This is a genomic window from Lewinella sp. JB7 (assembly GCF_024297185.1).
In the GTDB taxonomy this organism is placed as follows: domain Bacteria; phylum Bacteroidota; class Bacteroidia; order Chitinophagales; family Saprospiraceae; genus Neolewinella.
In genome coordinates, this window is record NZ_JANCTD010000001.1 from 915,424 (window position 1) to 957,471 (window position 42,048).

At 59.4% G+C, this 42,048-nt stretch carries 42 protein-coding genes; 30 read left to right on the forward strand and 12 right to left on the reverse strand.

The genetic code is table 11. From position 1 onward, the window contains the following. Positions 1–262: 262 nt before the first annotated feature. Positions 263–973 (forward strand): outer membrane beta-barrel protein, encoded by a 711-nt coding sequence (locus NMA52_RS03405; RefSeq protein WP_254826231.1) that lies wholly within the window; start codon positions 263–265, stop codon positions 971–973. On the opposite strand, the gene NMA52_RS03410 is transcribed toward NMA52_RS03405, so the two are convergent. Together NMA52_RS03410 and NMA52_RS03415 are read right to left on the reverse strand one after the other, a co-directional pair. Next, positions 944–1,561 (reverse strand): hypothetical protein, encoded by a 618-nt coding sequence (locus NMA52_RS03410; RefSeq protein ID WP_254826232.1) that lies wholly within the window; start codon positions 1,559–1,561, stop codon positions 944–946. The genes NMA52_RS03405 and NMA52_RS03410 overlap by 30 nt on opposite strands. A 71-nt stretch (positions 1,562–1,632) precedes the next feature. Continuing rightward, positions 1,633–1,839, reverse strand: coding sequence for a cyclomaltodextrinase C-terminal domain-containing protein (locus NMA52_RS03415; protein ID WP_254826233.1), 207 nt, complete (start codon positions 1,837–1,839; stop codon positions 1,633–1,635). 33 nt (positions 1,840–1,872) lie between these two features. On the opposite strand from NMA52_RS03415, the gene NMA52_RS03420 reads away from it, so the two are divergent. Then, positions 1,873–2,463 (forward strand): DUF1080 domain-containing protein, encoded by a 591-nt coding sequence (locus NMA52_RS03420; RefSeq protein WP_254826234.1) that lies wholly within the window; start codon positions 1,873–1,875, stop codon positions 2,461–2,463. A gap of 13 nt (positions 2,464–2,476) precedes the next feature. Further along, positions 2,477–3,466, forward strand: coding sequence for a kelch-like protein (locus NMA52_RS03425; protein WP_254826235.1), 990 nt, complete (start codon positions 2,477–2,479; stop codon positions 3,464–3,466). A 2-nt stretch (positions 3,467–3,468) separates the two neighbouring features. On the opposite strand, the gene NMA52_RS03430 is transcribed toward NMA52_RS03425, so the two are convergent. Beyond that, positions 3,469–4,200 (reverse strand): MIP/aquaporin family protein, encoded by a 732-nt coding sequence (locus NMA52_RS03430; RefSeq protein ID WP_254826236.1) that lies wholly within the window; start codon positions 4,198–4,200, stop codon positions 3,469–3,471. A gap of 287 nt (positions 4,201–4,487) precedes the next feature. Here NMA52_RS03430 and NMA52_RS03435 point away from each other — a divergent pair, with 287 nt between their 5' ends. The 4 genes from NMA52_RS03435 (at position 4,488) to NMA52_RS03450 (ending at position 10,115) form a co-directional block, all read left to right on the forward strand. Continuing rightward, positions 4,488–4,937, forward strand: coding sequence for a hypothetical protein (locus NMA52_RS03435; protein WP_254826237.1), 450 nt, complete (start codon positions 4,488–4,490; stop codon positions 4,935–4,937). 92 nt (positions 4,938–5,029) lie between these two features. Further along, positions 5,030–5,929, forward strand: coding sequence for a glycosyltransferase family 9 protein (locus NMA52_RS03440; protein WP_254826238.1), 900 nt, complete (start codon positions 5,030–5,032; stop codon positions 5,927–5,929). Then, the gene (locus tag NMA52_RS03445; RefSeq protein ID WP_254826239.1) at positions 5,926–9,081 is read left to right on the forward strand and encodes a glycosyltransferase; all 3,156 of its coding nucleotides are present in this window, start codon (positions 5,926–5,928) and stop codon (positions 9,079–9,081) included. Before NMA52_RS03440 ends, NMA52_RS03445 begins: the two co-directional genes overlap by 4 nt. Positions 9,082–9,086: 5 nt before the next feature. After that, positions 9,087–10,115 carry a radical SAM/SPASM domain-containing protein gene (locus NMA52_RS03450; protein ID WP_254826240.1) on the forward strand — a complete coding sequence of 343 codons (1,029 nt, stop codon included), beginning with the start codon at positions 9,087–9,089 and terminating at the stop codon, positions 10,113–10,115. 115 nt (positions 10,116–10,230) lie between these two features. On the opposite strand, the gene porQ is transcribed toward NMA52_RS03450, so the two are convergent. Both porQ and NMA52_RS03460 read right to left on the reverse strand, forming a co-directional pair. Continuing rightward, positions 10,231–11,277, reverse strand: a complete 1,047-nt coding sequence (gene porQ, locus NMA52_RS03455) for a type IX secretion system protein PorQ (RefSeq protein WP_254826241.1) — start codon at positions 11,275–11,277, stop codon at positions 10,231–10,233. A 36-nt stretch (positions 11,278–11,313) separates the two neighbouring features. Further along, positions 11,314–11,970 (reverse strand): toxin-antitoxin system YwqK family antitoxin, encoded by a 657-nt coding sequence (locus NMA52_RS03460; RefSeq protein WP_254826242.1) that lies wholly within the window; start codon positions 11,968–11,970, stop codon positions 11,314–11,316. 66 nt (positions 11,971–12,036) lie between these two features. Between NMA52_RS03460 and NMA52_RS03465 the strand changes: the two genes are divergently transcribed. Both NMA52_RS03465 and NMA52_RS03470 read left to right on the forward strand, forming a co-directional pair. Continuing rightward, positions 12,037–12,720 carry a hypothetical protein gene (locus NMA52_RS03465; protein ID WP_254826243.1) on the forward strand — a complete coding sequence of 228 codons (684 nt, stop codon included), beginning with the start codon at positions 12,037–12,039 and terminating at the stop codon, positions 12,718–12,720. A 21-nt stretch (positions 12,721–12,741) separates the two neighbouring features. Continuing rightward, positions 12,742–13,296 (forward strand): FKBP-type peptidyl-prolyl cis-trans isomerase, encoded by a 555-nt coding sequence (locus NMA52_RS03470; protein ID WP_254826244.1) that lies wholly within the window; start codon positions 12,742–12,744, stop codon positions 13,294–13,296. A 43-nt stretch (positions 13,297–13,339) separates the two neighbouring features. Here NMA52_RS03470 and NMA52_RS03475 read toward each other — a convergent pair whose 3' ends face one another. After that, positions 13,340–13,978: a DUF4294 domain-containing protein gene (locus NMA52_RS03475; protein ID WP_254826245.1), complete on the reverse strand. Its 639-nt coding sequence runs from the start codon at positions 13,976–13,978 to the stop codon at positions 13,340–13,342. A 44-nt stretch (positions 13,979–14,022) separates the two neighbouring features. Beyond that, entirely contained in the window at positions 14,023–14,883 is an 861-nt protein-coding gene (locus NMA52_RS03480) for a hydroxymethylglutaryl-CoA lyase (protein ID WP_254826246.1), read from the reverse strand. 93 nt (positions 14,884–14,976) lie between these two features. Between NMA52_RS03480 and NMA52_RS03485 the strand changes: the two genes are divergently transcribed. Continuing rightward, positions 14,977–15,198, forward strand: a complete 222-nt coding sequence (locus NMA52_RS03485) for an intracellular growth attenuator family protein (RefSeq protein ID WP_254826247.1) — start codon at positions 14,977–14,979, stop codon at positions 15,196–15,198. A 17-nt stretch (positions 15,199–15,215) separates the two neighbouring features. Here the strand turns inward: NMA52_RS03485 and NMA52_RS03490 are convergent, their stop codons facing one another. After that, complete coding sequence (locus NMA52_RS03490; protein WP_254826248.1) at positions 15,216–15,827, reverse strand: L-threonylcarbamoyladenylate synthase; 612 nt, start codon at positions 15,825–15,827, stop codon at positions 15,216–15,218. Positions 15,828–16,041: 214 nt separating this feature from the next. Between NMA52_RS03490 and NMA52_RS03495 the strand changes: the two genes are divergently transcribed. Both NMA52_RS03495 and hscA read left to right on the forward strand, forming a co-directional pair. Further along, complete coding sequence (locus NMA52_RS03495; protein ID WP_254826249.1) at positions 16,042–16,983, forward strand: hypothetical protein; 942 nt, start codon at positions 16,042–16,044, stop codon at positions 16,981–16,983. Positions 16,984–16,996: 13 nt separating this feature from the next. Beyond that, entirely contained in the window at positions 16,997–18,880 is a 1,884-nt protein-coding gene (gene hscA, locus NMA52_RS03500) for a Fe-S protein assembly chaperone HscA (RefSeq protein ID WP_254826250.1), read from the forward strand. Here the strand turns inward: hscA and NMA52_RS03505 are convergent, their stop codons facing one another. Then, positions 18,881–20,800 carry an ATP-binding protein gene (locus tag NMA52_RS03505; RefSeq protein ID WP_254826251.1) on the reverse strand — a complete coding sequence of 640 codons (1,920 nt, stop codon included), beginning with the start codon at positions 20,798–20,800 and terminating at the stop codon, positions 18,881–18,883. Beyond that, a complete protein-coding gene (locus NMA52_RS03510) occupies positions 20,793–21,608 on the reverse strand; it encodes an alpha/beta fold hydrolase (RefSeq protein WP_254826252.1) in 816 nt (271 codons plus the stop codon). Before NMA52_RS03510 ends, NMA52_RS03505 begins: the two co-directional genes overlap by 8 nt. A 112-nt stretch (positions 21,609–21,720) precedes the next feature. Between NMA52_RS03510 and NMA52_RS03515 the strand changes: the two genes are divergently transcribed. From NMA52_RS03515 to NMA52_RS03560, 10 genes are all read left to right on the forward strand, one after another. Beyond that, positions 21,721–22,191: a redoxin domain-containing protein gene (locus NMA52_RS03515; RefSeq protein WP_254826253.1), complete on the forward strand. Its 471-nt coding sequence runs from the start codon at positions 21,721–21,723 to the stop codon at positions 22,189–22,191. 26 nt (positions 22,192–22,217) lie between these two features. Next, the gene (locus NMA52_RS03520; protein WP_254826254.1) at positions 22,218–22,517 is read left to right on the forward strand and encodes an ATP-dependent Clp protease adaptor ClpS; all 300 of its coding nucleotides are present in this window, start codon (positions 22,218–22,220) and stop codon (positions 22,515–22,517) included. Next, a complete protein-coding gene (gene aat, locus NMA52_RS03525) occupies positions 22,518–23,201 on the forward strand; it encodes a leucyl/phenylalanyl-tRNA--protein transferase (RefSeq protein WP_254826255.1) in 684 nt (227 codons plus the stop codon). 61 nt (positions 23,202–23,262) lie between these two features. Continuing rightward, positions 23,263–24,108, forward strand: coding sequence for an alpha/beta fold hydrolase (locus NMA52_RS03530; protein ID WP_254826256.1), 846 nt, complete (start codon positions 23,263–23,265; stop codon positions 24,106–24,108). Positions 24,109–24,112: 4 nt separating this feature from the next. After that, positions 24,113–24,553, forward strand: coding sequence for a MarR family transcriptional regulator (locus NMA52_RS03535; protein ID WP_254826257.1), 441 nt, complete (start codon positions 24,113–24,115; stop codon positions 24,551–24,553). A gap of 20 nt (positions 24,554–24,573) precedes the next feature. Then, the gene (gene scpB / locus NMA52_RS03540) at positions 24,574–25,164 is read left to right on the forward strand and encodes an SMC-Scp complex subunit ScpB (protein ID WP_254826258.1); all 591 of its coding nucleotides are present in this window, start codon (positions 24,574–24,576) and stop codon (positions 25,162–25,164) included. 9 nt (positions 25,165–25,173) lie between these two features. Further along, on the forward strand, positions 25,174–25,680 hold the full coding sequence (locus NMA52_RS03545; protein ID WP_254826259.1) for a DUF2480 family protein: 507 nt from the start codon (positions 25,174–25,176) through the stop codon (positions 25,678–25,680). Between the two features lie 35 nt (positions 25,681–25,715). Beyond that, a complete protein-coding gene (locus NMA52_RS03550; protein WP_254826260.1) occupies positions 25,716–26,819 on the forward strand; it encodes a PorP/SprF family type IX secretion system membrane protein in 1,104 nt (367 codons plus the stop codon). A 40-nt stretch (positions 26,820–26,859) separates the two neighbouring features. Then, a complete protein-coding gene (locus tag NMA52_RS03555) occupies positions 26,860–29,427 on the forward strand; it encodes an OmpA family protein (RefSeq protein ID WP_254826261.1) in 2,568 nt (855 codons plus the stop codon). A gap of 11 nt (positions 29,428–29,438) precedes the next feature. Next, positions 29,439–29,666 (forward strand): hypothetical protein, encoded by a 228-nt coding sequence (locus NMA52_RS03560; protein WP_254826262.1) that lies wholly within the window; start codon positions 29,439–29,441, stop codon positions 29,664–29,666. An 11-nt stretch (positions 29,667–29,677) separates the two neighbouring features. On the opposite strand, the gene nadA is transcribed toward NMA52_RS03560, so the two are convergent. Further along, positions 29,678–30,685 carry a quinolinate synthase NadA gene (nadA, locus tag NMA52_RS03565; protein WP_254826263.1) on the reverse strand — a complete coding sequence of 336 codons (1,008 nt, stop codon included), beginning with the start codon at positions 30,683–30,685 and terminating at the stop codon, positions 29,678–29,680. Between the two features lie 164 nt (positions 30,686–30,849). Between nadA and NMA52_RS03570 the strand changes: the two genes are divergently transcribed. The 5 genes from NMA52_RS03570 (at position 30,850) to NMA52_RS03590 (ending at position 36,528) form a co-directional block, all read left to right on the forward strand. Then, the gene (locus NMA52_RS03570; RefSeq protein ID WP_254826264.1) at positions 30,850–31,875 is read left to right on the forward strand and encodes a Gfo/Idh/MocA family protein; all 1,026 of its coding nucleotides are present in this window, start codon (positions 30,850–30,852) and stop codon (positions 31,873–31,875) included. A 130-nt stretch (positions 31,876–32,005) separates the two neighbouring features. Then, positions 32,006–32,890 carry a DMT family transporter gene (locus tag NMA52_RS03575; protein ID WP_254826265.1) on the forward strand — a complete coding sequence of 295 codons (885 nt, stop codon included), beginning with the start codon at positions 32,006–32,008 and terminating at the stop codon, positions 32,888–32,890. Between the two features lie 60 nt (positions 32,891–32,950). Then, the gene (locus NMA52_RS03580; RefSeq protein ID WP_254826266.1) at positions 32,951–34,354 is read left to right on the forward strand and encodes a hypothetical protein; all 1,404 of its coding nucleotides are present in this window, start codon (positions 32,951–32,953) and stop codon (positions 34,352–34,354) included. A gap of 75 nt (positions 34,355–34,429) precedes the next feature. Further along, positions 34,430–35,314 (forward strand): NAD kinase, encoded by an 885-nt coding sequence (locus NMA52_RS03585; protein WP_254826267.1) that lies wholly within the window; start codon positions 34,430–34,432, stop codon positions 35,312–35,314. Positions 35,315–35,781: 467 nt separating this feature from the next. Continuing rightward, positions 35,782–36,528 carry a hypothetical protein gene (locus NMA52_RS03590; protein ID WP_254826268.1) on the forward strand — a complete coding sequence of 249 codons (747 nt, stop codon included), beginning with the start codon at positions 35,782–35,784 and terminating at the stop codon, positions 36,526–36,528. A 76-nt stretch (positions 36,529–36,604) separates the two neighbouring features. Here the strand turns inward: NMA52_RS03590 and NMA52_RS03595 are convergent, their stop codons facing one another. Beyond that, complete coding sequence (locus NMA52_RS03595; RefSeq protein ID WP_254826269.1) at positions 36,605–37,210, reverse strand: superoxide dismutase; 606 nt, start codon at positions 37,208–37,210, stop codon at positions 36,605–36,607. Between the two features lie 344 nt (positions 37,211–37,554). Here NMA52_RS03595 and NMA52_RS03600 point away from each other — a divergent pair, with 344 nt between their 5' ends. The 3 genes from NMA52_RS03600 (at position 37,555) to NMA52_RS03610 (ending at position 41,865) form a co-directional block, all read left to right on the forward strand. Further along, complete coding sequence (locus tag NMA52_RS03600) at positions 37,555–39,999, forward strand: DUF3536 domain-containing protein (RefSeq protein ID WP_254826270.1); 2,445 nt, start codon at positions 37,555–37,557, stop codon at positions 39,997–39,999. 6 nt (positions 40,000–40,005) lie between these two features. Then, complete coding sequence (locus NMA52_RS03605; protein ID WP_254826271.1) at positions 40,006–41,001, forward strand: glycosyltransferase; 996 nt, start codon at positions 40,006–40,008, stop codon at positions 40,999–41,001. A gap of 63 nt (positions 41,002–41,064) precedes the next feature. Continuing rightward, positions 41,065–41,865, forward strand: a complete 801-nt coding sequence (locus tag NMA52_RS03610; RefSeq protein WP_254826272.1) for a 3'-5' exonuclease — start codon at positions 41,065–41,067, stop codon at positions 41,863–41,865. The last annotated feature ends 183 nt before the right edge of the window (positions 41,866–42,048 follow it).

The following is a 42,048-nucleotide window of genomic DNA, read 5'->3' on the forward strand; positions in this document are numbered from 1 at the left end:
AGCGGGCGCAAATATACGGACCCTAGCCGCAACAACTTAGCCCCATCCTCCGGGGGTGCCGCCGACCGGCAAAAATCGCGAGCTCCAGTAGGGAATATGACGGTATTCCGTGTTAGATAAGTATCGCAACTTCATCTGAGTGACCGATGCCGTCCGCCACCGTCTCTACTATCCGAGCGGCGACATTCCGGCCGGTTATCCTTCCCTGTTTAGTGAATATTCTGTCTACGGCGACGTTCTAACCCTACCAAACACTAACCACTTGAAACGATCTTGTACCCCCCCGGGCCTCTGCGGCCCCCTTCCGATGTTATTGGTCTTCCTGGCCCTGCTGTCGGTCCCCGTCTCGGCACAGTCGCCCCTGGACGTGGGCGGACACATCTCCCCCCAACTCCGTTACATCAGTTCCGCGGACCGGGGCGTGGAGGTGCCTACTACCGGATCCTTCACTTCCGGCAAGGACGGCCTCTCCTTAGGCATCGGCGCGGGTGTGTACCTGGAGTACGCGATCACCCCGAACTGGTTCGTACGGGGCGGCGTGGATCTTTCCTATAAACGCAACCAATATGGCGTCCGCAAAACCTTCGTCGAGTCCGATTCGACCATCTCCGGCACCAATCAAATCGTGTACAGCAGCATCGAACTGCCCCTGTCCGTACTGTACCGCTTCGATTTTCTCCCGAACGGCGACAGCTTTTTGCTCGGAATCGGGACCACGGTAAATCGCTGGGGCGGCAACCCCCGGGCCTTCGCCAGTTTTTTCCACCGGCGCGGGGTGAAGGAATTCGTCGATTATCCCCGGCACACGGTGACCGTTTTCGGTGGCTACGAGCGCTACCTGTCCAACGTGATCGTGGTGGGACTGGAACCCTACCTATCGTACGTACCCACCCGCTTCAATCTCGAAACCACGACTTCGGCCAAGGTTCAGGTAGAGGCCGGTCTATCCCTGCGGTTTCACCTCGACAACTGATACCACGCCCGCCGTCCAGTCTTTCCACTGTATTTTACTCAGGCCCACCGTGCCGAGTAGGGCCACCGCTTCGTTGCGCACGCGATCGAGTAGGGGAGGAGCGTCCGTATTGGGCCGCTCGTTGCGCCCGTGCACTTCGGCCAGAACGCAATTTCCCAGTCGGCGCACCACGAACGTATTCGTGGCCCCCTCGGCGAAGAAGTGAGCCACCGCCGGGTCGTCACTCTGAGGACCGGGGCAGGGCACCACGGTCATGGCGGCGTACGGCGTATCCCCGTTTACCTCCTCCAGTTGTTGGATCGATACCCAGTCGTACCCGCCACCACTCGGACTTCCCGGCCCAACCACGTCGATACGAATGAGGTCTCCCGTACGGGCGGGTCGGTCGAGGGCCTGCCCCCGGGCATCGCAGAGCAGAAAATCGGTTTTTACCGCATCGTTCAGTTTCCGCCAGTGGTTCACGTTGTACAGGTGCTGCACCGCACGGATGTAGGCTTCCCGGGCACTCGCGGGGGTATCGTGGCAGTACATACTCAAGGTATCGTGGTGATTACCCGTACGACGGAGGGGGAACGAAGGCTGCTTCATAATCCTAGTAACGCGGGCGGCGGCGCGCAGGTGCAATCTTTTATTCCAACGTGCCGTACCTATTCCAGCACCTACACCGTAGCCGAGCGAACGGGCAGCGGGAGGCCATCCGCGATGCTTCGCGAGTGGCCGTCGATACCCTGCGCCCGGGTGGCTTTAGCGATCAGTTCCGCGTAGCGATCGGGTGACAGGACGACTGCCCCGGAATTCTTATTAATGGCTACGAGCACCCGTTGTCCGTCCTCGGCGTAGCGGCCGGGTACGGAATGTCCGAACAAGCACTTACCTTGGCAAGCTCATCAACATACATCATGAAGTACTACGCCTTTCTCCTCTGTGCTTGCATTCTGGCTGGTTGCAGCCGTCCCACCACCTCCTTATTTAACGGGCAGAACCTGGATGGGTGGACGGCCTACGGTACGGAAAAGTGGTACGTCGAGGACGGTGAGATCATTTGCGAAAGTGGCCCCGACGCCGAATACGGTTACCTGGCCACCGACCAGTACTACGATGATTTCGAACTCACCCTGGAGTTTAAGCAGGAAGCCGACGGCAACAGCGGAGTCTTCATTCGCTCCACCATCGACGGAACCAAGATCAGCGGATGGCAGGTGGAAGTGGCTCCTCCGGGCCACGATACCGGGGGTATCTACGAATCCTACGGCCGGGGCTGGCTCATCAAGCCCGATCCCGAAAAGGACGGCTATCTTAAAATGGGCGCCTGGAACCAACTCAAAATCCGCGCCGAAGGGGATCAGGTGACCACCTGGCTCAACGGGCAGAAAATGGTCGAGTTTGAGGACGAAAAAATCGGGGAAGGAAAGGGCTCTATCGCTCTGCAGATCCACGACGGCGGTGGGATCAAGGTACGGTGGCGCGATATCGAACTGCGCAAAATCTAACCCCCCTCCAGCCATGCCTCATCTTCCCCGCCTCGCCCTGCTCCTACTCGTAGTGGGCTTGGCATCGTGTGCCGTGCACCGGCAGTCCGTACAAACCTCGGAGTGGACCTACGTCGAAACCGCCACGGAGCCCGTCGCCCGCCACGAAGCGGCCTTCGTATCCGTCGGTGATCGCTATTACCTGCTCGGCGGCCGGGGAATCCGGCCGGTATCCATCTACGATAAGTCCACCAGCGAATGGACCGAGGGAGCGCCACCCCCGGTGGAAATTCATCATTTCCAACCGGTCGTCTACCGGGGGGAGGTGTATCTGCTGGGCGCCATGACGGGAGGCTACCCCGGAGAAACGCCCCTCCCGCACGTCTATATCTATAATCCGGACCGCGACGAGTGGCGGCGAGGCCACGAAATTCCCGAAGACCGCCGCCGCGGGGGAGCCGGGGCCGTGGAGCACGACGGACGCATATACCTCATCTGCGGTATCCGCGACGGGCACCGCGGCGACCATAAGACCTGGCTCGACGTCTACGATCCCACCACAGGTGACTGGGAACGCCTGCCGGATGCCCCCCGCCCCCGCGATCACTTCCAGGCCGCCGTGGTGGACGGAAAAATTTACGCCGCCGCCGGGCGCACGACGGTTGCCGCGACCAATCCCTTCGCCAACACGATCGGCGCGGTGGATGTCTACGACACGGAGACGCGGCGATGGATCACTCTCCCCAACGAGCTGCCTACCCGGCGGGCCGGAACGGCGGCTATTGCCGTGGACAAACGGGTAGTCGTGATCGGTGGGGAGTCCGACACCCAGGAACCCGCCCACGCGGAGGTGGAAGCCCTCGATGTAGCCTCCGGCGACTGGACCGCCCTGCCACCGCTCGTACGCGGGCGCCACGGCACGGGCGCGATTCACCACGACGGCTCCCTCATCATGGCCAGCGGCTGCGGTATGCGGGGCGGGGAGCCCGAGCTTGCGGACATGATCCGCGCCCGGGTCGAGTAATGTTAGAGGGCCACGGGTACCAGGTGCCACAGGCCCGCCGCAAGCAGAGCACCGAGCACCGGCCCGACGATCGGCACCCAGGCGTACCCCCAGTTGCTGTCGCCCTTGCCGTGCAGGGGAACGGAGAAGTGGGCGATCCGGGGTCCCAGGTCGCGGGCCGGATTGATCGCGTAGCCCGTAGGCCCGCCGAGTGATAGCCCGATGCCCAGTACTACGAGCGCCACGGGTAAAGCGTCGAGGGCACCCAGACTGCCCGGCGAATCGCCAAATTTCGGCCCCGTAATGTAGAGCACGGCGAAGACGAGCACGAAGGTGCCGATGGCTTCGGTGAGTACATTCGACAGATTATTCGGTATGGCCGGATCGGTACTGAAGGTAGCCAGCACGGCCCCCTGATCGGCGGTAGCCCGGTAGTGGTCGCGGTAGGCAAGGATGACCAGGAGCTGTCCGATGAACGCGCCGATGAGCTGGGCCACCACGTACCCCGGCACCAACCACCAGTCGAACTTTCCCGCCAGGGCCAGTCCGATCGTCACGGCCGGATTCAGGTGGGCCCCGGAAATGGGGGCCGTAATGAATACGGCGGTGAATACCGCGATCGCCCAGGCGAAAGCAATAACGATCAGCCCGCTATCGTGTCCTTTGGTTTTCGCCAGGAGTACGTTGGCGACGACTCCGTTGCCGAGCAGGATGAGAATAGCGGTACCGATAAGTTCGCCGGTGTACAAAATCATAGGAGTGCGTAGCTGAAATTAGGAGTGACGTGCCGGAGAAGCACGCGCCTAATGTAATCACCGATGCGCAATGTCGGACCGTAACCGCCCGCTCCCGCGTCCCCGCCACTTCCACTTCGTAGACTTTTCTTAGCAGAAAAACCAGACCGAACGACAAGCGGAGGGCTTTAATGTAGGGTAGAAAGTTTAATAATGTGTTGTAACACATTCATGTTGCCGGTATATTAAGGAAGAAACGGGCCTGCTGCCGTGGACACCCATTCTCCCTTCACCCAACCGCCATTCCCATGCCTACACCGCTAACACCCTTCACGCCGCTCACCGTATTGTCTCCGCCCCTTACGCTCAATACGGCGATTACCCCAACTACCCTGAACACGCCCCTCACGGTTACCACGATCCTGACTCCCCTCACGGTCACTACCCTCGAAACGCCGCTGACGGTCACTACGCTGGAGACACCGCTGACGATCACGACCATCAACACGCCGCTAACGATCACCACCCTGGAGACGCCGCTGACAATCACCACCGTCAATTCACCGATCACCACGCTGTCGCCGACGGTCACCAACCTTACGCCGGTCGTCACTAATCTGAGCCCGGTGCTTACCACGATCAGCCCGGTTCTGACCGTCGTACCCTCCCTGGTAACGCCCCTGACCATCGTTTCTCCCATCACGGAAGATCCCCCCATTCCGGGCGGACCTCCCGTGGGGCCCGGGGGCGGCAACTAGCCTTCGGTCACGATCATCGACGTCCACTTTCCCGGCACCCGCGCACCCCGCCGCGTGCCCGGCCATTTCCTACACCTTCCCAAACCAACGGCATGGACCGTTATCTCTTCATCAGTCACAACGCCCTCGGCGATACCCTCTGCATCACCTGCGCCCTGCGGGCCTTTAAGTTGGCTCACCCCCGTAGCTACGTCACCTTCGTTACCCAGAGCGCCGGCTATACCCGCGTGCTCGACGGAAATCCCGACATCGACTTCCTGCTCTACAACGACAAGATGCTGTTCGACGGACTGAAGGACTTCAGCGAGGAGTGGATCCATACCCTGCCGCTCGATTTCAGCGAGCCCCAGACGGTCCACGTGATGGACATGAAGCGTTTCTGTACGAACCACGAGGTTTTTCAGCAGCACATTTCCCGGGGCTTTACCCAATTTCTCGGACTGGAACCCCACCGCGAACGGCCTTACGTCTACCTCACCGCGGCCGACCGTAAGATGGCGCGTTCCCTGGTGCGAAAACCCTACGTCGTCCTCAGCTTTCACTCCAATTCTAACCCGGAGCGGGAAGACGGCAAGGGCCGCAAGAAGGACTGGCCCATCGAGAACTGGCTCGAACTGTGTACGCTGCTGCGGGCGGGCGGCATCGCGGATATCGTGGCGACCGGATCCGAGTACGACGGACGGTACGGATCGCCCGGCTGGCGCAATCTCTACGGCCTGCCCATCAAGACCGTCGGGGCTCTGCTGGAATCGGCCGCCTGCGTAATGACCCTCGAGAACGGTATCGGCCACCTCGCCCACGCCGTCGATGCTCCCCTGGTGATGCTGTATTCCCACCTCATGCCCCCGGGGTGGGCCCGGCCGAGTGAAGCCACCAACTGCCGGGTCCTCTACGGTGACCCCCACGACTTCACCCCCGCACAGGTCATGGACGCGGCATCCGAAGTACTGGCGCGCCGGGGCGTACTCACCCTCCAAAACGAACCGGTATGAACGTCTGCTTCTTTAACGACATCCACGTCCTCGGCGGCGGCGAACTCTGGGTCCTGAAGGCCGCGGAGCGACTGGAAACAATGGGGCATACCGTGCACGTCATGTGTCCGTGGCGGTCCGCGATCTACGGCGAATGCCTGCGGCGGGGCAGACGGCTCTTCGGCTTTTCGCGGGGGGGCATCGTCCCGTTCTACGAACCCATCTACCACTACCTGCGCAGGCACGATATCGACGTGCTGTACTGTACCGTCATCGGTCAGTTTAACGAGGCGGAAGTACTGGGGGCGATGGTCGACCGCATCAATGCCGACCGTACCCCCGACCGGCGGATGGCGCTCATCCTCAAGACGGGGCTGCCGCCGATGGGCGGACTTTCCCCCCGGCATTACGGGATCGGGGCGGGTACGCGGGTGCGGCGCTTGCACGTAGTCAGCGAACGGGTCCGGCAGGAGTTTCTGGCCTGGCAACCGGGGGAAGAAGGCTTTATCCAGACGGTCCGCGAAGGGGTGAACCTGTCCAAATTCAGTCACGCCAGCATGGATCGCGCGGAGGCCAAACGCCACTGGGAGCTGGACCCGCAAAGTCCGGTAATCACCTGTCTGGCCCGACTGGCTCCGCAGAAAGGGCAGGACAACTTGTTGCTCGCCGCAACGGAGATCCTGCGGGAGCACCCCTCGGCCACTTTCCTGATCGCCGGGACGGGGGACGATGACCACCGGCTGCGTACGTTGGCTCGCCAACTCGGGGTGGGGGAGAGCGTACACTTCCTCGGACACGTCGAGGACGTTCCCTTCCTGCTGGCGGCCACCGACGTGCTCTGCCACCCCTCCCTGGCCGACGGCTTACCCAACAGCCTCGTCGAAGCCATGGCCATGGGTATTCCGGTCGTCGCTTCCCGGATTGGGGGCATCCCCGATTTGGTGGAAGACGAGCGATCGGGTTTACTGGTGCCGGCCCACGACATTCGTGCCGTGGCCGAGGCCGTGAACCGCCTACTCGGTGATGCGGCCCTCCGTCTTCGCCTGGCCGGGCGGGGCCGGGAGCGGGTCATTACACGCTTCGACCTGCAGACGAATACGGACCGACTGGCGGAGCTGTTTACCGAAGAGCTTGCCCTAATACGCTCGGCTCCGGATACCGGGAATTCCGTCCGACGACCCGTAAGCGTACTGTTCCTGATGAACACGCTGCGCACCGGCGGAGAGGAAACGGAGCTCGCTATTCTGAGCAAGTATTTGGATCGAAGCAAGTACCGGCTGCACGTCGCGAGCCTGTTCGCCACGGATGAAGGGTGCCCCGCCGCCGGCCGGATCCGGGAAGCGGGGGTTAAGATCGACGAAGCGTGCCACGAACTGAGCGACTGGAACGAAAAGGCCGGCTACCTGATCGGTATGGTCGAACGGGAGGAGATTGCGATCGTCGTCGCTTGCCAGGACGCCCGCTTCGCCCACCAGCTATTCGATCACCTTCCCCGCCGTCGGTGTAGATTAATCGAGCACGGCGGCATCGTGGCCGAAGCGACGGTCACGCCGAAGCACCACACCTTCCGCTACGTCGGGGTATCCCCGGCCATTCGCAATGCCGCCCGGCCCCAAATGGCCGATCCGACCCACGCCCGTTACCTGCCCAGCATGGTCGATTTGGCCGACTACGATCTGACGAAACGGGAAGAATTCCGGACCGGCTACGGCATTGCGGAGCATGAGGTCGTGGTGACCTTCGTCGGCCGGCTCGACCCGAAGAAGCGCGTCGAGCAACTGATCCGGGCCGCCGCCGCTTTACTGCCCGCTACTCCGCAACTACGCTTCCTGATCGTGGGCGGGCACGATGCCTTTCAGCCCGCTTACGCCGGTGCCTTACGGGAACAAGCGGAACGAAGCCTACCCGACGACGATCGTTTCCTCTTCGTAGGCGAACGAACGGACGTCAACGCCATCCTACTGGCCTCCGATGTGTTCGTGCTGCCCGCAACCGGGGAGGGGATGTCGCACGTCATTAACGAAGCGGGGGCCGCGGGACTCGCCGTAGTCGCCACCCGCGACGGGGCCGCCTCCGCCCAGCTGAACGGCGGCCACGCCGGCATTCTATACGATCCGGAAGATGACGCAGCCCTGATCGAAGCCATTCGCGAGTTGGCAAGGAAGCCGGAGTTGCGCAAAAGATTCGGCGACCGTCTGCGGGCCAAAACGGAACGGGAATACGCCGCCGCGACGGTGGTACCCCGGTGGGAGGCGCTGTTCGCCGAAGCCGTGGCCACGCTTCCTTCGGATCACGAAAGCTACCTGGAACGGTATGATCGGCTGCCCGATTTTCCGCTGGAGATTCAGATACAGACGAGCACGCTCTGCAACGCTACCTGCGTCATGTGCCCCTATCCGGAGGTCTCCCAGGAGTTTCCCGTCGGCCGCATGGACGAGCAGCTCTACCGGAAGATCCTCGACGAATGTGCCGGGGAGCCCGGACTGCGCCGCATCGAACCCTTCCTGATGAACGAAGCCTTCATCGATAAGCGGGTGCCCGAATGGATCAGGCTGGCCAAGGACACCGTGCCCCACGCCGCCGTTACGGTCACGACTAACGGGACGCCCCTCGTGCCGGCGGTGACCGACCGCCTGATCGCTTCCGGCATCGACGCCATCTGGTTTAGCTTCAACGGAGCCAAACCGGAGACCTACGAAAAGATCATGGGCATCCCCTACGAAAAGGTGATGCACAACATCGAGTACCTGCTCGAGAATAAACCGGACCACCTCCAGGTCTACGTCAATATGATCGAGACGGAACTGATGGCCGGTGAGATCAACGAAAATATCGAAAACTGGCGACGGCTCGGGGTACAGGCAGGCTCTTCACCGCTGGTAAACCGGGGCGGAAACGTGAAGAACTTCGCCGAACTCAATTACCAGGCGATTAGCGAAGTGCCCGTCAGAAGTTGTGAGCTCGTCTACTATAAGATGTACATCCTCCACAACGGCGACTGCATCCTCTGCTGCATGGACTGGCGGCGCAGCGTAGTGCTCGGCAACGTCCGGGAACGGAGCATCCGCGAGATCTGGAACGGAGCCGCCTACCGCGAGATCCGCCGGCTGCACACCGAGGGGCGCGACGCGGAGATCCCCATCTGCGGCAACTGCTCCTACACCCTCAACTAACGACCATGAATGCCCTGCACTTCCCCAATAATTTTCAGATCCAAACGACCGCCTACTGCAACGCGAAGTGCAGCTTCTGCCCCTATCCGGTCACGTCGAAGGAGCAGGCCATGGGCAATATGGACGAGGAAGTCTTCCGGCGCATCGTCGACGAAATAAGCGAACACCCCGTCGCCATGGTGCAACCTTTTCTCATGGCCGACCCCCTGATGGACAAGCGTATCGTGCCCCGGCTGGCCTATCTCCGAGAGCGTCTTCCCCACGTCCGCCTCAACATCACCACCAACGGCTACCTCCTGACTCCGCAGACCACGGCCGGACTCGTGGCCCTCGATCTCGAAACCATTCACATCAGTTCCAACGGCATCCACCCCGCCACCTACCGCCGCACGATGGGCATCGACGGACTTTCCGTACTCCGCAACGTGAACCAGCTCCACGACGCCCTCCGCCAGGCCGGCGCCCGCACCCAGGTGATCGTGACCTCGATCCTGCTGCGCGAAACCCGGGAGGAGATCTTCGCCGCCCGCGACTACTGGAAGAGCCGCGGCATCACCTTCTACATGAATCCCCTCAACGACCGGGCCGGCAACATCGCCGGGGCCGACTTCGAGGACATGCTGCCCTTCGACCAGGATTTCAACCGCGCCCAGCTGCTGCAGTACGACATGAGCGGCTGCCCGGCCCTCTATTTCTATATGGGCATCCTCTTCAACGGCGACGTCGTCACCTGCTGCCACGACTGGCGACGCAGCCTCGTCCTCGGCAACGTCCGCGAGAAAAGCCTATTCGACATCTGGCACGACGCCCCCTACCGCCGCCTGCGCCAACTCAGTGACGCGGGCCGCCTCTGCGAACGCGACCTCTGTGCCAAGTGCGGCACCAACCGCTTCAGCATTGACCGCGGCGCCCTCCAGGACTATCTCCACCGCCACGCCACCGAAAATGAAGTGCCCGAAGTCAATCTGGCCAAAATGTTTCAGCACATCACCGAAACCGACCACGAATCCCTCAAACTCGGCCTCGTCCATTAGCCCCCCGTACCACCCCACTACCGACTAACCTACCGTATTCCTACCACCCTACCATACTACCACCCTACCACCCAACCATACTACCTACTAAACTACTAACCCCCTACCCCCTAACCTAAATCTCCACCCCCACCCCCAACTGATTCACCCCTCCCGCCAGGTGATATGTTCCCCGTCCGTAGGCAATCCGGAAGCGCCGCGTCTGCCACTCCACGCCGAAACTGTAACCCGCCCCGGAGCGGAAGTCCGACAAACGCAGCTCCCGACGCAGCCCGTGATTATAGCCCGCCCGGACCCGTAAATTGCGGTGTTTACCGATCAGCAGTTCGCCGTTGATCACGAAATGACGGGCGAAGTTGTCCAAAAAAACGGCTCCCGCGCCCCGTCCGCCCGTTTGTTCCTCGCCGATCAGTTGCAGTGTGAAGTTGTCCTCCACCGTCGGGTCGTCGTACAGGACGTTCCAGCGGTCCAGATAGCGATAGATGACCGAAAAGCGGAAGGGCAGGTACCGGAGCTCCCTCGTAATTCCTAGTTGCAGCTCGAAGGGCATGGGCTCCCGCCCGGATGTCCCGCTGTAGTGGCTGAGTTGGCGGCCGAAGTTGCGGGCCAGCAGGGAGATCTGAAAGCGACCGCTCGTGTCCCGGTAATGCACGCCCGCGTCCAGTCCGAGTCCGAGACTCCCGTAGCCGGCGAGTTGGGAAGCGATGATTTTAAGGTTGGCCCCCACGCTGAGGCGTTCTTCAATCTGCCGGGCGGCCCCGACGGTGAGGGCGAAGTCCGCCGCGCTGAAGGTGCCCAGATCCTGGCCGGTAGGATCGCGGCGTATCAGGTCGTTGCCGTAACCTACGTACTGCAGCCCGGCCTGAAAGGTCGTCCGCAGGTCTTCGCGGTGCCGCGCGTAGGCCAGGTAGCTGTTGTTGATGCCGGCGGGCAGAAAGGCGTGGCTCAGTACGATCCGGCTGTCCATGGCCTCGTTCAGCAGACTCGGGTTGCGGGCCGCCAGGGTTAGGTCATCGTCCATGTGCGCCATGTGGTGCCCTCCCATGGCCGCTACCGTAGCCGAGTTCGGAAGGTTCAGGAACTCATAGGCGGAGATGCCTCCGATCTGCGCCAGGGCGGGGAGGGAAATTACCAACAGGACCAGCAGGGCTACACTTCGCATACGCCGCAAGTTACGCAAGCCTGATGCCGCGCGCGGTCAATTCGTGGCATCCGCACCCGGGGGGCGGGTCATATTGGGCGGCGTGGCGGGGGGGTCGCCGCCGTCTTCCCGTCGCCACTGCGTGGTGCAGACGCCCTGCCGGCAGTCACGTACCGCGGTAAGGCTGCCCGTCGCGTCGAATACGAAGAGTGTGCCTTCTTCCTTGCCGTCGAGGTAGGCACCGGCGGCGCTGGCCTGACCGTTCTCGTGCCACTCCCGGAAGGGGCCGTTCTCCCGGTTATCGGCGAAGGTGACCACCTCCCGCACGCCGCCGTCGGGGTAGTAGCGGGTCCAGACTTTGCCCATGGCGCCGTCGACGTAGGTGCCCCGCATGCGCAAGTGCCCCAGGGAATCGTAGGTGAGGTATTCCCCCTCAAATCGGCCGTTGCGGTAGTTTTCCACGATTTCGGGTTTGCCGTCGGGATAGTAGGCGGTGCGGGTGCCGTCGAGTTGGTCGTTGACGTAGTTTTCCTCCGCTACGAGATTGCCGGCGGGGTCGTACCGCCGGCCGTATCCCTGGCGCTGGCCGGTGGCGGGATCCACTTCGTATTCGGTGCGAAAGCCCAGGGCGTCCGTTTCTTCTTCCAGGTCGCGGGCGGGGCCGCAGGAGCAGAGAAAGATCAGGAGAAGCAGTGCGGGTAGGGTAGGTGACATGTCGATGTATTAACTTCGTAACGGAGCCGCTCCGGGAAGCGGCAGTTAACCCAGGAAAATTAACCCATGTTCAGGCAAACGATCTTCGGCTTGGTTCTCGTATGGCTGACCGGCGCACCCGTCGCCGGCCAGGAGACGGAAGTCGACTATCTGCAGGGCCACAGCGTGGCGGTGGAAGGCGGTCGGTACCAGGACGTACAGGGTACGCCTTACCGGTACCCCACATTTCGGCCGGGCGTCCTCTTTGATGAGGTGCTCCTGGAGTACCCCGTCGACTCCCTGAATTTCAACGGCCATACCAGTCGCTTCGAATTTTGGTCGGCGGGTGAGCTCCGTGAGCTGATCGGAAACCGCTTCCTGCGGGCACGGATCGCGGACGACGACGGCGTGGAACACACCTACGCTTGGTCGATAAATCCTAATCACCCCGGGAAATACGCCGAGTTGATCTACCACGGGGATTATCTGACGGCCACGCAGTTCCACGAAACGATAACCGACCAACCCCTGGGAAAGAAGATCCGCAACTCCGCCGACCCTATCCGCTTCGTGGCTCGCACCTCATCCTACGCACTGATCGATGGCGAACTCAAATCGCTCAATCTACAGCCGCGTCGACTGGCTAGTGATCTGGGGTTCCGCAACGAACTGACCGCCCTCATCAAAGAGCACGGGCTTAAACCCGCACGCCGGGAGGACCTGATCCGCATTCTCGCCCACGCGGATTCCCTGCTGGCTACTCAGGAATAAGTCGGCGAACCTAGCTTACCCATGACCAATCCCGTACTCATCGGCCTTGTGCTGTTACTCTGCTCCTGCGGCCCTGCCCAGGACACCAACGAACCCTTGCGCGACGAAAGTGAGCGCAGTGCCATCGAGGAACGCCTCATTACGGAACTGAGTCCGTCGGACGATCTGGCCGGCCGTCAGCGCAACGCGATCATAAACCGGGCCATCGACCGCAACTACGACGTGTACGCCGCGCCGGAGGGCTACTTCTACGAAGTGCTTGATTCGGGGCAGTACAACCGGCTGGCGGAGGGGGATATCGTCAGCGTGCACTACACGGGCAACTTTCTGGACGGGAAGCAATTCGACGGGAGTCGCCGCCGGGGTGATAAACTCCGGTTTCGGGTGGGCGATCTGATTCCGGCCTGGAACCTCGGACTGCAACGGGTCCGACCCGGTGCCCGGCTGCGTATTCTGACTCCCAGCGCGTTGGCTTACGGTCCGGAGGGTCTGGTCGCTCCGAACGGGGATACCCTGGTGCCGGCGAACGAACCGTTGGAATTTCTGATCGAGGAGATCGCGATCCTCGAGGAGTAAGGAAGAGCGAACGCAGTAGCCCGAGTCGCCGGGCTAGCCTATCCTAGCGGGTGGGGTTGTTGGAGCGTTGCCGACCGGCCGTAGCCTCGGGAAGCTCGTAGCTGACGTCGAAATCATCCAGTACGGCGTCCAGGATGCGGTCTTCGCCGATCGTGTATTTTTGCTTCAGCTTATGTCCGTAGAAGCCGGCCAGCGTGGCCCAGTAGCGGGCGGTGAGTCCTCCCCGGAGGTCCTTGATGAGGTCGTAGATGGGCTCTTCCGTTTCCCGCTCGATCATGGCGATGAGCACCTTGCCCTGGGTTTTCGACATTTTTTTGAGGGGCTCCTCGAATTTTTCTTCCAGCTCGTTCTGCAGTCGCTTGATGTATTTCCGGCGATCGCGCTTGCTCATGTTCTGGGTCATGTACTCCGTTTCGCGGAAGATGCGGATGGCATCGACGGCGTAGGGGTAGGCGCGCTGGGCGTAAATGCGGTAGCGGCGGTATAGCTTGTACTCTTCCTCGCTGTTGAATACTTCGGGAGAACTGACGGACACGTCATTGAGCTGGGCGATGATGAGCGTATCTCCGCAATCGTCGAGGGCGTAGGGATAATATTTGCCGTCGACCTTCGTGTAACCGGTCTGGCTCGCTACCGAAAGCGCGAGCAGGAAAAAGAACGAACCGAGCAGAAAAGTGCGCATGGTGCGAAGGTGGGTTACGTAAGGTAATTGATTTTGCCGAAAAATCAGGCGAGAGAGGGACCAAACACGGTTGCGGATGCCTCCATGGCGTCGGAGAACCGCTGGGCATTGACGCCCGTCCGTTCGCTTCCGAAATACTCAACGAGTCGCTCGGTGGGCATATTGCCGGTGAGCTCGTCGCGGGCCATGGGGCAGCCCCCGAAGCCCCGGATGGCGCCGTCGAACCTGCGGCAACCCGCCTCGGCGGCGGCCACGACTTTTTCTTGCCAGGTGGTGGGGGTAGTGTGCAGGTGCGCCCCGATCTCGAGCTCCGGATAACGGGGAATCAGATTGGAGAACAGGTAGGATATGCTGGCCGCCGACCCCACGCCGATGGTGTCGCTGAGCTGGAAGATGCGGATGTCGAGCTCCGCCAGGCGGGCCAGCCACTGCTCCACTACCTCGGCGTTCCAGGGGTCTCCGTAGGGGTTGCCGAAGCCCATACTCAGGTAAAGGACCATTTCCTTGCCGGCCGCTAGCGTGAGGTCCTGAATCTGCTTGACCCGTTCCAGGCTGTCGGCGAGCGTAGCGTTGGTGTTGCGGAGTTGGAACGTCTCGCTGACGCTGAAGGGGTAGCCCAGGTAATCGATCTCCGGGAACTGCAGTGCCGCTTCGGCCCCCCGCCGGTTCGCGACGATGGCCAGTAGCTTGGTGGCGGTGCCGGTGAGGTCGAGGCCGGCGACCACCTGAGCCGTATCGCGCATCTGGGGGATGGCCTTGGGGGAAACGAAGCTCCCGAAGTCAAGCGTGTCGAAACCACAGGCGAGCAAACGCTGGAGGTAGGCGGTCTTAACGGCCGTGGGGATGAAGTCGTGGCGACCCTGCATGGCGTCGCGTGGACATTCTATGAGCTTAACTTCTGACACCGCGGTGGTATTTATGGGGTAATATTACCCTTGTTGCGACAACACCCCCGCCCCGACGGTAGTTTTCCTTACTGACTAATCCAGCCCATCTCGATGCTCAAGCACGCCACCACCCTTACCGTAATCGGATTTTTGCTCTTCTTTTTCGGGCTGGTGTCCGTACTGCTGAACCTGGTAGGCGTGGACATTTTCTTCATGTCCTGGATTTACGGCCTGGGCGTAGCCTTTTCGTTCGGACTACGCCTGCTGATGATCGTCGTGGGGCTGATCCTGATCTACCTGGGGCAAACGGACTGGGAGCGGGAGGAAATCTAGCCCCCCGCCCGCAAGTCTTATTTCAGTACTCCGACGCCCTCCCGTTGTAGCAGGGCTTCCTCTCCGGTACAATCGATAATGGTGCTGGCTTCGTTACCTCCGATGCCACCGTCGATCACCGCGTCCACGCGCTTGCCGTAGGCCTCGTGGATATCGTGGGGGTCGGTGTAGTACTCCATCACGGAATCGCTGTGCTTCACGCTGGCGGTAAGGATGGGCCGGCCCAGTCCCCGCACGAGGGCGTCGACGATGTTGTTGTCGATGATGCGGACGCCGATGGTTTCCTTGCGGTTCTTCAGGACTTTAGGAGTGCGGTTGTTCGACCGCAGTATGAAGGTGAAGGGGCCGGGCAGATTATGCTTCATGACCCGAAAAATATCGTTGTTGATGGTGGCCGAGTATTCAGTGACCTGGCTGATGTCCTGGCAGATGAAGCTGAACATGGCCTTGTTGGGGTCGATTCCCCGGATCTGGGCTACCCGCTCCACGGCGTTCTTGTTGGTAATGTCGCAGCCAATACCGTAGACCGTATCGGTGGGGTAGATGATGACGCCGCCCTCCTCGAGGATGTCCACCATTTGCTTGATGAGGCGGGGTTGGGGATTGTCGGGGTTGATGGATACGAGCATGGGCAGGTTTTTGCGGCAATATAGGCGTGAGAAGCGTTAATCTCGTAAAATCTGTCGGAGAGCACCGTCGCCCGGCGGTTTCCGGCGGGGGCCACCGGACGAGGATGGCAATCCGACGAAGTTTTTGACTTTAAGCGTAGTTCGCGGCCCGTAGTTCGCAATCATCCTCCCCCGCCGGGGGCAATTTATCTTCGCCCACCCAAAACCACCGTCCGTGATCTTTTTCTACCTGACTTTCGGCCCCAATCTGGAAGTTCACCGCCAGGCCGTCTTCTCCGCAATGACCATCCTGGGGGCGCCGCGGCCGGAGGTGAGCATCATCGTACTTACCGATGCGCCGGAATATTACCGCTTTCTGGGGGACCGCGTAACGGTAAGGGTCACCTCCGCCGCGGAATTACGGGACTGGCGGGGGCCGCACGACTTTTTCTGGCGAATTAAGATCAAGGCGTTGGAGGACCTCGCCCGGCGCCATCCGGAGGAGCACCTCGTTTACCTGGACGCGGATACTTTTTGTTTCGGATCGCTACCCCGGATGCGGGCCCTGCTCGACGGGGGAACCCACCTGATGCACGCCCGCGAGGGCACACTGGCGGAGCTGCCCACGCGTACGGAACGCAGGATGTGGCAACAGTGCGAGAATCGCAGTTTCGGTGGCCTGACCGTGGACGGGGCGAGCACCATGTACAACGCCGGGGTGGTGGGCCTATCGGCGGGAGGAGCTGCGCGTGCGGTAGAAATCGCCCTGAGGATTTGCGACGACATGTGCGCGGCCGGCGTCATCCGGCGATTGATCGAGCAATTCGCGTTGTCGGTGGCCCTGGCGTCTGCGGGGCGACTCGCCGCCGCCAACTTCTGTATCGGCCATTACTGGGGAAACAAGGAAGGTTGGAATACGTATACGGCGGATTTCTTTCTGGAACATCACCTGCGGGCGACGAGCCTGGACGAGCAGCTTGCCGCGGCGGGCCGGGTAGACTTCGGAGTCCTGCCCATCTACGGGAAATCGTCCCGCACCCGGGATAAGCTGGTGCGCTGGGTAAACGCGGTATTAGGAAAAAACATCTACGCCTTCGTTCCGGATACGGAAGGAGAGGTGAGCGATCTGTCGGAGCGGCGGCTGGCCCGGAAGGGTGAAACCAGTCCGCGACCTTAGGCGTATTAGCTCCATGGCAAAGTACAGCATTGATCTACAGGCGGGAAAAGTAAAGGAAGACGAGGCCGTAAACTCGGTCGGAGAAATAATCGTAGGCATTGACCTGGGCACTACTAACAGCCTGGTGGCCCGGGTGAAGGACGGCCGGGCGGTCGCCGTGGCCGGGGAAGACGGCAAACAGGTGCTGGTGCCGAGCATCGTTCACTTCCGTCCGGACGGCAGCGTCGTCGTGGGTGAAGCGGCGAAGCCCTACCTGACTACCGCCCCGGAGCGGACCATCTATTCGGTCAAGCGATTACTGGGAAAGAGTTTTGGCGACCTCAGTGACGTTAAGGATCAGTTCGGTTACCGGATCATCGACGAGGACGAGGATCGATTGGTAAAGATTGCCGTCCCCGGCAGTGACGGTCGTCAGCGTTACTACAGCCCCGTGGAGTTGTCCGCCCGCATCCTGCAGGCCCTGAAGGCGCGGGTGGAGGCCGAGATCGGAAGTCCGGTAAGCCGGGCCGTGATCACGGTGCCGGCTTACTTCAACGATGCCCAACGGCAGGCCACGCGTGACGCCGGAAAACTTGCCGGACTGGACGTGCTGCGCATCGTGAACGAGCCGACGGCGAGCAGCCTCGCCTACGGTATCGGCCTGACCGAGGAGGACGAGGGGCGGACCATTGCCGTTTACGACCTAGGCGGGGGCACCTTTGACGTATCGATTCTGCGGATCGAGCAGGGCATTTTCGAAGTGTTGGCGACGAACGGGGACACCTTTCTGGGCGGAGACGATTTCGACCAGGCGATCGTCAGCTACTGGCAAGAAAACTACGGCTTACCCCTCAGCACTACCCAGGAGCGCGGGGAGATCCGCCTGCTGGCCGAACGGGCTAAGAAGGCGCTGTCGCAGGAGCAAACGTTTACGGCGGAATTCCGCGGAACGAGCGTTTCCCTCACCCGCGCCGAGGCCAACGACCGATTTGCACCGCTCATCGAGCGAACCCTTAGCTCCTGCGTCCGCGCCCTCGCCGATGCGAAACTGGAGAAGGGTGACATCGACCACGTCATCATGGTGGGCGGTAGTACGCGCGTGCCGCTGGTCAAGGAGCAAGTCAGCGCGTTCTTCGAAAAGGAGGTTAACGATACGCTCGACCCCGACCAGGTGGTGGCGCTCGGTGCCGCCATTCAGGCCGACGTCCTGGCCGGTAACCAACAGGACGTCCTGCTGCTGGACATTACACCGCTGAGCCTGGGCATCGAAACGGTGGGTGGTCTGATGGATCCCATCATCCCCCGCAACTCGAAGGTGCCTACGAAGGTCGGGCGGAAGTATACGACGAGTGTCGACGGCCAGGTCAGGCTCAAGGTGGCCGTGTACCAGGGAGAGCGCGATATGGTGGCCGACAACCGCAAACTGGGCGAGTTCATTCTGAACGATATTCCGCCCATGCCGGCGGGCATTCCCCAGATTGAAATCCACTTTTACCTCGACGCCGACGGCATTCTGCGGGTAAAGGCAACCGAACACCGCAGCGGTACCGAACAGAGCGTGACCATCAAATCACAATACGGGATCAGCGAAGAGGAGATGGCGCTGATGCTCATCGACAGCCTCAACCACGCCGAAGAGGACATGCGGGCACGGAGCCTGGCGGAGGCGAAAACCGAAGCGAACAACGTGCTCCTCAGCGCACGAAAATTTATTCGGCAGAACGAAAGCTGGCTCTCGGGGGAACAGGTGCAGGAGATCGGCCGCTTCGTCGACGCACTCGCCGCCAGCGTGGCGGGTGATGACAAGGATGCCATCAACGAACGGATGGCGGAACTGAATACCTATACCACGCCGCTGGCCCACGAGGCCCTTGACCGGAACGTGGCGGCGGCCATGCGGGGGCGGGACGTGAATTGATCACCACTTCTCGTCGCCCAGGCGGTCGGCCAGGCTACGCACTTCGTTCACTACGGCCTGACGTCGCTCGGCGGTGACGGACGTGCCGTTTTTCAAATCCTGAGTGATGCGCGCGAGTTGATCCGTCAGCCGGTCCGCGGTGAGTAGTTGCAGGCTGGTCTTTAGTTTGTGCTTAAGGTCACCGACGGCGCGCGCGTTGCCGGCGGTGATGGCGGTGTCGAGCTCGGTGGCGGCGCCGCGCAGTTCGCGTTGGAGAATTACGGAGAATGCCGCAAGTTCGCGGGCATCATGATCGAATGCTTCCCGTAGGGTAATGAAGGGCATGGTAGTGGGTGCTTTTGACTGGGCGACGGGACCTCCCAGGTAGCGGCTGATGATGCCGTGCAGTCTGGCGGGGTCAAAGGGCTTCAGGAGAAAATCGTCGATGCGGGCTTCCCGCATGCGCTCACTGATCGTAAAACTTGCCGATGCAGAGAACGCGACGATGGGGATCTCGGAGCGAGGTCCCGAGAGTTTTCGGATCCGGGTAGCGGCTTCGTAGCCGTCCATGACCGGCATGCGGAGATCCATGAGAATCAGGTCGAAGTGATTGGCCTGTACGTGGCGGATGGCTTCCGCTCCGTTCGGAGCCAGATCGAAGGGAACCTGCCACCGCCGAAAGTAGCGGGATACGAGGAAAGCGTTGGTCTCATTGTCCTCGACGAGTAACACTCTGCCGGTACGAATGGGGGGCAACTCCCCACCCGGCTGCCCGGCCGCGTCCGGAGGGTCGGCGACGGGCAGCGACAACTCGAAGGAAAATCGGGAACCCTTACCCTCTTCGGAGAATACCTCCATGCGACTGTCCAGTTTTTCCAGGATGCTGCTGCTGATGGCGAGTCCGAGCCCGGATCCTCCGTACTTGGCGTGAATATCTTCCGAGGCCTGAGTAAATGGCGTAAACAGTTTTTGCAGTCTATCGGGGGCAATACCGATGCCGGTGTCGGTCACCGCTACCTCTATCCGTACGCGCTTTTCCGTAGAGTCCAGGACTTTCACCGTGGTGGCTACGCTTCCGTCGGGAGTAAATTTGACGGCGTTGCCGATGAGATTCGTGAGAAGTTGGCTGATGAGGGTCGGGTCACCGACCAGGGTAGCCGGTAGGGCTTCGTCTACGGTGACGTCGAGATCCAGCCCCCGGTTGCGGCTATCGAAGTGGAAACTATTGACTACGGAACGCACCAACTCGTGGAGGTCGAAGGGGGCGTTGGCCACTCTGAGTTTACCGAGGCCCACCTTGCTGATTACGAGAATATTCTTAAAGAGTTGAAGAATATGGGTCGCGGAATTGGCGAGAATGGACTGTAAGTGGGCCTGGTGAGCGTTCAGACCGGTGGTTTTGAGGAGGTCCGAGGTGCCTACGATGGCGTTCAGGGGGGTAAGGACCTCGTGACTGATGGTCGAAAGAAAATAGGACTTAGCCCGGTCGGACGACTCGGCCCGCTTCTTGGCTACCAGGAGTTCCGTTTCGTACTTCTTCCGTACGGTGAAGTTGATGATCACCATGCTGGTGAAGAGAAAGCGTCCGGCATCGTCGTGGTGGCGGGTAGCGGTGATGAGGACCGGCAGTCGGCTACCGTTCTTGCACTGGAGGGTCAGGTTGATGTCCTCTACGGAGTTCTGCAGGTTAAGAACGGGAAAGAAGTGCGTTTCGAAGAAGATGCGTGACCCCCGGGTGACCAGGTCAATCAGGGAATGACTGCCCACGAGTTCAGCAGGCGAGTAGCCCAACCAGTCACAGAAGGTCTTGTTGATGCGCAAGAAATCGCCCGTCGCGGAAGTGAAGACGTAACCGCACGGGGCTACTTCGAAAAACTTGCCCGCGTGTTCCTCGATCCGGCGCGAGATCGCCTGATTGGATAGGGGGGTGGGGTCAGTCATACGATGAGGAGTCCAGGAAGCGGTTGATCGCATCGATGGTCTCCTGCGGTGCACTCAGGTGGGGGCAGTGGCCCTTACTGGGCAAATAATCGATCGTGCAGTCGGGCAGTTGTTGACACGTGTACTGACCGACCTGCCGATTTGCGATGACGTCTTCATCACACTGCAGGACCAGGGTGGGGATGTAGTGGTTGACCAGGTCGGTGCGGTTGTCAGACAGGAAAGTGAGCCGGGCAAAGTGGAGAGCTACTTCGGGGTCCATCCGGCAAAAGGACTCATTTAATTCCTGCGTGAGTTCAGGGCGGTCGGCGTTACCCATAACCTGGGGGGTGAAGCTTGCGGACCAACCGACGAAGTTGCTCTCCAAATCAGCAAGCAGGTCATCAATATCCTCCTGACTAAATCCTCCCGGGTAATCCCCGTCGTTGAGGTAGCACGGGGAGGGACCGACCATGACCATTTTGGCGAAGCGATCGGGATTTAACTTAGCGGCCAGCAGGCCGATCATCGAACTTACGGAATGGCCGACGAAAATCACCTCGTGGAGGTCCAACTCCTCGAGGATGAGTACAATATCCCGGGCATAACCTTCCAGATTGGCGTACCGTTGGGGGTCGAAGGGACGTGTGGCTCCGCCGGCGCCGACGTAATCGAACAGGACGATTCGGTACCGATCCGCAAAAGCGGGGGCTACGAAGCGCCACATATGTTGGTCACACCCGAAGCCGTGGGCAAAAACCATGGGCTGTCCTTCCGGATTGCCGGAGACGCGGACGTTGTGGGCCCTTTGTGCGGAGAGTATGCCCATATTTAAAATACTTGGTTGCACAAATTTACTCAAACCTACGGTTACTACCGGGACCTTGGATTTGCAACCTTCGCCGGACGGACTTGTCTTAGGTACGCAAACAATTCAACGAATGGCCCTTAAAGTTGGCGACAAAGCCCCCCTCTTCAAACTGTACAACGACGAGCAAAAGGAGGTCGGATTAGCGGATTACGGTGGCAAACACCTGGTGCTGCTGTTCTTCCCCCTCGCCTTCACCGGTGTCTGTACCGATGAACTGTGTACCATGCGGGACACGCTGCCGGAATACAATCAGCTGGGCTCCTCCGTGGCGGCCATTAGTGTAGACAGTGTATTCACGCTGGCAAGGTACCGGGCGGACCAGCAACTGAACTTCCCCCTTCTGAGTGACTTCAATAAGGAGGTCAGTCGGCAGTACGGAGCCCTGTACGATACCTTTGCCTTGGGTATGGAGGGCGTCAGCAAGCGGGCCGCGTTTGTGATCGACGCTGAAGGGGTAGTACGGTACGCCGAGGTTCTCGAGTCGGCCGGGGATCAGCCTGATTATTCGGCAATTAAAGAAACTTTGGCCGGCCTCCAGTAGTTTTTCAAGAATTAGCGCGTAAAGTTATGAGCATATATGCATCCGGCCAGGAAGACGTCTTACTCGATGAGGACATTGACGTCAGCATCGGCGAACCCGCTGATCTGATCGTGTTCAACGATGACCACAATACCTTTGATTGGGTCATGCAGAGTTTCGTGGACGTTCTGGGCCACTCGACCGAACAATCCGAACAGCTTGCCCTCATGATCCACCTGAAGGGGAAGGCCACCGTGAAATCAGCCGCCTTTAATGAATTGCGTCCGAAAAAAGACGCGCTGTGCGACCGCGGGCTTAGCGCCGTGATTGAGGGGAAAGGGCAGTAGATGCCCCTGTATCGTCTTGATCCCCGGTTTCCGGAATTGTTTCCCGACCCCGTGCGGGTCAACGGGGAGGGTCCCGCCTGTTTTGGAGGCGATCTTTCACCCGACCGACTCTTTAACGCTTACCGGCTGGGTTACTTTCCGTGGTTTGCGGAAGGAGAGCCCATTCTGTGGTGGCACCCCAACCCGCGCTTCGTTCTCTACCCCGATCGTTTGCGGATCAGCAAGAGCATGCGCCCCTACTTTAATCAGGGTAAGTATCGCGTCACGTACGACACCCACTTTCGCCGGGTAATGGAGGAGTGCCGCAGCCTCCACCGGCCCGGGCAGTGGGGCAGCTGGATCACCGACGAGCTCATTGCCGGCTATGTCGCCCTGCACGAGCTCGGGATCGCCCACAGCGTGGAAGTATACGAGGGGGAGGAGTTGGTGGGCGGGCTGTACGGGCTGGCCCTCGGGAAAGTTTTTTTCGGGGAGAGTATGTTCTTCAAGCGACCCAACGCGAGTAAGTTCGGCTTCATCTCTCTGGTACAGCGTTTAGAGCGCCGGGGGTACCGCATGATCGATTGTCAACAGGAAACGGGCCACCTTAAAAGTCTGGGGGGGCAGGCCATACCACGGACGGAATTTCTGGACCGACTGAGCCTCATTCCGGACGAGGAAACCGAGCGAGGGAAGTGGCAGTAGCCCCCCCGGCTCCAACTGCACCGGCTTCGGCGTTGTTACCTCCTTCCTAAGCAGTGAAAGTATGACTACCCACTTCTGGCTCACGGCCAACCGTCCGAAGCGCGATCCCGCCGCCCCCGATGACCGGCTCTACGTCCGGCAGTACGGTACGGGTAACGCCGTGCTGATCGCCGTCCACGGCTTCGGGCGCAACGGGGCCCGTATGGAACGACTCGGACTGCACCTGGGAGACCGCTTTACGATGTTGGCTCCCGACCTGCCGTACCACGGATCTTCCGAATGGTTCAGCGATCGATACTCCACATCCGACTTTACCGCCCTGCTGCAACAGTTGCTGGATCGGTACCCCGACCGGCCCGTATACCTGATGGGGCATAGTCTGGGGGGACGGTACCTGAGTTCCTGCCTGGCGGGGCTGCACCACGATCACCTGCGCGACCTCGTGCTGGTGGCCCCCGACGGGGCCGGCGGGCGGTACACCAACTGGATCGATACCTTGCCGGCGTCGCTGGTAAAACCGCTGGCGCGGCTGTCCGAGCGGCCCCGGGCGATTTTGCGCATGAGCCAGTGGCTCAGTAAACGGGGAATTATTAATCGCTACTCCGCCGAATACCTTAAGTACAACCTCAACGACCGGCCCTTCCGCCGGCGCCTGGCCGGTACCTTACGGAGCGTACTAAAATTTCCGCCCCGCCCGGCGGCGTTCGAGCGCGCATTACGCGAGCGGAACATGCAGTGTACCGTCTTCGTCGGCGATAAAGATCCCCTGTTGCACCACGATCGGCTCAGCAGTATGTACGAACCGCTTCCCTCCGTCACCCTCCACCACTATGCGGGCAGTCACTGGCTCCCGGAACAGTTACTTGCGGAATACTACCGAAATAGTTTGGTGGCTGCCTTACCTTAGCCGCGTGTCACCACTCGCTTATCCAAACGTCGGAACGGTACTGGACCGTACCACCCGCCTACTCAAGCAACATTACCTACGTGCTTTTCGGGAAGAAGGCATCGACATCAGCACCGAACAGTGGGTGTTGCTGGATCGCCTGTATACGGAAGGGGACGCCAGCCAGACGGACCTGGCGAACGGGACCTTCAAGGACGCACCGACCGTGAGCCGCATCATCGATAAGCTGGCAAAGAAGAAACTCGTAGAGCGCCGTCGGTTTCCGAACGACCGGCGCCGGTACCAGGTGGTGATCACCGAAGCGGGCAGAAACGTCCACCAACGAATCATGCCTGCCGTGCGGAAGCTGCGCCGCCAGACCTGGCAGGGGCTTTCCGAGACGGACTACGAGCGGTTACAGGAATTGCTGGGACATATCCGGAGCAATTTCGGTGAAGAAGATTAGCGTAAATATTTACCGTACCCTTGGAATCACTGGCTCAACACGTCGAAGCTCTTATTTTCGCTTCCCCCCAACCTATTCCGCTGCCGGAAATACAGGCGGTGTTGGAAGAAAGCTTTGGCTTGCGGTTTTCGGACAGCGAATTGCTGGAGAGCATCGCCGAATTGCGGCGGCGGTACGACCACGCGCAGCACAGTTTCGAGGTGCTCGAAATTGCCGGTGGATACCAGTTTATGAGTAAGGGGGCGTACCACCAGACGATCGGAACCCATCTGCGGCAACAAAGCACGAAAAAGCTCAGTCGGTCGGCGCTGGAGACGCTGAGTATCATCGCGTACCGCCAACCGGTGACCCGGTCCGAGCTGGAGAAAATTCGGGGAGTGAGTTGCGACTACGCCCTGCAGAAACTATTGGAAAAGGAGCTTGTTACCATTACCGGTCGCTCCGAAAGCGTAGGTAAGCCCCTCCTGTACGGCGTGACCGAGAAGTTTATGGACTACTTCGGCATCCGGTCGATGGCCGATCTGCCCCAGCCCCGCGAGTTCAAGCTGCCGGAACACTCGATCGGCAACCCCGACGAACTCATGGTTGAAGCTGGGGAAGAAGCCGATTAATACGCAATCATGGTCAACAAAGTCGCCGCCTCCGGCCTCATCACGCTAAAACTGGAAGACTACTGGCCCCGGGAACCCCTGGTCGCTTTCGACCTGAAGGATTACCTCTTTATGGAGTTGATCCTGAAAGAAAAAGACTTCCGTGAAGCCATTAAAGCGCACGACTTCGGCCAGTACCGGGGCCAGATACTGCTCGTCTACTGCTCCGCCGATGCCATCATCCCCGCGTGGGCGTACATGCTGGTCGCCGCCGCGGCCGCGCCCTACGTAGCCGATATATATCAGGGCACCGAGGCAGAATACTTACGCGACCACTACCGGCGGAAAGTCGCCCAGCTCGATCCGGAGGAGTTTGCCGGGCAGCGGATCGTCGTAAAGGGTTGCGGCGACCGGGAAGTGCCGGCCGCCGCCTATCTGGAGATCACCGCAAAATTGCGTCCGGTGGCACGATCCATCATGTTCGGCGAGCCGTGCAGTACGGTGCCGGTATACAAACAACCCCTGGTCAGGAAGTAAATACTGGTGCTTATCTTGGGCCTTAAACCTTGCCCATGCGATCGAGTCACTACCTGCTTGCATTCCTGTTTTTATGTTGCTCGCTGGGGGTGAAGTCCCAGGATACGCATTTTACCCTGCACGATTATAATCCGCTGTGGCTGAATCCGGCCCAGACCGGCGCGTACAGTGGGTCGATGCGTATCGGGGGCATCTACCGGGGGCAGTGGTACACGCTCAATGGGATCACGACCCCGAGTGCGTACGCCGATGCGCCGATCGTCCGCGGCCTGCGCAAGTATGACTGGATCGGGGTGGGAGCGAATCTTATCAGCGACAAGGCTGGAGCGGGTGGTGACCTGGGGTTTAAGTCCACCTACTTTGGCTTCTCGGCGGCCTACCACCTGGCACTCGACGATAACCGGCGCAACGTATTCACGCTCGGAGCGCAGTACGGAAGTACTACTTACAGCCTCGACGTAGGCTCGGCCAGTCTGCTGCAGCAACTGACCATCGACCCCTCCCTGGGCGGTGGCGGACAGTCACAGGGCGAAATTAAACCTACCACCGGAGAGGGTAGCGGGAGTAACGACAGTTATAACGACATCAATGCCGGTGTGATGCTGCGGTCCGTTCTCGATCCGAAAAAGGAGAACTTGCTGGAAGTAGGGGTGAGTATGTTCCATCTAAACGGTCCGAAACGCGCCACGCTGCTTACGGCCAGTACGGATACGACGGGCATCGATACAACGACCGTGGGCACCCGGGCGGGAGAGGATGCACGGCGGCGGAGGTCTACGCTACATGGGCACGCGCGTCTTGATCTGGAGGTCAGCGAAAAGTGGCGCTTTCAACCCTCGCTTTACGTACAGTCTTCCGCGTCTAATACGACGGCCTCTATACAGGCGTGGGGTAGTCGGTCGCTCAAGCCCGACGTGGATCTCCGTATGGGGCTGGGCTACCGGACGGGCGACGCGGCGCAGGTGCTGATCGGACTGGATTACCAGCAAATTCGGGCAGCGCTGAGTTATGATATTACCCTGAGTCAATCCCGGACGGTGACGAATTATCAGGGGGGCTTCGAATTATCGGCCCAGTATATATTCAATATTTATAAGAAGCCGACCGTCGTGCCCACGATGCTTTGTCCCAAAATTTAGGCACCGCCGGTCGCGTTTTTAATCACTCATCCCCGCTTCCATGATACGGATACATACGGACACTCTACGGGACACGCGGTCGTTGCTGGCCACGATTTTTATCGCAGTGGCTTCCCTGCCCCTGTTCGCTCAACCGTTGGCCGGTAGTTCCAACGAGGAACAATTACTGGCTGCCGCCGATTCCGCCCGCGCTACCTACAACTGGACCGTTGCTCTCGATAACTACCGGGAACTGTACGAGAAGAACGACGAGGATTACCTGCTGCCCCTTATGGCGCAGATGAACTATGAACTGCGCGACGTGGCCGCGGCCATTCGGGGGTATACGCAGACCTTCCGCCGTACCGAAGCCGGGGATACGACCAATAACATCCACCGCTTCTACTACGGCCGCGTACTGAAAATGGATCAGCAGTACGATGAGGCCGTCACCTACCTCACGGAGTTTCTGCAGCACAACGACGACCCCGTACTCGAGCAACTTGCGCGGGCCGAAATCGAGGGTGCACGTCTGTACCGGGACGCCATGACGGAAACCGGAGAAGTGAGTCTGGAGATTCTCGACCGCAAGATCAATACGGTATGGAGCGAGTATTCACCCGTCTACAGCACCGCCGATAACACCCTGTACTATGCTACCGTGCAGGCGACCACGCCGGTGGAAATGACGGACGCGAACGACGAGAAGCAATTCTTGCGCATATTTAAAGCGGTGCGCGACGAAGAGGGTGAGTGGGAGCGGCCGGAAGCGCTGGGACGGGAAGTGAACCGCCCCGGGGTGCACACCGCCAACCCGAGCCTCAGTGCCGACGGGCGTCGGTTGTACTACAACCGGCTGGGCATGAACAGTAATAAGATCGCCCAGGCGAAAATATACCTCAGCGATGTGGACGACGCCGGCTGGAAAAGCGGGAATCCCGTCTCGGGAATCAATAGCGACGACCACCTGGCGCTGCAACCCGCCACCGGAGAGCTCTTCGGTGAGGAAGTGTTGTTCTTCGTAAGCGACATGGATGGTGGATTCGGTGGTTTCGACATCTACTACGCTACCTATCAGGGAGACGGCCGCTACGGTAGCCCGGTCAATCTCGGCGAAACGATCAACACGGTCGGAGACGACATGACGCCCTTTTACTTCGACGGTACCCTCTACTACAGTACCGACGGCCTGCCCACGATGGGGGGGACCGACCTGTTTTACTCCGCCTGGAACGGAAGTGAATGGAGTACTCCCGCGAATATGGGACCCGGCTTCAACAGCAGCGTTGACGACCAGAGTCTCAGCGTGTACGGTGACGGCCTCATCGGCTTCATGACGAGTAACCGTCCCGGGGAGGGGAGATCCGTAAAGAGCAAGACCTGCTGCGACGATATCTATAACTTCGAGATCGCGAGTCTGTACGCCAATCTCGTCGTGGGACTCTTCAGCGAGGCCCGTCAACCGCTGACTAACGGCACCATTGAGCTGCAGCCTATTCGCAACGGGCAGTCGCAGGGCCCCGGCACCCAGAAGACCCGCGACGACGGGAACCGCTTCGATTTCGGTCTTACCCTGGAAACCGAATACCAGGTGGTCGCCAGCCACCCCGGCTACTATCCGGATACGGTGGAGTTGAATACATTGGGCCTGGAGGAGAGCAAGAGTTTCGAGCAGGTATTCTTCCTCAAGCCGATTCCGGTGGATCCTTCCACGATCCCGGTCTACGATACCATCGAGATCGAGGAGTCGATTGCCCTGGAAAATATCCTATACGATCTGGATAAGTCCAATATCCGGGAAGACGCGGAAGGCGACCTACGCGTACTTGCCGAATTGATGAAGCAATATCCCGACCTGGTCATCGAACTGGGCTCCCACACCGACTTTCGCGGCGTAGACGAGTACAATCTGAACCTGAGTAAGCGCCGCGCGGATGCCGCCCGCCGCTGGCTCATTGCAAGAGGAGAGATTGCCGCCAACCGGATCAAATTCCGGGGCTACGGGGAAACCGTGCCCCTGGTGGTTTCGGAGCGACTGGCCGGTCGAACCGGCATCTTTCAGGCAGGAGACACCCTCAGTGAGGCGTACATCAATGCACTGCCGAATAACGAGCAGCGGGAGGTGGCCCACCAGCTCAACCGACGCACCGAATTTAAAGTGCTGGAGGGTCCCACCACGATCATTATCCGGCGGGACATCATCGAACGGGCCATCGAGGGACCGGACCGCAACGCCGAGCCCCGGGATTCGATCAGTCCGAAAAGTACGCTCCACGGGAAGTCCCCATCCGAGATCGACGGCCTGCCCATCCTGCAATTTGACCGGCGCGAAATCGACCTCGGCGTCGTGAAGAAGGGCGATACGAGATCGTTCACTTACACCTTCGTCAACGAGGGCCGGGTACCCGCCCAGATCATGCTGATTCAGGCTTGCGAATGTACCACCGTGACCCACGATAACTCGATCGTGTACCAACCCGGTGACCGGGGTACCCTGGAGGTCGTCTTCGACAGCAGTAGCAAGGATGAGGCCGAAACCATCGGCATCGATATTTTCCTGGAGCAGAGCGATCGTAATGGCCGACCGGTCATCGAACTTGTCGAATACCACTTTGACATTCAGCAGTGATCGGGGAGTACGTGAAGGCACTCCGACGCGGTGTTGATTTTCGCGGGCGAAGCAACTGGCCGGAGTATCTGTCGTTCTTCGTAGTCAATGCGAGCATGAGCCTTACCCTTTCCGCACTGGAGGGGTGGCAACGGGACGGATTCTTCGGAATCCTCGCCGTCGTTTACGGGTTATTCGTGCTGGTACCGGGACTGGCGATCACGACGCGACTGATCCGCTTTCTGGTAACTAAAGGATAGGGACCTTCGGCCTATAGACCGGCCCGGGCGGAAATTTCGAGCATTCGGTCGATGCTCTTCACCCCCTTTTCGATGACCCATTCGGGTAGGGTAATCTCGGGCATTTCGTACTCCATGCATAGGTAGAGCTTCTCCATCGTGTTGCGCTTCATGTGCGGACACTCGTTGCAGGCGCAGGTGTTGTTCGGCGGGGCGGGGTAGAAGGTCTTGTCCGGTGCGGCCAGTTCCATCTGGTGGATGATGCCGGGTTCCGTGGCTACGATAAACTCATTGTAGGCGCTTTCCCGGGTGAAGCGGAGCAGACTGGACGTGGAGCCCACGTGGTCGGCCATGTCGAGGATGTGGGCCTCGCATTCGGGGTGAGCAATGAAGGCCGCCTCCGGATGAGCGATCTTAAGCTTGGTAATCTTCTCGTGACTGAAGATCTCGTGCACCATGCAACTGCCGTTCCAGAGCACCATGTCCCGTCCCGTCTCCTTGATAAGCCACCGACCGAGATTGACGTCCGGAGCGAAGATGATGGGCTGGTCCCTAGGAATGGAATCGATGACGTGCTTCGCGTTGGTGCTGGTACAGCAAATGTCCGTGAGCGTTTTCAGTTCCGCGGTGCAGTTGATGTAGCTCACCACGATGTGATCGGGGTACTTCTCCTTAAACTTCGCGAAGACCGGGGCCGGGCAGGAGTCCGCCAGGCTGCAGCCCGCCTTCAGGTCGGGCAACAGGACTTTTTTCTGGGGGCTGAGCATCTTGGCGGTTTCGGCCATAAAGTGTACGCCGGCGAAGACGATGATGTCCGCGTCCGTGGATGCCGCCTGCTGGCTAAGGCCGAGACTATCCCCGATGTAGTCTGCAATGTCCTGAATTTCGGATTCCTGATAATAGTGGGCGAGGATGACGGCGTTGCGTTCCCGCTTGAGCCGGTTGATCTCGGCGGCCAGATCGAGCGTGGGGTCCACGTCTATGTCCAGGTACCCGCGGCGGTTCAGGTTCTTTGTAGCGAAATCGATTTCGACGGACATCAGGGGTGTATTTGGTGGTAAGAAACGAAACTATAACGGGTAGGAGCGGGATAGGTTGCTTTGCTTAAATGTAAAACTAAGTTAAGGCACGGCGGATCGGGTCCGGTTGGCTTGCGCGCGCAGCGCCCGGGTTTCCACGGCACCTGCGTACCCGCCCCCACAAATTGTTACCTTGGCTGCAACCAAAAAATACGGACATCGCCACCTTCAATTGGGCCATTCTCGGCCTCGGAAAGATCGCCCATAAATTTGCGCAAGACCTGGCGCTGATCGAAGACGCGCGATTGGTTGCGGTCGGATCACGATCGCTGGATCGGGCACGGGAATTCGCGGCTCAGTACGGGGCGACCCACGCCGCCGGTACCTATGCGGAAACTTTCGACGGACCGCGCGTGGATGCGGTGTACGTGGCCACGCCCCATTCCGGACACCGGGAGCTTACGCTGATGTGTCTCGAACGGGGGATTCCCGTGCTCTGTGAGAAGCCGCTGGGCATGAGCTACGCGGAGGTGGAGGAAATGGTCGGCGTAGCGCGGGAGCGAGGGGTATACCTGATGGAAGCCCTGTGGTCGCGCTTTCTCCCGGCGCTGGAAGAAATGAAGCGGACGCTGGATGCCGGCGCCATCGGCCGAATTGAGGGTCTGCGGGCCGACTTTGGTTTTCTTGGGGAACCGCATGCCGATTTTTCCCGTGACCGGCTATACAATCCCGCGCTGGGTGGGGGTGCCCTGCTCGATATTGGCATCTACCCGATTTGGCTGGCGCAGTACGTTTTCGGAGCTCCGGTGGACATCAGCGCGACCGCGCGGGTGACCGAGTCCGGTGCGGATATTGATACCCAGGTGACGTTGCGGTACGCGGGTGGTCAGTTGGCGCACTGCTACTCCACGCTGCTGGGGATTACGAAATGCGACGCCCTGGTCCTGGGAACGGAGGGGGCGCTGCACATTCATCCGCGCTTTCATGAGTCGCGGGGCTTCAGTATTCTGCGGGGGAAGGATGAGCCACCGGAGAATCATTACTACCCTTTTGAGGGGAAGGGCTACGTTTTCGAGGCCCGCGCGGTGATGGAGGACGTGCGCGCCGGCCGGAGCGAGTCGGAGCGGTGGTCGCTGGAGGATAGTTTACTGTTGCACAGGACTTTGACGGAGGTGCGGCGGCGGATCGGGGTGAGGTACGCGGGGGAGTAGGGGAGATTTATTTGGAAATGCGGAGGAGATTGCTTACAGCGGTCCAACGGGGTGACCCCGTCCGACGGCTATAGCCGTCCAACCGCTATAGCCGCCCAACCGCTGCCTCACCGTCCATTACCTTCGCCGCATGCAGGAACGACCGACCATAGCGGACTTTCTTACCCTGATCGGTCTGAGCCTGATCTGGGGCACCAGTTACATCCTGATCAAGTGGGCGCTGGGGGTGTTTTCCGCCCAGCAGATTGCCGTGCTCCGCCTGGGGCTATCGGCCCTGGCTCTGGCTCCCTTCGCCCTTACGCACCTGCGCAGGATCAGCTCCTCGCAGGTGCCCACCCTTTTGCTCGTAGGGCTGACGGGAACGGCCATACCGTCTTTTCTGTTCCCGATCGCCCAACTGCACCTCAGCAGTAGCCTGACCGGTACGCTCAGCAGCTTGACCCCGCTCTGTACGTTCCTGGTTGCTTGGCTGGTGTTCCGCAACCGGCCCGTGCGCGAGCAGGTGATCGGCATCGTGGTGGGCCTCATGGGGGCGGTGATGCTGGCGTACGTAACGCCGGGCCGGGGAGGGCAGGGTAGCCAGTTGGCGTACGCGGGACTGGTTTTGCTGGCCTGCCTCTGTTACGGCACGTCGGCGAATATCGTCGGTAATTTCTTCCGCAAGCTGCCGTCCCTTACCATCACCGTGACCAGCTTCTTTCTGGTGGGTTTGCCGGCGCTCATCTACGCTTTCACCCTCGGCGGCGTAGTAGGGACGATCCGGGAAGCCGGAACGCCGGGGTGGTGGGCCCTTGGTTACGTCACCATTTTGGCCGTGGGAAGTACGGTGCTGGCAAGTTTCGTGTTCTTCCGGTTGGTGCAGCGGACGGGGGCGGTATTCGCGAGCACCGTGAGCTACCTGATCCCTATCGTTGCTCTGCTGTGGGGGTTACTCGACCACGAGCGGTTTACCCTGTTACAAGTACCGGCCATCGGGCTCGTGCTATTGGGCGTCTTTCTCAGCAAGCGTAAGTGACGGGACAAACTAACCGCCGCATATTTGCGTACTTAGAACTGCCTACGTATCGTATACTGCATGAGGCTAGTCGCCATAATTTTACTGCTCTTCGCCCCGCTATTGTCGTGGGCGGCACCCGGCGACTCCCTCACCGTTGCGGAAGTGGAGCTGATCGGTCACCGCAAAACGCGCCCCCGGGTCGTTTTTCGGGAAATGACCTTCGGCCGGGGTGACCGGCTGGCCGTCGACGATCTCGATCGCGTGGTCGCGCGTAGCTACAATAACCTGATGAATTCCGGCCTCTTCGCTTCCGTCGAGATTACGTACGACAGTACTCAGGTACGGGCGGGTGGTCAGGTAGCCTTCACCGTCCGTATGCGGGAAACATGGTACATCTATCCCGTACCGGTCTTCGAGCTCGCCGATCGCAATTTCAACGTATGGTGGACGGAAGAAAACCGCTCCCTGGACCGGGTAAATGTAGGTGGGAAGCTGACGTATTACAATTTCACGGGCCAACGTGACCGCCTCAAGCTGGGGTTCACGACCGGGTATACGCGATCGTTACAGGCAGGCTACCGACTTCCGTACTTAAACCGCGCCGGCTCCGTCGGGATGGAGTTGGAGTTCAGCTATTTGCGCCGCCGGGAACAGAATTACCTGACACTCGATAATCGCCAAATATTCTATTCCGATCCGGACGCTTTCGTTTACCGGCGGTCTAATGCGGACCTGACCATCAATTACCGGAAAAAAATATATGTATCCCATTACCTGTCCTTCGGCTGGCGGCAATCCGAAATTGCCGATATCATCGGAAGGGTACTGAATCCCGAATTTTTCGGGGGCGGACGCACGCAACAAAAGTATTTCCGCATTGCGTACGATTTTCAGAATGACCGCCGTGATATTCGCAATTATCCCTGGAAGGGCAAATACTTTTCGGTGGGTATCGCCAAGGAGGGCCTGGGCATATACGGACAGCGAGACGGCCTGGAAGTGCACGGGGATTACCGGGAATTTATTCCGTTCGGAAAGCGATATTCCCTCAACTACGGGGTAGCGGCCAAGTATAGCCTCATTCGTACCCGCCAGCCCTTTCTCGAAAATCGGGCCATCGGCTTCGGAAACAATGGCCTGATCGGTTACCAATTCTACGTGGTGGACGGGCTGGATATGGTCATCTGGCGTCTGGGCCTGCGCCGGGAGTTCATTAAAACCAAACTGGACCTGGGTAAACTCGTGTTCATCGATGCCTTTCGCTACATACCCCTGCGGATACTCGGTTCCGTACAGTTCAACCAGGGTATTGCGAATGCCCCCTTCGTCGACGGGACCAATCAGTTAAATAATAACCTGCTTACCGGTATGGGCGCCAGTATCGATTTCGTGCTTTACTACGATATGGTGGCCGGCGTACAGTACAACCGCAATCACCTGGGCGAAGACGGCGTGTACCTCAACCTGAACCTCAGTTTCTGAGCGGAGCGGCGGGGCGGTGGGCCTTCGACTGCCGTAATATTTCGTAACCTTGTTGCGCGTTCAAGTTTCCACGCCATGCAGGTTGTCATTTACAGTCAGGTTTATAAAGAGTCCGACCGCGAACCGGTCCAGGAACTCTTCGACCTGCTGGCCTCGGAGAATTTTTCTACCTACGTTTACGGTCCTTACCTGGAGCAAATTCGTTCCCACATTCACTTCTCCCGCGACGTCGGCGTGTTCGAAAGTCATCTGGATTTTCGCATTAAGAAGTTCGATATGCTCATCACCCTGGGGGGCGACGGAACGATCCTCAGCGCCATGCTGATGATCAAGGATTACAAGATTCCCATTCTCGGAATCAACCTCGGTCGACTGGGCTTCCTGGCTCGGGTAGAGAAAAGTAAGATGTGCGAAGCCATGCGGTTACTCGCCCGGGGGCGGTTCGAAACCGAAAAACGCGATATGCTTTACCTGGAAAGTAATCTGCCCGTATTCGGCGACACGCCGTATGCCCTGAATGATTTTACCCTCCTCAAGCGGGATACCTCCTCCATGATTACCATACATACGTACATCAACGGTGCGTATCTGAACAGCTACTGGGCCGACGGTATCATCGTCGCCACGCCTACCGGAAGTACGGGCTACAGCCTGAGCTGCGGCGGGCCGATCGTGTTTCCCGGGAGTGGAAACTTCGTCGTCACGCCCGTAGCGCCGCACAACCTCAATGTACGACCCATCGTCATCAGCGACGATGCCGTTATCAGCTTCCAGATTGAAGGACGGGCCGATAACTTCTTATCCACCCTCGATTCCCGCTTCGAAACCGTTACCGCCGCTCACGAACTCGCGGTACGTAAGAATGACTTTGGTATCGATCTGGTCAAATTGCCGGACATTACCTTCATGGATACCCTGCGCGGTAAGTTAAATTGGGGGGAAGATCGCAGAAATCATTAACAACCCTGACTTTCATACGTGCTGGCAGTCCTTTTGCTTAATATTAGGAAAATAGGGCGGTTAATACGGATAAGTATACTAATCCGGGTGAGTAACTCACCCAGAGTACTCCCGGTGACCCGGCATTAGATGATAGAACATACCTAGATCTAGTGATATGGTGGTAATTTATATGTTTCGTGAGGGTCCCGGTGCCATTAGGTATGGACGGAATTTCGAATTAATTTCATATACTTGCCGTTGAGTTAGAACAATAGTAGCATTAAGTATCTTTATAGATTATCCCGGGCGAAGCACCAATAGATATCCCGCCCTCCCCCACACAAACACTAAACCCCGTAAGAAATAATCAAACTTGTTTTGATATTAAAGGGCTAACCAATACCAGTTCATTACACATCCGGTACGCGATCCGCCATTATGGAGGACCGCGACGTATCTAATCTATTCACTCAAATCTATCAATCATGGCCAGTTTTAAGAAAGAATTGAAGGCGATCATGTCCCGTTTTGACGCCGCGCAGGAAGCTTTTGCCGACGGCGTAACCAAACAGGAAAAAACGAAGAAAAAACTCAAGTCCGCCAAGGCGAAAATCAAGGGTCTGCAACAAAAGGTAGCGAGCCTCGAGCAGGAACTCAAGGTGGCAAAGAAGAAGGCCAGCAAGGTTCCCGAAACCGCCGCCGGCGAACAGCCCCAACCCAAGCGGAAGGATACTAAGTCGAAAGAAACCAAGTCGACCGGCGCCCGTCGTGGCCGCACGAAGAAGTCAGCCCCTACGGCTACCTCCGATAACGTTTCCGGCGAGGATATGGCGCAGGCCGTGTCGGACGCCCCCGATTCGGTAAGTGAAGCCGCCGCCGAAAAGTCGGCCCCCAAATCACGTCGGGGCCGTCCCCGCAAGACGCAGGGAGCCGCAAAGTCGGCCCGCAAAACCGCAAGTCGCAGCAAAACCACTTCCAACGGTACCGGATCCCGTCGGGGTCGCCCCTCCACCAAGGGTCCGGCCAGCGAACTGACCAAGATCTCCGGCGTCGGCGCCACCATGGCCGCCCGCTTCGAGGAAGCCGGCGTGAAGACCATCGAGGAGTTCGCCCAGCTCAACGATGATCAGATGAAGGACGTCCTGCAAAAGTGCGGTCCCCGTTACCGTAATGCGGACAGCGATAAAATGGAAATGTACCGCTCCAATGCCCGGGAAGCCATGGCTTCCTAAATACCGTACATCGGTATAAAAGAAAACCGCCGCCCGGAGACCGGGAGGCGGTTTTTTTATTGGATACGGCGATGGATTACTTCGCGTTCGCGTAGCGCTTGCTTACCTCGTCCCAGTTCACGACGTCAAAGAAGGCGGAGATGTAATCCGGCCGGCGGTTCTGGTAGTTAAGGTAGTAGGCGTGTTCCCAGACATCGAGTCCCAGGATCGGCGTACCGCGCTCGTCGGCTACGTCCATCAGGGGATTGTCCTGGTTAGGCGTGGACGTAACGGCTAGCGTACCGTCGCGCTTGACGATCAGCCAGGCCCAACCCGAACCGAACCGGCTGCCGGCGGCGTCGGCAAATTTCTCCTTGAACGCATCGTAACTGCCGAAGGCCTTGTCGATGGCCTGGGCGAGCTCTCCGCTGGGCTGTCCCCCACCGTTAGGGCCCATGATCTGCCAGAATAGGCTGTGATTGTAGAATCCACCACCGTTATTGCGTACCGCGGTGCTGGAGGAACTGATGTTCCCGAGAATATCCTCAATGCTTTTTCCGGCCTGGTCGGAACCTTCGAGTGCCGCGTTGAGCTTTGAAGTATAACCGGCGTGGTGCTTAGTGTGGTGAATTTCCATGGTCCGGGCATCGATGCTGGGTTCAAGGGCGTCGTATGCGTACGGTAGATCGGGTAGGTTAAACATAGTTTAGCTGTGTTTTGGGTTAAGAGTATGGGGCGGGCACGCGGGTGCCGCGCTTCGCAGTTACAACGTAGCAATGTTTGCTGGGTTGACCGTCCGGTGTATTCGCCCCCCGATTAGGCGAACTCAGATGGTAAGTACGAAGTAAAAGAGCAGGTAGGTCAGCGTGAGCCAGAACCCCATCCGTACGAAGTCGCGTTTCATGATTGAAGAGTGTGGTTATTTGAGGGATACATACACTGCAACCCAGATCATCTTTACCGGGTTCGGCCACGAAATGAATGACGGCGGACTTATCCGGGATGCCCGGACGCCCATACCCCGCTTGTCGCGCTATCTTTGCCTTTATGTCTAGTCGCCCCAAGAAATACGTTTGCATCCACGGTCATTTTTATCAGCCCCCCCGGGAAAATGCCTGGCTTGAAACCATTGAGATTCAGGATAGCGCCGCGCCCTACCACGATTGGAACGAACGGATCAACGAGGAATGCTACGCCCCCAATGCCACGGCCCGCGTCCTCAACGACGACCAACGGATCGAATCCATCACCAACAACTACGCCCGTATCAGCTGGAACATGGGTCCCACCCTGTTGTCGTGGATGGAGCAGCATGACCCCAGCACGTACAAACGGATACTGAAGGCCGATCGCCTCAGTCAGGAGCAGTTCGGTGGTCACGGCTCGGCGGTAGCCCAGAGCTACAACCACATTATCATGCCCCTGGCCAATACCCGCGACCAACAGACCCAGATTAAGTGGGGCGTAGCGGATTTCGAACACCGCTTCGGCCGCAAGCCCGAGGGAATGTGGCTGGCCGAAACAGCCGTCGACACCGCCTGCCTGGAGGCCCTGGTCGATAACGGCATCTCATATACAATTCTCGCCCCCCGCCAGTGCCAGGCCGTGCGGCAATCGGGAGAGAAACACTGGGATCACGTCGGCGGCGGCGTGGATCCCCGGAGGGCTTACCGCTGCGAGCTGCCCAGCGGCCGTAGCATCGCCCTGTTCTTCTACGACGGGAACGTGGCTAAGGCCGTCGCCTTCGAAGGTCTGCTGAACGACGGTCGCTACCTCGCCGAACGTATGATGCACAGCCTCGACGGCAGCGAAGAAGTGCAGCTCGCCCACATTGCTACCGACGGGGAAAGCTACGGTCACCACCACGCCAAGGGAGAAATGGCGCTTGCCGCCGCGCTCGACGTAGTGGAAAAAAGCCCGGACTATCACCTCACCAACTACGGTGAGTTTCTGGAGCATTTCCCCCCTACGTGGGAGGCCCGGATTCACGAAAACAGTTCCTGGTCGTGCGTACACGGCGTGGAGCGCTGGCGCAGCGACTGTGGGTGTGAAACAGGGGGCGCCCCGGGCTGGCACCAACGCTGGCGGGCCCCCCTCCGCGCCGCCCTCGACCGGGTACGCGATCGCCTCATTACCGTTTACAATCGGGAGGCGGGTAAACTCTTTATCGATTGCTGGGCCGCCCGGGATGCTTACATCGATCTCGTTCTCGATCGGTCTCCCGGCCAACCGGAAGCTTTCCTCGATCGCTGGGCGATCAAGCGCGAAATTGAAGCGGACGTTCGGATACGGATGTTGCGGCTGCTGGAAATGCAACGCCACGCCATGCTCATGTACACCAGCTGCGCCTGGTTCTTCAACGAAGTTTCCGGTATCGAAACCCTGCAGGTGCTCCAGTACGCAAACCGCGCGCTGCATCTCTGTGAGGTTATCACCGGCGAGGACTACCAGCCCGAATTCATCGCCGCCCTGGAAAAGATCGAAAGCAATGTGCTGCCGAACGCCGCCGCCGCCTACCGGGGAACGGTGGTCCCGGCCCGGGTAGGACTCCTCCGGGTAGGTATGCACTTCGCCGCCTCCAGCCTATTCGAGGAGGAACCCACCCAGTTGGAGCTATTTAATTACCGGAGCCAGAACCACTCCCTTCACCACTTCCGGGCGGGCAACTTTCGCCTGTCGGTCGGTCGCATGACGATCCTGTCCAACATCACGAACAGTTACGCCGAGTTCAGCTTCGCCGTGCTCTACCTCGGGCAGCAAGCCATGATCGGGGAGATTTGCCAGCACATGAGCAAGGGTGAATTCGAAACCCTGCTCCCCGAACTGGAACGGGAATTCCGGATCGGACACGTCAGTGAAGTGATCAACCTGATGAAGGACAACTTCGGCACCCAGAGCTTCTCGATCTGGCACCTCTTCCGCGATGAAAAGCGCAAGATTCTGCTGAAAATGACGGACCGGACCCTCGACATTGCCGCCGCCAGCTTCTCCGATGTCTACTACGACAACTACCAGCTGATGAGTACGATGCGGGCCAACGACCTGCCCTTACCCGACAGCTACCTGGCAGCCATCGATTTCACGATTCGCCGACGACTGACCGACCTGCTCACCGGAGACTTTACGCCCGACCGGCCCCGCCTGCAGCGGCTCGTCACCGATCATCTGCACTGGAACCACCGCTGGAAAGAAACCGAAAAGCTGGAAAACGATGCCGCTCACCGGTTGTACGCCCTGACCACCAAGGCATTCAAGAAGCCCGATTTGTGGGACTGGATCCTGTTCCTCGTGCAATCGCTGCAGCTCCTCAATCTGAAACCCAACTTTTACCGGACCCAGAATATCTTCCTGGAACGTTGGAACCCGCGCTACGCCGCCACCCTGACGCCGAAGCAACTGACCGCCGGACTGGCCGTCGCCCGCCAACTGGAACTGCAAATTGGGTTTGAACGGGAGCACATCGCCGTAGGGGTGAAGCAGCTAATGGCCTGACCCTCCGTGAAGATCGCCGTCCTTGCCCCCCTGGAATACCCCCTCACCGAACCCTACGCCGGCGGACTGGAAAAACACACCGTACAACTGGCTACGGGACTGGGGCGGCTGGGACACGACGTAACGCTGATCGCGCGCCCCGGCTCACCGCCTATCGGGGGACTGGAGGTAGTTACTCACTTAACCGGTTACCGTCAGGCGATGCGTTTCGTTCGGGAACAAGGCTTCGATCTGCTGCATAATAATAGTATCAACGGCACGCCTACCTTCCTCGCTTATCGGGTAAATTGTCCGGTGGTCACGACGCTGCATACGCCGCCCTACCGTCGGCAACTGCCCGGAATCCTAACGGCCCGCCTCCTGCGGGGATCGGCCTTCGTCGCCATCAGCGAACACCTGGCCCAACGGTGGCGCATCTATACCGGCAAATCGTGTACGGTGATTCACAACGGGATCGATACCGAAGAATGGCCCTACGCTCCCCGGGCACGACCGCAAACTGCTATCTGGTACGGACGCATTACTCCGGAAAAGGGTACCGAATTCGCCCTGGAAGCCTGCCGTCGGGCCGGGTACCACCTACAAATTGCGGGCCCCATCAACGACGATCACTACTTCCGGCAAAAGATCGCGCCGGGGCTGGGTGATCACGCTTCCTATCTGGGACACCTGGATCAACGCGCCATCGCCCAACTCTCCGCCCGGTCGTCGGTGGGATTGTTCACCTCCGTGTGGGACGAACCCTTTGGCTTAGTCCTACTTGAGATGCTCGCCTGCGGTGTTCCGGTTGCGGGCTTCGCCAGTGGAGCGGTGCCCGAACTAATGTCGCCCGACGTCAGCCGACTCGTCCCGGTCGGTGACGTAGCGGGGCTCGCGAACGTTATTCCCGCGGCGAGTATGCTCGACCCCCGGAACTGCCGCTCCTTCGTGGAAAGCCGCTTCCCCCTGCACCGGATGATCTCCGCTTACGAACAGCTTTACCTGCGGCTGGTAGCGGAGTGACAGCGTACCTTGTGCGCATCTCGACCCACAACCTTCGGCGGTCGTTTATTCTGAAACAGTCTTATGCTTGATTTAACCAACGACCTCGTATTCTTCGATCTGGAAGCGACCGGCCTGAACCTTACCCGCGACCGGATCGTACAGATCGCCATGATCAAAATGTTTGCCGACGGGCGGCCCACGCAGGAGCTGGAAATGAAAATTAATCCCACGGTACCCGTAAGCGCGGAGGCGGCCGCCATCCACGGACTCACCGACGCGGATCTGCAAAATGAGCCGACCTTCGCGGACGTTGCCCGTAAAATCTATGACTTCATCGGCAACGCGGACCTGGCCGGATACAACTCCAACCGCTACGATGTCCCGCTACTACAGGAAGAATTTTACCGGGCGGGCCTGTTCTTCGATACCAACCAACGCCGACTGATCGACGCCCAGCATATCTTTTACCAGATGGAGCCCCGCACCCTCGGCGCCGCCCTCAAGTTCTACGCGGGTAAGGAAATGGAGAACGCCCACGACGCCCTTGCCGATGTACGGGCTACGGTCGACGTATTTCGGGGTCAGTTGAAGCACTATGCGGGAGCAACCTACCGAAAGGACGATGGCACGGAGATTCAACCCTTCGAAAGCCTGGACAGCGTAGCCGAATTCTGTAAAGACAACCGTTTCCTCGACGCCACCCGCCGCATCAAGCGCGGACCCGACGGAACTCCCATATTCAATTTCGGAAAACACGCCGGCAAGCCCGTCGCCGAAGTTTTCGCTAAGGAACCAAGTTACCTGAAGTGGATCCTGGACAAGGATTTTACCACCGAAGTAAAGGCACTGGTGCAGGCGATTGATGAGGAAAGGAGGAAGTAGGTTAGTAGTTTAGGCGGTTAGTAGTTTAGGTGGTTAGTAGTTAGGCGGTTAGCGGTTTGTCTGAAGGTGCTCAAAATATTAGACAGCAGCTTCGCTGAAAGCCTGATTAGTTGAGGTGTTTCGTTTTTAACGCGTAGGCCTGCCGGACCGTTAGGCCCTTTAGCGTAGTATGGATGCGGTTCG

What these genes read in the sequence shown, in the direction of transcription:
- NMA52_RS03410 (WP_254826232.1), bottom strand. Translation starts at nt 1,561, where the DNA reads ATGAAGCAGCCTTCGTTCCCCCTCCGTCGTACGGGTAATCACCACGAT.
- NMA52_RS03420 (WP_254826234.1), top strand. Translation starts at nt 1,873, where the DNA reads ATGAAGTACTACGCCTTTCTCCTCTGTGCTTGCATTCTGGCTGGTTGC.
- NMA52_RS03425 (WP_254826235.1), top strand. Translation starts at nt 2,477, where the DNA reads ATGCCTCATCTTCCCCGCCTCGCCCTGCTCCTACTCGTAGTGGGCTTG.
- NMA52_RS03430 (WP_254826236.1), bottom strand. Translation starts at nt 4,200, where the DNA reads ATGATTTTGTACACCGGCGAACTTATCGGTACCGCTATTCTCATCCTG.
- NMA52_RS03435 (WP_254826237.1), top strand. Translation starts at nt 4,488, where the DNA reads ATGCCTACACCGCTAACACCCTTCACGCCGCTCACCGTATTGTCTCCG.
- NMA52_RS03440 (WP_254826238.1), top strand. Translation starts at nt 5,030, where the DNA reads ATGGACCGTTATCTCTTCATCAGTCACAACGCCCTCGGCGATACCCTC.
- NMA52_RS03445 (WP_254826239.1), top strand. Translation starts at nt 5,926, where the DNA reads ATGAACGTCTGCTTCTTTAACGACATCCACGTCCTCGGCGGCGGCGAA.
- NMA52_RS03450 (WP_254826240.1), top strand. Translation starts at nt 9,087, where the DNA reads ATGAATGCCCTGCACTTCCCCAATAATTTTCAGATCCAAACGACCGCC.
- porQ (WP_254826241.1), bottom strand. Translation starts at nt 11,277, where the DNA reads ATGCGAAGTGTAGCCCTGCTGGTCCTGTTGGTAATTTCCCTCCCCGCC.
- NMA52_RS03460 (WP_254826242.1), bottom strand. Translation starts at nt 11,970, where the DNA reads ATGTCACCTACCCTACCCGCACTGCTTCTCCTGATCTTTCTCTGCTCC.
- NMA52_RS03465 (WP_254826243.1), top strand. Translation starts at nt 12,037, where the DNA reads ATGTTCAGGCAAACGATCTTCGGCTTGGTTCTCGTATGGCTGACCGGC.
- NMA52_RS03470 (WP_254826244.1), top strand. Translation starts at nt 12,742, where the DNA reads ATGACCAATCCCGTACTCATCGGCCTTGTGCTGTTACTCTGCTCCTGC.
- NMA52_RS03475 (WP_254826245.1), bottom strand. Translation starts at nt 13,978, where the DNA reads ATGCGCACTTTTCTGCTCGGTTCGTTCTTTTTCCTGCTCGCGCTTTCG.
- NMA52_RS03485 (WP_254826247.1), top strand. Translation starts at nt 14,977, where the DNA reads ATGCTCAAGCACGCCACCACCCTTACCGTAATCGGATTTTTGCTCTTC.
- NMA52_RS03490 (WP_254826248.1), bottom strand. Translation starts at nt 15,827, where the DNA reads ATGCTCGTATCCATCAACCCCGACAATCCCCAACCCCGCCTCATCAAG.
- hscA (WP_254826250.1), top strand. Translation starts at nt 16,997, where the DNA reads ATGGCAAAGTACAGCATTGATCTACAGGCGGGAAAAGTAAAGGAAGAC.
- NMA52_RS03505 (WP_254826251.1), bottom strand. Translation starts at nt 20,800, where the DNA reads ATGACTGACCCCACCCCCCTATCCAATCAGGCGATCTCGCGCCGGATC.
- NMA52_RS03510 (WP_254826252.1), bottom strand. Translation starts at nt 21,608, where the DNA reads ATGGGCATACTCTCCGCACAAAGGGCCCACAACGTCCGCGTCTCCGGC.
- NMA52_RS03515 (WP_254826253.1), top strand. Translation starts at nt 21,721, where the DNA reads ATGGCCCTTAAAGTTGGCGACAAAGCCCCCCTCTTCAAACTGTACAAC.
- NMA52_RS03520 (WP_254826254.1), top strand. Translation starts at nt 22,218, where the DNA reads ATGAGCATATATGCATCCGGCCAGGAAGACGTCTTACTCGATGAGGAC.
- aat (WP_254826255.1), top strand. Translation starts at nt 22,518, where the DNA reads ATGCCCCTGTATCGTCTTGATCCCCGGTTTCCGGAATTGTTTCCCGAC.
- NMA52_RS03530 (WP_254826256.1), top strand. Translation starts at nt 23,263, where the DNA reads ATGACTACCCACTTCTGGCTCACGGCCAACCGTCCGAAGCGCGATCCC.
- NMA52_RS03545 (WP_254826259.1), top strand. Translation starts at nt 25,174, where the DNA reads ATGGTCAACAAAGTCGCCGCCTCCGGCCTCATCACGCTAAAACTGGAA.
- NMA52_RS03550 (WP_254826260.1), top strand. Translation starts at nt 25,716, where the DNA reads ATGCGATCGAGTCACTACCTGCTTGCATTCCTGTTTTTATGTTGCTCG.
- NMA52_RS03555 (WP_254826261.1), top strand. Translation starts at nt 26,860, where the DNA reads ATGATACGGATACATACGGACACTCTACGGGACACGCGGTCGTTGCTG.
- nadA (WP_254826263.1), bottom strand. Translation starts at nt 30,685, where the DNA reads ATGTCCGTCGAAATCGATTTCGCTACAAAGAACCTGAACCGCCGCGGG.
- NMA52_RS03575 (WP_254826265.1), top strand. Translation starts at nt 32,006, where the DNA reads ATGCAGGAACGACCGACCATAGCGGACTTTCTTACCCTGATCGGTCTG.
- NMA52_RS03580 (WP_254826266.1), top strand. Translation starts at nt 32,951, where the DNA reads ATGAGGCTAGTCGCCATAATTTTACTGCTCTTCGCCCCGCTATTGTCG.
- NMA52_RS03585 (WP_254826267.1), top strand. Translation starts at nt 34,430, where the DNA reads ATGCAGGTTGTCATTTACAGTCAGGTTTATAAAGAGTCCGACCGCGAA.
- NMA52_RS03590 (WP_254826268.1), top strand. Translation starts at nt 35,782, where the DNA reads ATGGCCAGTTTTAAGAAAGAATTGAAGGCGATCATGTCCCGTTTTGAC.
- NMA52_RS03595 (WP_254826269.1), bottom strand. Translation starts at nt 37,210, where the DNA reads ATGTTTAACCTACCCGATCTACCGTACGCATACGACGCCCTTGAACCC.
- NMA52_RS03600 (WP_254826270.1), top strand. Translation starts at nt 37,555, where the DNA reads ATGTCTAGTCGCCCCAAGAAATACGTTTGCATCCACGGTCATTTTTAT.
- NMA52_RS03610 (WP_254826272.1), top strand. Translation starts at nt 41,065, where the DNA reads ATGCTTGATTTAACCAACGACCTCGTATTCTTCGATCTGGAAGCGACC.